46 protein-coding genes and 1 riboswitch (2 of these 47 cut by a window edge) are annotated in these 56,567 nt (G+C 72.0%); of the genes, 21 read left to right on the top strand and 25 right to left on the bottom strand.

The window, feature by feature from the left end; translation table 11 throughout:
• Positions 1–538 carry the 5' portion of a hypothetical protein gene (locus ACFQ6S_RS41125; RefSeq protein WP_383420914.1) on the bottom strand. The gene continues 206 nt to the left of window position 1, outside the view, so only the first 538 of its 744 coding nucleotides appear in the window; the start codon lies at positions 536–538; the stop codon falls past the left edge of the window.
• A gap of 145 nt (positions 539–683) precedes the next feature.
• On the opposite strand from ACFQ6S_RS41125, the gene ACFQ6S_RS41130 reads away from it, so the two are divergent.
• The 5 genes from ACFQ6S_RS41130 (at position 684) to ACFQ6S_RS41150 (ending at position 4,169) form a co-directional block, all read left to right on the top strand.
• Positions 684–1,094 carry a VOC family protein gene (locus tag ACFQ6S_RS41130; protein WP_383420916.1) on the top strand — a complete coding sequence of 137 codons (411 nt, stop codon included), beginning with the start codon at positions 684–686 and terminating at the stop codon, positions 1,092–1,094.
• 125 nt (positions 1,095–1,219) lie between these two features.
• Positions 1,220–1,627, top strand: a complete 408-nt coding sequence (locus ACFQ6S_RS41135; RefSeq protein WP_383420918.1) for a hypothetical protein — start codon at positions 1,220–1,222, stop codon at positions 1,625–1,627.
• 12 nt (positions 1,628–1,639) lie between these two features.
• Positions 1,640–2,131, top strand: coding sequence for a thiol-disulfide oxidoreductase DCC family protein (locus ACFQ6S_RS41140; protein WP_383420920.1), 492 nt, complete (start codon positions 1,640–1,642; stop codon positions 2,129–2,131).
• Positions 2,132–2,338: 207 nt separating this feature from the next.
• Complete coding sequence (locus ACFQ6S_RS41145) at positions 2,339–3,346, top strand: trypsin-like serine peptidase (RefSeq protein ID WP_383421151.1); 1,008 nt, start codon at positions 2,339–2,341, stop codon at positions 3,344–3,346.
• Positions 3,347–3,383: 37 nt separating this feature from the next.
• Positions 3,384–4,169 carry a TetR/AcrR family transcriptional regulator gene (locus ACFQ6S_RS41150; protein WP_383420922.1) on the top strand — a complete coding sequence of 262 codons (786 nt, stop codon included), beginning with the start codon at positions 3,384–3,386 and terminating at the stop codon, positions 4,167–4,169.
• Between the two features lie 18 nt (positions 4,170–4,187).
• On the opposite strand, the gene ACFQ6S_RS41155 is transcribed toward ACFQ6S_RS41150, so the two are convergent.
• On the bottom strand, positions 4,188–6,605 hold the full coding sequence (locus ACFQ6S_RS41155; RefSeq protein WP_383421154.1) for an MMPL family transporter: 2,418 nt from the start codon (positions 6,603–6,605) through the stop codon (positions 4,188–4,190).
• 164 nt (positions 6,606–6,769) lie between these two features.
• Here ACFQ6S_RS41155 and ACFQ6S_RS41160 point away from each other — a divergent pair, with 164 nt between their 5' ends.
• Both ACFQ6S_RS41160 and ACFQ6S_RS41165 read left to right on the top strand, forming a co-directional pair.
• Complete coding sequence (locus tag ACFQ6S_RS41160) at positions 6,770–7,459, top strand: response regulator transcription factor (RefSeq protein ID WP_383420924.1); 690 nt, start codon at positions 6,770–6,772, stop codon at positions 7,457–7,459.
• Entirely contained in the window at positions 7,456–8,928 is a 1,473-nt protein-coding gene (locus ACFQ6S_RS41165; protein ID WP_383420926.1) for a sensor histidine kinase, read from the top strand. The genes ACFQ6S_RS41160 and ACFQ6S_RS41165 overlap by 4 nt, the downstream gene beginning before the upstream one ends.
• A 14-nt stretch (positions 8,929–8,942) precedes the next feature.
• Here the strand turns inward: ACFQ6S_RS41165 and ACFQ6S_RS41170 are convergent, their stop codons facing one another.
• The 4 genes from ACFQ6S_RS41170 to ACFQ6S_RS41185 all read right to left on the bottom strand — a co-directional run bounded on the left by ACFQ6S_RS41170 (position 8,943) and on the right by ACFQ6S_RS41185 (position 12,910).
• Complete coding sequence (locus ACFQ6S_RS41170) at positions 8,943–9,350, bottom strand: ATP-binding protein (protein ID WP_383420928.1); 408 nt, start codon at positions 9,348–9,350, stop codon at positions 8,943–8,945.
• Between the two features lie 96 nt (positions 9,351–9,446).
• Positions 9,447–11,003, bottom strand: a complete 1,557-nt coding sequence (locus tag ACFQ6S_RS41175; protein WP_383420929.1) for an ABC transporter substrate-binding protein — start codon at positions 11,001–11,003, stop codon at positions 9,447–9,449.
• Between the two features lie 194 nt (positions 11,004–11,197).
• On the bottom strand, positions 11,198–12,613 hold the full coding sequence (locus ACFQ6S_RS41180; protein ID WP_383420931.1) for a metallophosphoesterase: 1,416 nt from the start codon (positions 12,611–12,613) through the stop codon (positions 11,198–11,200).
• Between the two features lie 57 nt (positions 12,614–12,670).
• A complete protein-coding gene (locus ACFQ6S_RS41185; RefSeq protein WP_383420933.1) occupies positions 12,671–12,910 on the bottom strand; it encodes an SCO4848 family membrane protein in 240 nt (79 codons plus the stop codon).
• A 91-nt stretch (positions 12,911–13,001) separates the two neighbouring features.
• Between ACFQ6S_RS41185 and ACFQ6S_RS41190 the strand changes: the two genes are divergently transcribed.
• Positions 13,002–14,288 (top strand): D-alanyl-D-alanine carboxypeptidase family protein, encoded by a 1,287-nt coding sequence (locus ACFQ6S_RS41190; protein WP_383420934.1) that lies wholly within the window; start codon positions 13,002–13,004, stop codon positions 14,286–14,288.
• On the opposite strand, the gene ACFQ6S_RS41195 is transcribed toward ACFQ6S_RS41190, so the two are convergent.
• Positions 14,236–15,249 (bottom strand): YihY/virulence factor BrkB family protein, encoded by a 1,014-nt coding sequence (locus ACFQ6S_RS41195; protein WP_383420935.1) that lies wholly within the window; start codon positions 15,247–15,249, stop codon positions 14,236–14,238. The two genes, ACFQ6S_RS41190 and ACFQ6S_RS41195, sit on opposite strands and share 53 nt — an antisense overlap.
• A gap of 191 nt (positions 15,250–15,440) precedes the next feature.
• Between ACFQ6S_RS41195 and ACFQ6S_RS41200 the strand changes: the two genes are divergently transcribed.
• Positions 15,441–16,802: an FAD-binding protein gene (locus tag ACFQ6S_RS41200; protein WP_383420937.1), complete on the top strand. Its 1,362-nt coding sequence runs from the start codon at positions 15,441–15,443 to the stop codon at positions 16,800–16,802.
• An 82-nt stretch (positions 16,803–16,884) separates the two neighbouring features.
• Positions 16,885–17,640, top strand: coding sequence for a decaprenylphospho-beta-D-erythro-pentofuranosid-2-ulose 2-reductase (locus ACFQ6S_RS41205; protein ID WP_383420939.1), 756 nt, complete (start codon positions 16,885–16,887; stop codon positions 17,638–17,640).
• A gap of 51 nt (positions 17,641–17,691) precedes the next feature.
• Here the strand turns inward: ACFQ6S_RS41205 and ACFQ6S_RS41210 are convergent, their stop codons facing one another.
• Together ACFQ6S_RS41210 and trpS are read right to left on the bottom strand one after the other, a co-directional pair.
• Positions 17,692–18,270 (bottom strand): 2'-5' RNA ligase family protein, encoded by a 579-nt coding sequence (locus tag ACFQ6S_RS41210; protein WP_383420941.1) that lies wholly within the window; start codon positions 18,268–18,270, stop codon positions 17,692–17,694.
• A gap of 195 nt (positions 18,271–18,465) precedes the next feature.
• Positions 18,466–19,479, bottom strand: a complete 1,014-nt coding sequence (trpS, locus tag ACFQ6S_RS41215; RefSeq protein WP_383420943.1) for a tryptophan--tRNA ligase — start codon at positions 19,477–19,479, stop codon at positions 18,466–18,468.
• Between the two features lie 89 nt (positions 19,480–19,568).
• On the opposite strand from trpS, the gene ACFQ6S_RS41220 reads away from it, so the two are divergent.
• The 4 genes from ACFQ6S_RS41220 (at position 19,569) to ACFQ6S_RS41235 (ending at position 22,785) form a co-directional block, all read left to right on the top strand.
• The gene (locus ACFQ6S_RS41220; RefSeq protein WP_383420945.1) at positions 19,569–20,171 is read left to right on the top strand and encodes an RNA polymerase sigma factor; all 603 of its coding nucleotides are present in this window, start codon (positions 19,569–19,571) and stop codon (positions 20,169–20,171) included.
• Positions 20,158–21,153 carry a hypothetical protein gene (locus ACFQ6S_RS41225; protein WP_383420947.1) on the top strand — a complete coding sequence of 332 codons (996 nt, stop codon included), beginning with the start codon at positions 20,158–20,160 and terminating at the stop codon, positions 21,151–21,153. The genes ACFQ6S_RS41220 and ACFQ6S_RS41225 overlap by 14 nt, the downstream gene beginning before the upstream one ends.
• Positions 21,154–21,358: 205 nt before the next feature.
• Positions 21,359–22,075, top strand: a complete 717-nt coding sequence (locus ACFQ6S_RS41230) for a hypothetical protein (protein ID WP_383420949.1) — start codon at positions 21,359–21,361, stop codon at positions 22,073–22,075.
• Entirely contained in the window at positions 22,072–22,785 is a 714-nt protein-coding gene (locus tag ACFQ6S_RS41235; RefSeq protein WP_383420951.1) for a hypothetical protein, read from the top strand. The genes ACFQ6S_RS41230 and ACFQ6S_RS41235 overlap by 4 nt, the downstream gene beginning before the upstream one ends.
• Before the next feature lie 24 nt (positions 22,786–22,809).
• Here the strand turns inward: ACFQ6S_RS41235 and ACFQ6S_RS41240 are convergent, their stop codons facing one another.
• A complete protein-coding gene (locus ACFQ6S_RS41240; RefSeq protein ID WP_383420953.1) occupies positions 22,810–24,258 on the bottom strand; it encodes a glycine hydroxymethyltransferase in 1,449 nt (482 codons plus the stop codon).
• Positions 24,259–24,289: 31 nt separating this feature from the next.
• Positions 24,290–24,387, bottom strand: a riboswitch (ZMP/ZTP riboswitch).
• Between the two features lie 162 nt (positions 24,388–24,549).
• Between ACFQ6S_RS41240 and rocD the strand changes: the two genes are divergently transcribed.
• Entirely contained in the window at positions 24,550–25,797 is a 1,248-nt protein-coding gene (rocD, locus tag ACFQ6S_RS41245) for an ornithine--oxo-acid transaminase (protein ID WP_383420955.1), read from the top strand.
• 144 nt (positions 25,798–25,941) lie between these two features.
• Positions 25,942–26,994, top strand: a complete 1,053-nt coding sequence (locus tag ACFQ6S_RS41250; protein ID WP_383420957.1) for an AraC family transcriptional regulator — start codon at positions 25,942–25,944, stop codon at positions 26,992–26,994.
• A 144-nt stretch (positions 26,995–27,138) separates the two neighbouring features.
• Here ACFQ6S_RS41250 and ACFQ6S_RS41255 read toward each other — a convergent pair whose 3' ends face one another.
• Positions 27,139–28,326 carry a glutathionylspermidine synthase family protein gene (locus ACFQ6S_RS41255; RefSeq protein WP_383420959.1) on the bottom strand — a complete coding sequence of 396 codons (1,188 nt, stop codon included), beginning with the start codon at positions 28,324–28,326 and terminating at the stop codon, positions 27,139–27,141.
• 15 nt (positions 28,327–28,341) lie between these two features.
• Entirely contained in the window at positions 28,342–28,698 is a 357-nt protein-coding gene (locus ACFQ6S_RS41260) for a hypothetical protein (RefSeq protein ID WP_383420961.1), read from the bottom strand.
• A 146-nt stretch (positions 28,699–28,844) separates the two neighbouring features.
• On the opposite strand from ACFQ6S_RS41260, the gene ACFQ6S_RS41265 reads away from it, so the two are divergent.
• Positions 28,845–29,690, top strand: coding sequence for a hypothetical protein (locus ACFQ6S_RS41265; RefSeq protein ID WP_383421157.1), 846 nt, complete (start codon positions 28,845–28,847; stop codon positions 29,688–29,690).
• A gap of 29 nt (positions 29,691–29,719) precedes the next feature.
• Here the strand turns inward: ACFQ6S_RS41265 and ACFQ6S_RS41270 are convergent, their stop codons facing one another.
• Entirely contained in the window at positions 29,720–31,105 is a 1,386-nt protein-coding gene (locus tag ACFQ6S_RS41270) for a PLP-dependent aminotransferase family protein (RefSeq protein ID WP_383420963.1), read from the bottom strand.
• 47 nt (positions 31,106–31,152) lie between these two features.
• Here ACFQ6S_RS41270 and ACFQ6S_RS41275 point away from each other — a divergent pair, with 47 nt between their 5' ends.
• Genes ACFQ6S_RS41275 through ACFQ6S_RS41285 form a run of 3 tightly spaced genes read left to right on the top strand, consistent with a single transcriptional unit; the run spans position 31,153 to position 32,842 of the window.
• The gene (locus ACFQ6S_RS41275; protein ID WP_383420965.1) at positions 31,153–31,668 is read left to right on the top strand and encodes a carboxymuconolactone decarboxylase family protein; all 516 of its coding nucleotides are present in this window, start codon (positions 31,153–31,155) and stop codon (positions 31,666–31,668) included.
• On the top strand, positions 31,665–32,111 hold the full coding sequence (locus ACFQ6S_RS41280) for a carboxymuconolactone decarboxylase family protein (RefSeq protein ID WP_383420967.1): 447 nt from the start codon (positions 31,665–31,667) through the stop codon (positions 32,109–32,111). Before ACFQ6S_RS41275 ends, ACFQ6S_RS41280 begins: the two co-directional genes overlap by 4 nt.
• A complete protein-coding gene (locus tag ACFQ6S_RS41285) occupies positions 32,108–32,842 on the top strand; it encodes an isocitrate lyase/phosphoenolpyruvate mutase family protein (protein WP_383420968.1) in 735 nt (244 codons plus the stop codon). The genes ACFQ6S_RS41280 and ACFQ6S_RS41285 overlap by 4 nt, the downstream gene beginning before the upstream one ends.
• Before the next feature lie 4 nt (positions 32,843–32,846).
• Here the strand turns inward: ACFQ6S_RS41285 and ACFQ6S_RS41290 are convergent, their stop codons facing one another.
• From ACFQ6S_RS41290 to ACFQ6S_RS41310, 5 genes are all read right to left on the bottom strand, one after another.
• The gene (locus ACFQ6S_RS41290) at positions 32,847–33,806 is read right to left on the bottom strand and encodes an ABC transporter substrate-binding protein (RefSeq protein WP_383420971.1); all 960 of its coding nucleotides are present in this window, start codon (positions 33,804–33,806) and stop codon (positions 32,847–32,849) included.
• Between the two features lies 1 nt (position 33,807).
• Complete coding sequence (locus tag ACFQ6S_RS41295) at positions 33,808–35,757, bottom strand: ABC transporter permease (RefSeq protein WP_383420974.1); 1,950 nt, start codon at positions 35,755–35,757, stop codon at positions 33,808–33,810.
• Entirely contained in the window at positions 35,757–36,887 is a 1,131-nt protein-coding gene (locus ACFQ6S_RS41300) for a glycine betaine/L-proline ABC transporter ATP-binding protein (protein WP_383421160.1), read from the bottom strand. The genes ACFQ6S_RS41295 and ACFQ6S_RS41300 overlap by 1 nt, the downstream gene beginning before the upstream one ends.
• A gap of 20 nt (positions 36,888–36,907) precedes the next feature.
• Positions 36,908–38,437: a GMC family oxidoreductase gene (locus tag ACFQ6S_RS41305; protein WP_383420977.1), complete on the bottom strand. Its 1,530-nt coding sequence runs from the start codon at positions 38,435–38,437 to the stop codon at positions 36,908–36,910.
• A 73-nt stretch (positions 38,438–38,510) separates the two neighbouring features.
• Positions 38,511–40,037, bottom strand: coding sequence for an aldehyde dehydrogenase family protein (locus tag ACFQ6S_RS41310; protein WP_383420980.1), 1,527 nt, complete (start codon positions 40,035–40,037; stop codon positions 38,511–38,513).
• 211 nt (positions 40,038–40,248) lie between these two features.
• On the opposite strand from ACFQ6S_RS41310, the gene ACFQ6S_RS41315 reads away from it, so the two are divergent.
• Positions 40,249–41,154 (top strand): GNAT family N-acetyltransferase, encoded by a 906-nt coding sequence (locus ACFQ6S_RS41315; RefSeq protein WP_383420983.1) that lies wholly within the window; start codon positions 40,249–40,251, stop codon positions 41,152–41,154.
• Between the two features lie 9 nt (positions 41,155–41,163).
• On the opposite strand, the gene ACFQ6S_RS41320 is transcribed toward ACFQ6S_RS41315, so the two are convergent.
• From ACFQ6S_RS41320 to ACFQ6S_RS41350, 7 genes are all read right to left on the bottom strand, one after another.
• Positions 41,164–43,224, bottom strand: a complete 2,061-nt coding sequence (locus ACFQ6S_RS41320; protein ID WP_383420986.1) for a hypothetical protein — start codon at positions 43,222–43,224, stop codon at positions 41,164–41,166.
• Positions 43,221–45,371 (bottom strand): hypothetical protein, encoded by a 2,151-nt coding sequence (locus tag ACFQ6S_RS41325; protein WP_383420989.1) that lies wholly within the window; start codon positions 45,369–45,371, stop codon positions 43,221–43,223. Before ACFQ6S_RS41325 ends, ACFQ6S_RS41320 begins: the two co-directional genes overlap by 4 nt.
• A gap of 76 nt (positions 45,372–45,447) precedes the next feature.
• Positions 45,448–48,264 carry a hypothetical protein gene (locus tag ACFQ6S_RS41330; RefSeq protein ID WP_383420992.1) on the bottom strand — a complete coding sequence of 939 codons (2,817 nt, stop codon included), beginning with the start codon at positions 48,262–48,264 and terminating at the stop codon, positions 45,448–45,450.
• Positions 48,261–51,803: a tubulin-like doman-containing protein gene (locus ACFQ6S_RS41335; protein WP_383420995.1), complete on the bottom strand. Its 3,543-nt coding sequence runs from the start codon at positions 51,801–51,803 to the stop codon at positions 48,261–48,263. Before ACFQ6S_RS41335 ends, ACFQ6S_RS41330 begins: the two co-directional genes overlap by 4 nt.
• Positions 51,804–51,941: 138 nt before the next feature.
• Complete coding sequence (locus ACFQ6S_RS41340; RefSeq protein WP_383420998.1) at positions 51,942–54,239, bottom strand: VWA domain-containing protein; 2,298 nt, start codon at positions 54,237–54,239, stop codon at positions 51,942–51,944.
• Between the two features lie 191 nt (positions 54,240–54,430).
• On the bottom strand, positions 54,431–54,982 hold the full coding sequence (locus ACFQ6S_RS41345; protein ID WP_383421001.1) for a Pycsar system effector family protein: 552 nt from the start codon (positions 54,980–54,982) through the stop codon (positions 54,431–54,433).
• Positions 54,979–56,567: the 3' portion of a hypothetical protein gene (locus ACFQ6S_RS41350; protein WP_383421004.1), read on the bottom strand. It continues 112 nt past the right edge of the window; only the last 1,589 of its 1,701 coding nucleotides appear in the window; the start codon falls outside the window, past its right edge; its stop codon occupies positions 54,979–54,981. The genes ACFQ6S_RS41345 and ACFQ6S_RS41350 overlap by 4 nt, the downstream gene beginning before the upstream one ends.

The raw sequence follows: 56,567 nt of genomic DNA on the forward strand, positions 1-56,567 counted from the left end.
GTCCGAAGAACACCGTGACGTCGACGCTGGCGACCCGCAGCCGGTCGTCGGGTGCACTGGCTCCGGCGAACCTCGCTCCCGACAGATCTATGACGGCGTTCCCGAAGTACGAGCTCACGGCCAGTGTCTGCAGCGGCGTGGCGGGCGTGACCACTCGCCTGTCCAGCGGTACCAGCACGCTGCGGTACCGCCTCAGGGGGTTGTCGTCCTCGCGGCCACCCGGATCCGTTCGCACTCCGAGGGACAGCGCCACGCCCACGGCGATCACCACGGACGGCCAGATACGGTCCGCCGTTCTCCCCTCGAAGACACCCGCGTTGTAAGCGGCCCACAGGCCACCACCCGCGACGAGAATCACCGGGCCGACCAACAAGCCCCTGGGCACAGCCGCTCGGAGCAGGAGCAGTACGCCCACCACCACAATCACGTACGGCAGCGCCGACAGAGCCCATCGCCCACCCGACCGGACGGCCGACCAGTCGCCCAGCAACCAGACGGTGCCGACAATCACCACCAGCAGCCCGAAGGCTGTACGCAATCGGCCCACCGGCTCCCCTCCCGCATTCAGCTGAAGAGTACTGAAGCCACCCGGCCCCAGCTGGCCCAGGATGGTCTCAGCTGTGATTTCGGAGTCGTCGGGCGCAATCCCCGGATCCGGCCGATCATCGCCTTACCCTGACGGTATGTCAGATGACGAGTCGTACGAACTGCTCGGTTTCGACAACGTGCTGCTACCGGTAGGCGACCTCGCCGAAGCCCTCGGCTTCTACGAGCGCGCCGGGTTCACGGTCGGGTTCCGGCTCGACGAGGCCGGGATCGCGATGCTGAAGGTCGGGGGTGAGACGCCGGGGCTGTTGCTGCGTCAGGAGGAGGCGGTGGCGCATCGGCCGCCGCCGTGGCCCTCCCCCCGCGTGTGGCTGGAGGTGCCCGACGCGCGGGCCGCGGCGCGGGCGTTGCGCGACGCGGGCGTCGAGCCGCTCGACGCGCCCTTCTCCGTGGCGACCGGCTGGACCGTCGAGATCGCCGACCCCTGGGGGAACGTCATCGGGTTCACGGACTACTCCAAACGGCCGGAGCTCGGACGCAGACCCTGACTGGGGTACCGGCCGGGGGGGGCGGCGTGACGCAGGCCTCAATGCAATTGAGTTGAACATGTTCAAAGCCCGGGTCTAGAGTCTCTCCTGTCAGCGTTTTGAACGCGTTCAAGAAGGGGGAGGCCATGGACCGCACGGTCATCGCCTACGTCATCTATCTCGTCGTCAGCATCGCGCTCACCATCTGGGTGGCCCGCACCCTCAGCCGCAACGGGCGGATCTTCCTCGCCGACGTGCTGCGCGGGAACGAGAAGCTCGCCGACGCCGTGAACCACCTGCTCGTGGTCGGCTTCTACCTCGTCAACCTCGGCTTCGTCGCGCTGTATCTGAGCGATGACGACACCGTCCTCGACACCCGGGGCATCTTCGAGGCCCTGTCGACCAAGCTCGGCGTGGTGCTGCTGGTGCTCGGCGTGATGCACCTGGGCAACGTCTACGTACTCAACAAGATCCGGCGGCGCGGGGTGATGGAGCGCGAGCAGGTGCCTCCGGTTCCGCCGCAGGGCTGGGTCGCCCCGTCGGCCGGGGCCTGAGCGGGCGTCGACATGGCAGTCGACACGACAGCCGGCAGGGCGGCCGGCGCCGCGGTCCGCGGACTGACCGTCCTGTACGACGCCCAGTGTTCGCTGTGCACCTTCCTGCGCGACTGGCTCATGAAGCAGCCGCAGTTGGTGCCACTGGAGATGGTGCCGGCCGGGTCCGAGGACGCCCGGCGGCGCTTCCCCGGCCTTGATCACGGCGCCACTCTCGACGAGATCACCGCCGTCGGCGACGCCGGGCAGGTCTACCGGGGCGGTGCCGCCTGGATCGTCACGCTGTGGGCGCTGCGCGAGCACAGGGGACTCGCGCATCGCCTGAGCACTCCGTCCGGGGCGCGGCTGGCCAGGGGGGCCGTACTCGCGGCCGCGAAGTGGCGCGGCGGGCAGTGGGGCGGGCGGGCCTACCGGCGCGGGGACGGATGGTCGTACGACCCGAGCCGGGGCTGGACGTACAACCCGCCGGGGTGTGAGGACGGCACCTGCGCCACCACCTGGTGAGAACGGCGGCGAAAGGGACCAACCCGGCCTGAACGGCACTCTTCCGAGCTCGGGTTCTGGCATGCACCCTTCCAAAACCGCGCTCGGGTTGGCACTCTGCCTCAGGTTCTCCACTCCGCACTCGCACCGACTGTCGGTTGCCGGGCGGCCATCCGGTCGCCCGGTCCCCCCATCGCAGAAGGAGTACGCGTGAGAGGCATACCCCGCATGTCCCGCATACCCCGCCCCGTCCTCGGCGCCCTGATCGGCGTCACCGCGCTGCTCACCGCAGGCACCCTCGCCACTCCCGCGGGCGCCGCGCCGAGGCCCGACTCCACCACCGGCGTCAGCTCGGTCCCGGCCGGCGCACAGCAGCAGGCCCGCGACTTCTGGACCTCGGAGCGGATGCGGGCGGCGACCCCGCTCGACCTCGTGAGCGTCAACGGCCACTTCGACGGCGGCGTAGCGCCCCGCAAGGGCACGGCGACCAAGGTCGCGCCCACCTCCCCCACCGCGGCGGTCGGCAGGGCCGTCAACGACATCGGCCTGATGGCCTTCCCGAACGCCGGCGGTCAGTGGTCCGGCGGCGGTGCGGTCGTCTCCACGGCGGGCCGCGTGTTCTTCAGCTACCAGGGCCGTACGGCGTCCTGTTCCGGCAACGCCGTCACCAGCAACAACAAGAGCACCGTGATCACGGCGGGCCACTGCGTGAAGCTGGAGGGCGCCTGGCACACCAACTGGGTCTTCGTGCCCGGCTACCACGACGGACAGGCCCCCTACGGCCGCTGGGCCGCGTCGAAGACCCTGTCCACACCCCAGTGGACGGCGAGCGAGGACATTAACTACGACGTCGGCGCGGCCGTCGTCGCCCCGCTGGACGGCAAGCTCCTCACGGACGTCGTCGGCGGGCAGGGGCTGGCCTTCAACACCGGCTACAACCTGCGCATGTACTCGTTCGGCTTCCCGGCCGCCGCCCCGTACGACGGGGAGAAGTTCATCTACTGCAGCGGGACCACCAACCGGGACTTCCTGCTGTCCAACGACCACGGCATGAACTGCAACATGACCGGCGGCGCCAGCGGCGGCCCCTGGTTCACGCAGTTCAACGAGTCCACGGGCACCGGCCTGCTCTCCTCGGTGAACAGCTTCAAGTACAACTTCCTGCCGAACCGGATGTACGGCCCGTACTTCGGCGCCGACGCCCAGAACCTGTACCAGACGGCACAGGCCTCCTGACGATCGGCACGAACGCCACTCGTTAGGCTCTGTTTCCGTGTCCTCGAAGAACGACAGCCCTGAACAGGGCGATACGCCCACCAAGTCCGAGCAGACCCGTGCACTGATCCTGGAGACCGCCATGCGGCTGTTCCAGGAGCGCGGCTACGACAAGACGACGATGCGGGCCATCGCCCAGGAGGCCGGGGTCTCCGTCGGCAACGCGTACTACTACTTCGCGGGCAAGGAACACCTGATCCAGGGCTTCTACGACCGGATCGCCGCCGAGCACCAGGCGGCGATCCGGGGCGTCCTGGCCCGCGAGACCGACCTGGAGGCGCGGCTCGCGGGTGTGCTGAAGGTGTGGCTGGACATCGCCACGCCATACCACGAGTTCGCGGTGCAGTTCTTCAAGAACGCCGCCGATCCCGACAGCCCGCTCAGCCCCTTCTCCGCGGAGTCGGAGCACGCGCGCGTGGAGGCCATCAACGTCCATCGGCAGGTGCTGGCGGGCGCGACGAAGACCAAGGTGCCCGAGGAGCTCCGGGACGTACTGCCGGAGTTGATGTGGCTCGCCCAGATGGGGCTCGTCCTGTACTGGATCTTCGACCGCACCGAGGGCCGCGAGCGCAGCTACCGGCTGGCCGAGCGGGGCGCCCGGCTGACCGCGCGGGGCGTGACCCTGGCGCGGTTCCGGGTGCTGCGGCCGCTGGTGCGCGAGGTGCACGAACTGTTCACGGACTTCCTGCCGGGGATGACGAACGCCCTTCCGGATCCGGCCAGGAAGAAGGCGGACAGGGACGCCCCCGGCGAAGGGGCGCCCGCCGAGGACGAGCGCCCCTGAAACCGCACCCGGCGGGCGTCAGTTGACGGCGTCCACCTCGCCCTCGGCCAGCTCCACGTCGTACACCAGCGGGCCCTCGGTCACGACCACCTGGCCCGCCCGGGAGCCGTACGACTCGGCGCTCGCCGCCAGCAGATACGTCCCCGGCGCCGGCACCGAGACGATGTACGAGCCGTCGGCCAGGGACGTCACCCCGTCCAGCCGGCGCCCGCCCTGCGTCAGCAGCGTCACCGCGGCACCCTCGACGGGCTCGCCGCCGGCGCCCCTCACGAACCCGTGCACGACCGAGGAGCGGCCCGCCACGACCGGCTCCTGTGCCGACGTCACCGCCGTCTCGTCCTCCTTCGGCTCGACCGCCAGATGCGGCAGCCGCTTCTCCAGCCAGTCCGGCAGCCACCAGTTGGCGTTCCCGAGCATGTGCATCGCGGCCGGCACCAGGGCCGTACGCAGGATGAAGGCGTCCAGGGCGACGGCCGCCGCGAGGCCGATGCCCGCCATCGCGCCCTCCATGTCGCCGCTCAGCACGAACGCGCTGAACACACAGATCATGATCAGGGCGGCGGAGTTGATGACCCGGCTGGTCTCCGCGAGGCCGACGCGTACCGCGCGCGCGTTGTCCTTCGTGTGCACCCACTCCTCGTGCATCCGGCTCACCAGGAACACCTGGTAGTCCATGGAGAGGCCGAACAGCAGGGACAGCATGATGACCGGCAGGAAGGACGTGATCGGCCCTTCCTTGCCGACGCCGATCAGTTCGGTGCCCCAGCCCCACTGGAAGATCGCCACCAGGACACCGAAGGACGCGGCCGCGGCGATGAGGTTCATCAGCGCGGCCGTCAGCGGCACCACCAGCGACCGGAAGGCCACCATCAGAAGCAGGAATCCGAGCGCGATGATCGTCGCGACGAAGTACGGCAGCCGGTCCGCCGTCACCGAAGCGAAGTCCTTGAAGACCGCCGTCACGCCGCCGACATGGGCCTCGGCGCCCGACTTCGGGATCACGTCGTCGCGCAGCCGGTCGATCAGCCGGTCCGTCTGCTCGGACTGGGGCGAGGTGGTCGGGACGACCTGGATCACCGTCACCCCGTTCGCGGGCGGTACGGCGGCCACTTGGGCGACGCCCTCGGCGGACCGGATGCCGTTCACCAGGCCGGCGGGCGCGTCGCCCTCGACGACCACCTGGAGCGGACCGTTGAAGCCGGGTCCGAAGCCCTCGGCGAGCAGGTCGTAGGCCTGCCGAGTGGTGGTCGACTCCTGGTGGTTGCCCTGGTCGGTGGCCCCGAGGCGCAGCGACAGCACGGGGATCGCGAGGACCGCCATGACGACGACGGCCATCGCCGCGACCGGCCGCGGGCGCCTTTGGACATACGACGACCAGCGCGCCGCGAGCCCGCTCGCCTCCGCCGGCTCCGGTCCCGCCGCGGCGAGCCGGCGCCGCTGCCGGCGGCTGAGCACCCGTATGCCGAGCAGGCCGAGCAGGGCCGGAAGCAGGGTGATCGCGGCCAGCACGCTCAGGACGACGGTGAGCGAGGTCGCGACGACCACGCCGTCCAGGAACCGCATGTTCATCACCAGCATGCCGGCGAGCGCGATGCACACCGTGCCGCCCGCGAACAGCACCGCCCGCCCCGAGGTGTTGAGGGCGGTCACGGCCGCCTCCTCGGGCTTCATCCCGCGCAGGATGCCGCGCCGGTGCCGGGTGACGATGAACAGGGCGTAGTCGATGCCGACGCCGAGGCCGATCAGCGAGCCGAGCAGCGGCGCGACCTCGGGCACGTCCGTGACATGGCTGAGCAGCATCGTCCCGATCAGGCCGGTGCCGACGCCCGCGATGGCCACGACGATCGGCAGCAGCATGGCGAAGAGCGAGCCGAAGGCCAGGAACAGCACGACCGCCGCCGCGAGGATGCCGACCCCCTCCGCGAGGCCCTGCGGCGGCTCCTGGGTGAGGGCGATGGCCTGGCCGCCCAGCTCGACCTGGAGTCCGTCGCGCTCGGCGGCCTGCGCCGTGTCGACGACGTCCTCGATCAGGTCCTTGGGGACGGCGTTCGCCTGCTCGGTGAACGTGATCTGCGCGTACGCGATCCGCCCGTCCCGGCTGATCTGCGCGGCTCCCTGGGCCGCGTATGGGTCGGTGACCTCGCCGACCCCCTTCATCCGCCCGATCTCCTCGAGCGCGGGCTCGATCCGGGACCGTACGGATTCGTCCCGTACGGAGCCCTCGTCCACCTTCCACACCACCGTGTCGGTGTCGCCCGCGCGCTCCGGGAAGGCCTTCTCCATCAGGTTGTACGCGGTCGTGGAGTCCGTGTTCGGGAGGGAGAAGACGTTCGCGTAGTTCGTGCCCGCGGCCGAACTCGCCGCGCCCAGGCCGAACAGTGCCCCCACCCACAGCAACAGGACCACCAGCCGGTGCCGATAGCACCACCGTGCCAATGCCGCCACGCTCAACGCTCCTTATCCGGTCGGTTGGTCCCCCAGGTCCTGGGCAACAGGATTGGCGGCCGCACGCGCGCGTGGCAGGCGTCGGCCATGACTCTCAAGGAACTCCAAAGCGGGGAACCGGCCCGGTTGTCAGTGGACCCGCCGATACTGGGGGCATGACGACGGGTTCTGGCACCGTGCTGGTGGTGGAGGACGAGGAGTCCATCGCGGACGTCCTCGCCATCGCCCTGCGCTACCACCGGTTCGAGGTCATGACGGCGGGCACGGTCCGCGAGGCGCTCTTCCTCGCCGAGCGCACCGGCCCCGAGGTGGCGCTGCTCGACGTCATGCTGCCGGACGGCGACGGGCGGGCACTGGGGCGCCAACTGCGCGCCCGGCAGCCGGATCTGGCGCTGGTGTTCCTGACGGCCCGGGACTCGCCGGCCGAGATCGTCGGCGCCCTCGGCTTCGGTGACGACTACATCACCAAGCCGTTCGACATCGACGTGGTCGTCGCCCGGATCACGGCCGTGCTGCGCCGGACCCGCCCCGCGGACGTGCTGCCGCAGCGACCGCCGCTCAGATACGGCGACCTGGAGCTGGACGAGACGACGTACTCGGTGAGCCGCGCGGGCCGCACCGTCGAGCTCACCCCCACCGAGTACGCCCTGCTGCGCTTCCTGGTCCGCAACGGCGGCCGGATCGTCCCCAAGGACCAACTCCTGCGCCATGTCTGGCAGTACGAGCACACTCCGCCCGAGTCGACCGTCGTGGAGACCTACATCAGTTATCTGCGGCGCAAGCTGGACGCCCTGGGGCCGCCGGTGATCACCACGCGGCGGGGCGTCGGATACGGGCTGGCATGAGTCCCCCCTGGCTCTCCCGCGTCGGCCGCCGGCGCGGCATCCACTCGCTGCGCGGCAAGCTGACGCTGGCCAATGTGGCCCTGCTGGCCGTCGGCATCGTCGTCGCGACCGCGATCAGCCTGATGACCGCGCGGTTCTACCTGCTCGACAAGGTCGACACCGAACTGAAGAGCGCGCGCACCACGCTGGGGCACGCCGGGTTCACCCTGCGGCAGATCGAGTCGCTCAGCGAACTGGGCGTCGCGCTGGACAAGTTCAGCGACGACGGCACCACGGACACCGATCCGCTGCCGAGCCCGACCATGGTGTACGTCGCGGTCGACCGGACCGGAAAGCCGGTGGCCCTGGGCCCGCTGGAGCCGACGCCGCGCCAGCACGCCCTCGCCGCCGCCGCGAAGGACCCGGCCGCGCTCGCCGCCGACGAGGAGCCGAGGGACGTACGGGTCGAGGGCGACCGCTACCGGATGGCCGGGGCGCGGCTGACGGACGGCACCGTCGTGCTGATCGCCATGCCGACCGAGGGCCTGCACGAGGGCATGGGCAAGGCGCTGCGGATGGATCTCGCCGTCGGCACCCTGCTCCTCGCGCTGCTCGGCTGTCTGACCATGCTCAGCGTGCGCCGCCGGATGCGGCCGCTGGAGGACATGGTGGAGACCTCGTCGGCGATAGCCGAGGGCGATCTGACCCGGCGCGTCCCCTCCAGCCGCGACCCGACCCTGGAGGTCGAACAGCTGCGGGTCGCGCTGAACTCCATGCTGCACCAGGTGGAGTCGGCGTACCGCACGCGCGAGCGCAGCGCGGCCCAGCTGCGCCGCTTCGTCGGCGACGCCTCGCACGAACTGCGCACCCCGCTGTCCGCGATACGCGGCTACCTCCAGCTGTACGACAAGGGGATGCTGCCGGAGCCGACCGAGCGCAAGCGGGTCTGGGAGCGGATGAACGGCGAGGTCGACCGCATGGGGCGGCTGGTCGACGAGCTGCTCACCCTGGCCCGGCTCGACCAGCGGCCCGAACTGCGGTTCCGCAACGTCGATCTGAGCCGTCTGGTGCGTGACGCCGCCGACGATCTGCGGGTGCAGCAGCCCGAGCGGCCCCTCACGGTCGGTGCCGAAGGAGCCCTGCTCGTGCGGGCCGACGAGTCGGGGCTGCGCCAGGTGCTGGGCAATCTGCTGAGCAACGTCCGCACCCACACACCCGCCGATGTGCCGGTGCGGCTGGGTGTGGAGCGGGCCGACGGGGTCGTACGGCTGTGTGTTCAGGACAAGGGGCCCGGGCTGTGCGAGGAGGACGCGGCACGGATCTTCGACCGGTTCTTCCGGGCCGGCGGGGGTGCGGGCAGCGGGCTGGGGATGGCGATCGTGCAGGGCGTGGTGGAGGCTCATGGCGGGGAGGTGGCGGTGCGGACAGCGCCGGGTGAGGGGCTGACCGTCACGGTGATCCTGCCGACGGGGGCGACCCTACGGTCGTGAGTGACGCGGCGGGATCACGGGCTCGCGTGGGCGAGGACCAGCGCCCACACGGTCTTGCCGTGGCGCCCCCGGCTCCACACCCCCCACGCGTCGGCCAGATGCTCCACCAGGTGCAGGCCCCGGCCGGTCTCCTCCCACTCCCCCACCACCCTTGGCCGCGGCTCCAGTTGGCCTTCGTCCGACACCTCGATCAGACAGGAACCGTCGGCGAGCGCGGTCACCGCGACCTCGAACTCGCGCTCCAGCAAAGGGCCGTGGCGCACGACATTGGTGGCCAGCTCGGAGACGAGCAGTATCGCGTCCTCCAACGCCGGATCGCGTGGCCCGTGCCCCCAGTCCGCCAAGTGGTCACGGACCCGGCGCCGGGCGAGACCGACGGACGCCGGGTGCCGGGGCAGCCGGAAGGCGTTGCGTCTCAACACGTCTGCTCCTCACCCCACGCACACCTCCCTCACATGGTGCAGTGCCGGGTGGTCCCACGGCATCACCGGGGGGACTGTCAAGGCAGCGAGATCGCGTCAGATCCAGGTGAGGCGCCAGAGACGGAAGACACCCGTGCCGTCCGACAGGTACTGGCCGCCGCCGATCTCCTCGCCGGAGACGACGTACTCCTTGGCCTGCCAGAGCGGGATCACCGGGACGTCGCGGGCGACGGCCTCCTGCAGGGACCCGAAGTCCTTCGCGGCCTCGCTGCGGTCGGCGAACTGCTGGCTGGCCGTGATCAGCTGGTCCACCGTCTTGTCGCTGTAGCCGGTGTTCATGGTGGCGCCGGTGCCGACCAGCGGACCGCCGTAGGTGTCCGGGTCGGGGAAGTCGGCGACCCAGCCGACGGCGTAAGCGTCGACCTTGCCGCTCGCCCAGCGCTTCTGGAAGTCGGTCCACTCATAGCCCTTGACGGTCACCTTGAACAGACCGGTCGACTCCAGCTGCTGCTTGATCTCCGCGGCCTCCTCGGCTCCGGAACCGCGACCGGCACCGTAGCCGTAGGTGAAGCGGACGGGCAGGCTCACGCCGGCCTCGGTGAGCAGGGCGCGGGCCTTGGCCTTGTTCAGCTCGGGGTAGGTGTCGAAGAAGGACGTGGTGTGGCCGGTGATACCCGTCGGGATCAGCGAGTACAGCGGGTCCACGGTCCCCTTGTACACGGTCGCGGCCAGCTTCTCGCGGTCGATCAGCCAGGCCATGGCCTGCCGGACCCGGACGTCGTGCAGGGGCGAGCCCTTGCGGGTGTTGAAGTACAGGTTGCGGATCTCGGAGCTGTCCGCCTCGGAGACGCGCTGGTCCGGGTCGGCGGCGTTCAGGCCGGCGAGGACCGCGGGCGGCAGCGTGCGCGTGGCGACGTCGACCTGCTTCGCCTTCCAGGCCTTGTCGAGGGCGTTTCCGTCGGCGTAGTAGCGCAGTTCGACGGGACGACCGGTGGCGCCGACCGCACCCTTGTACTGCGCGTTGGGATCGAGGACGGCGTCCTTGTCCTTCGTATACGCGGTCAGGGTGTAAGGGCCGGTGCCGTCGACACCGTTGTCGGTGCGCAGGGCGTTGGCCGGATACTTCTCGCGGTCGACGATGGAGCCCGCGCCGGTCGCCACCTTGAGCGGGAACGTGGCGTCGGGCGAGGACAGATGGAAGGTGACCGTACGGCCGCTCGTGCTCACCGAGGCCAGGGTGTCCAGCAGGGAGGACGGACCGACGTCCGACTTGATCCGCTTGACCCGGTCGAATGAGTACTTCACGTCCTGGGCGGTCATCGCGCGCCCGCTCGGGAAGGTGAGTCCCTCGCGCAGCTCGCACCGGTAGGTGCTGAGGTCGGAGCCGGCGAAGCCGCAGCTCTGCGCGGCGTCGGGGACGGGTGTCACGCCGCCCGACTCGAAGGTGAGCAGTGACTGGAAGACATTGTTGAACAGCGCCCAGGAACCGGCGTCATAGGCGCCGGCCGGATCGAGCGAGGTGACGGCGTCCGTCGTCCCGACCTTGATGGTCCTGTCATCGTTCTGCTGCGACGGCAACAGCTGCCAGCCGCCCACTCCCACGGCCGCCAGCACAAGCAGCGTCGCGAGAATCCGCATGCGAACCGAACGCATGGGTGTGCCCTCTCCCCGGCCCTCGACGGGCCCCGCATGAGCAATGGAATGCGCCACTCCCCTAAGTGGCGCGCACACCTAATCACACGGATTTCGTCAGGGGGAAGAGGATTCTGGCGACATGAGAAAGAACTTACCTACGGGTGTTTCCGCCAGGTTTCACAGGCTGTTCACAGACTGAAGGTGGCGTCCTGTCAGGCCTGCCGGGACGCCAGCTCGATCACCGTGATGTCCGATTCGGCGCCCACGCGCGTGGGCGGTCCCCAGGCGCCCGCGCCGCGGCTGACGTACAGCTGGGTGTCGCCGTACCGCTCCAGGCCGGCCAGTGTGGGGTTCGCCAGCTCCGCGACGAGGTTGCCGGGCCAGAGCTGGCCGCCGTGGGTGTGGCCGGAGAGCTGAAGGTCGACGCCGTGGTCGACGGCGTCGTGGATCTGGACCGGCTGGTGGGCGAGGAGCACGCACGCGCGTGCTCTGTCCCGGTCGCCGAGGGCCTTGGCGAAGTCGGGGCCCTGGCCCTCGCTCTCGCCCGCGACGTCGTTGACACCGGCCAGGTCGAAGTGGGGCAGCTCGCTGCGGGCGTTCTCCAGCGGGCGCAGACCCAGGCGGCGCACCTCCTCGACCCACTGCTCGGCGCCGGAGAAGTATTCGTGGTTGCCGGTGACGAAGTACGCGCCGTGCCGTGCCCTGAGTCCGGCGAGCGGGGCCGCGGCGGGGCCCAGGTCCTTCACGCTGCCGTCCACCAGGTCGCCGACCACCGCGATGAGGTCGGGCTGGGTGCCGTTGATCGTGTCGACGACCTTCTGCGCGAAGCTCCGGCCGAGCACCGGGCCCAGATGGATGTCGCTGACGACCGCGATCCGGTAACCGTGCGCCGCGCGCGGGAGCTTGGCCAGCGGGACGGTGACCCGCTTCACCTTCGGGCCGTTCAGCACGCCGTACGTGCCGTAGCCGACCGTACCGACGGCGGCCGCCGCGGCGGCACCGGCGAGGACCCGGGAGACGAAGAGGCGGCGGGTGGGGGTGGCGAGGGGGCGAGAGGGGGAGTCCGGGGTGGCGGGCCGGGAGTCCGGAGCGGGGTCGGTCGGCGGCGGGGGCGGGGGCGGGTCGGCCGTGAGGGCCGCGACCGGGGCCGCCGGGGCCGCCGGGGCCGCGACAGCCGTACGTCCCGGAGTCCGGTCGGACGGGGGCCGGTGCGCGCTGCCCTCGGTCGGCTCGGCGGCCGGTGCCGTGGCCGTCGTCACTCCGGCCGGCGTCAACTCCGGCGCCTCTACGGCCTCCTCGGCGTGTGCCCGCCGTTCGAGCCATCGGCGCAGCAGGGGCCGTACGACCTCACCCGCCAGCACACCGAGCAGCAGATACATCGCCAGGGCCAGCCACAGGAAGCCCGGCCAGGCCAGGACCTGCTGGAGCCAGAAGGGCGCGCCCGAGCGCTCGGCGACCAAGGCGCCGATCGTCAGCGCCCATCCGCCCGCGATCAACACGACGCCCGCGCGGCGCACGAACCCGGGGGCCCGGGTGGTGTCGCGGAACAGCCGGCGCCACAGCCACCAGTTGCCCGCCACCAGGACGGACAGCACGAGCAGCGCGACGAGCGCGAAGACGATGACCACTCGGACGTCCCTTTCGCTTTGTGTGCTGAGTGAACGCCCGGGGCGTTGGCCGAGTTCCTATGACATGCGGCGCAGTGCGCGCACTCCGCGCAACCCGATGGCCCCGACGACCGTCCCCAATACGAAGGAGACGACGGCGAGCACCAGGTGCACCCAGAAGTACGCCGTCGGGTGACCGTCGTCGAACGCGAGCCCGCTGCCGTCCTTGATCAGGTTTTTGACGAAAGTGACCCAGATGACCCAGCTCCACACCCCGAAAGCGAGCAGGAACCAGGAGACGGGGCGGCTGAGCTTCATGAGTTCAGTATCGCCGCCGGTTTTCCGGTCCTTCGGGCGGGGTGGGGACAGAAGCGGGACTTCCATGGGAACGGCATGTACGTTCTCGCTCGTGCCCGCTCCCAAGAAGACCTCCAGGCGCGCCCTGCTGGTCACTTCCGCCGTCCTGTCGTCCCTCGCGCTGACCGCGCCCGTCTCCCACGCGGCCCCCAAGCCGTCACCGAGTACGAGCCCGTCGGCCACTCCCCCGGCGAACATGTCGACCGTGGGCGGCGAGCGGCTGGGGCGGCCCGGCACCCAGGCGAACCTCGCGAGCGGTGTCCCCGTGCTGCCCAAGGACCTGACCGCCCGCTCCTGGGTCGTCGCCGACGCCGAGTCGGGCGAGGTGCTCGCCGCGCACAACGCGCACTGGCGGCTCGCGCCCGCGAGCACCATGAAGATGCTGTTCGCCGACACGGTCCTGCCGAAGTTCCCGGGGACGACGAAGCACAAGGTCGACCCGTCCGATCTGGCCGACATCGGGTCCGGCTCCAGCCTGGTCGGCATAAAGGAGGGTGAGACGTACTCCGTGCACGACCTGTGGCTCGGGGTCTTCCTGCGCTCCGGCAACGACGCCGTGCACGTGCTGTCGAAGATGAACGGCGGGATCCGCAACACCGTCAAGGAGATGAACGAGCACGCCGAGGAGCTCCAGGCCCTCGACACCCACGCGGTGTCGCCCGACGGCTACGACGCTCCGGAGCAGGTCTCCTCCGCGTACGACCTGACCCTGATCGCACGCTCCGGGCTCCAGAAGAAGGACTTCCGCGAGTACTGCTCGACGGTCAGCGCCAAGTTCCCGGGCGCGACGGCGAAGAACAAGAAGGGCAAGTCGGTGCGCGAGTCCTTCGAGATCCAGAACACCAACCGACTGCTGTCCGGCGACAGCGACGTCCCCGTCTACCAGGGCATCGCGGGCGTCAAGAACGGCAACACCACCAACGCGGGCGCCACCTTCACGGGTGTGGCGGAACGCGACGGCAAGGTGCTGCTCGTGACGGTCATGAACCCGGAGAAGAGCGAGCACAACGAGGTCTACAAGGAGACCGCGCGGCTCTTCGACTGGGGCTTCCAGGCGGCCGGCAAGGTGCAGCCGGTGGGTGAGCTGGTGCCGCCGAGGAGCGCCGCGCAGGCCAGCGCCCAGCCGGGTGCGAACGACTCCGGGGAGGCCGGCGGCAGCGGGGACGCCGAGAAGTCCTCGAAGGCGGCGGTGGGCGCCTCCGCCGCGAGCGGGTCGAGCGGTATCGGGATCGCACTCGGGATCACGGGCGGGGCGCTGGTGCTGCTCGCGGCGGGCGCGTTCCTGATCAACCGCCGCTGGCCGCTGCCCGACCTGGTGCGCCGCCGGGGCCGCTCCTGACGTCGGCTTTCGGGGGCTCGGCGGCCGTGTCCTCGGACTCGGCGGCCGGGCCCTCGGCTTCATGGGCCCCGGCTTCGTCTGCGTCTGCGCCTTCGTCGGCGGCTTCGATCTCGGCCTTGCTGAGCGTCGCCGTCCACGCGGCGCAGAACACGACCAGCTTCGAGGTGAAGTTGATCCACAGCAGCAGGGCGACCGGCACACCGAACGCGCCGTACATGCTCTTCGTGGCCACGCCCTGCATATAGCCGCTGAGCAGCAGCTTCAGCACTTCGAACCCGATCGCGCCGATCAACGCGGCCACCGTCAGCCGGCGGCGGGGCGGTTCGACGCCGGGCAGCAGGGTGAGGACGTAGAGCAGCAGCAGGAAGTTGGTCAGCACGGCCACCAGGAACGCGGCGATCTGCAGCAGGATCCCGCCCCAGCCGCCCTCGTCGAGGCCGATCTGCCGGGTGGTCCAGCCGACCAGGGCGGAGGCGACCGTGGAGGCCGCGATCGTCACCAGTACGGCGCCGCCGAGACCGACCAGGACGCCGGCGTCCTTGGCCTTGCGCAGGATGGGGTTCTCCTCGACGTCGGGCAGTTCCCACACCGCGCGCAGACATTCGCGCATGGAGCCGACCCAGCCGATGCCGGTGACCAGCAGCAGGGCGCCGGCGATGAGACCGACGGTGCCGGCGTTCTGGACCAGGCCGCTGATGTTCAGTTGGTCGGCGATGCCGGGCACCTGGTCGGCGAGCTTGTCCTCGAGCTTGTCCTGCTGCTCCGTGCTGAGCGTCGCGGCGGCGATCGCCGCCGCCAGGGTGAGCAGCGGGAACAGCGCGACGAAGCTGGTGAACGTCATCGCGGCGGCCAGCCGAGTCCACTTCACCCGGTCCATGCGCTCGTACGAGTGCCACGCGTGCGTGGTCATCAGCCAGGTCACCGCGGACCCGACCACGGGGAGTTTTTTCAGCCAGTCCATGATCCCTCTCTGCCCTCCGCCGAGAAGACCAATGTCCGTGTGCCCCGAAAACGCGGGACGGTAGCCCCGGCGACATTCACCTAGACCAGAACTACGACAACATTGGGCGACATCCCACTAATCACCCATTTCGGGGAGAGCAGGAATGTTTCAGAACTGAACGCCCATAGAGGGACGCTACGGTCGCCGACATGTCTGCCGACACCGTCTCCGCCTCGGTCTCCGGTTGGGGCCGCACCGCCCCCACCACCGCCCGTCTGATCCGCCCCAGGACGTACGAGGAGGCCGCCGCGGCCGTCCGGGACTGCGGGCCCCGGGGCGGCATCCCGAGGGGCCTGGGGCGGGCGTACGGGGACGCGGCGCAGAACGCCGGGGGCACGGTGCTGGACATGACCGGCCTGGACCGGGTCCACGCGATCGACGCCGACAGCGGCATCGTGCTGTGCGACGCGGGCGTCTCCCTGCACCGGCTGATCGAGGTGCTGCTCCCGCTCGGCTGGTTCGTGCCGGTGACGCCCGGTACCCGCTATGTCACGGTCGGCGGCGCGATCGGCGCCGACGTCCACGGCAGGAACCACCATGTCTCGGGCTCCTTCTCCCGCCACGTCCTGTCGCTGGAGCTGCTCACCGCCGACGGCGAGATCCACACGGTCGGTCGCGGCACGCCCCTGTTCGACGCGACCACCGGCGGCATGGGCCTGACCGGCGTGATCCTCACCGCGACGATCCAGCTCCAGCCGGTGGAGACGTCACTGATGACGGTCGACACGGAACGCGCGCGGGACCTCGACGACCTGATGGCCCGCCTGGTCGCCACCGACGACCACTACCGCTACTCGGTCGCGTGGATCGACCTGCTGGCGCGTGGCGCGGCGACGGGCCGCGCGGTCCTCACCCGCGGCGACCATGCGCCCCTGGAGGCGCTGCGCGAGGGCACGCGCGCGCGTAGGGAGCCGCTGGCCTTCCGGCCCGCCCGTCTGCCCGTCCCGTCCGCCGTCCTCCCCGAAGGGCTGCTCACCCGCCGTACCGTCGGCTGGTTCAACGAGCTCTGGTACCGCAAAGCGCCACGCGCGCGTACCGGCGAACTCCAGCGGCTGTCCGCGTTCTTCCACCCGCTGGACGGCGTGCGCCAATGGAACCGGATCTACGGCCGGGGCGGCTTCGTGCGGTACCAGTTCGTCGTCGGGGAAGGCCAGGAGGAGACCCTGCGCCGGATCGTGCGGCGCCTGTCGGAGCACCGCTGCCCGTCCTTCCTGGCCGTCCTGAAGCGCTTCGGGGACGCCGACCCCGGCTGGCTCTCCTTCCCCCTGCGCGGCTGGACGCTGGCCCTGGACATCCCGGCCGGGCTGCCCGGACTGGGTGCCTTCCTCGACGCGCTGGACGAGGACGTGGCCGCGGCGGGCGGGCGCGTCTACCTCGCCAAGGACTCCCGGCTGCGGCCGGAACTGCTCGCCACGATGTACCCGCGCCTCGACGAGTTCCGCGCGCTGCGCGCGGAGGCCGACCCGCGCGGGGTGTTCGTGTCGGACCTGGCCCGCCGCCTGGGCCTGTAGCACCCGGCATACGGATCCCTCGGACTGCCGGAACTCCCGCACCCCCCGAGCCTCCCGGCCCCCCAGACCTCTAGGAGCTGTCGTGAAGGACGCCTTCGGCATCCCCCAGTCCCTGCTCGTCCTCGGCGGTACGTCCGAGATCGCGCTGGCCACCGCGCGCCGCCTGATCGCGCGCCGCACCCGCACGGTCTGGCTGGCGGGCCGTCCGTCACCCGCCCTGGAACAGTCCGCGGCCGATCTGCGCGCCCTGGGCGCCGACGTGCGGACGGTGGCGTTCGACGCGCTCGACCCCGAGTCCCACGAGACGGCGCTCGGCAAGGTCTTCGCCGAGGGCGACGTCGACATGGTGCTGCTCGCCTTCGGGATCCTCGGCGACCAGGCGCGCGACGAACGCGAGCCGCTGAAGGCGGTGCGGGTCGCGCAGACCAACTACACGGGCGCGGTGTCGGCCGCCCTGGTCAGCGCCGGCGCCCTGCAGTCCCAGGGCCACGGCTCGCTCGTCGTCCTGTCCTCCGTCGCCGGCGAGCGGGCCCGCCGCGCCAACTTCATCTACGGCTCCAGCAAGGCCGGCCTCGACACCTTCACCCAGGGCCTGGGCGACGCCCTGCACGGCACGGGCGTCCACGTCATGGTCGTACGCCCTGGATTCGTCCGCTCGAAGATGACCGCGGACCTGGAGGAGACCCCCCTCGCGACCACCCCGGAGGCGGTCGCCACGGCGATCGAGGTCGGCCTGCGCCGCCGCTCGGAGACAGTGTGGGTGCCAGGCACGCTCAGGGTGGTGATGTCGGCGCTGCGGCATGTGCCGCGGGGGTTGTTCCGCCGCCTGCCGGTGTAGCTCTGGGCGCGTCGCCCATCCGGCCACGGCTCGGCAGCGCCCCTTCAGGAGCTACACCGACGGGATCGACCCGCGCTCCGCATGCCCCGCCTGCGGCGGCACCACTGACCCCCCGAAGGCGAAGTCCCGCAGCCTGCGCCACACACCGTCGGCGCCCTGTTCGTAGAGGGCGAAACCGGTGCAGGACCAGCCGGCCTCGTAGTCGGCGAGTGCCTCGAACGCGCGGTCCATCGACTCGTCGTCGATGCCGTGGGCGACCGTGACATGCGGGTGGTACGGGAACAGCAGTTCGCGTGCGACCGGCCCGGAGGCGTCGCGGACCTGCTTCTGCAGCCAGGTGCAGGCCTCCGCGCCGTCGACGACCTGGACGAAGACGACCGGAGACAGGGGCCGGAAGGTGCCGGTGCCGGACAGCCGCATCGGGAAGGGGCGCCCGGCGGCCGCGACCTCCATGAGGTGCGCCTCGATCGCAGGCAGCAGCGAGGAGTCGACCTCCGTCGGCGGCAGCAGGGTGACATGCGTGGGGATGCCGTGAGCAGCGGCGTCGCCGAAGCCCGCGCGCCGCTCCTGGAGCAGGCTGCCGTGAGGCTCCGGGACCGCGATCGACACGCCGATCGTTACGGTCCCCACGTCGTCTCCTGTCATCTGTCGTGAGCTCGTCCTGTGGTGAGCTCGTGCCCTATTGGTGAGCGTGAGGGGCCGTTGATGCGGTCACTCGGCTATCGACTGTACGGCCACGACCGTGCTGCGGGCAGGCGCAACCGTAGTGATGTGCAGCGCTGTGCGGTGGTACGGCCGGGTTTCGGCCGTGTGCCGTGGTCCGGGTCAGTGCTTGGCGGGCAGGAAGCCCACCCTGTCGTAGGCCTGGGAGAGCGTCTCCGCGGCGACGGCGCGCGCCTTCTCCGCACCCTTGGCCAGGATCGAGTCCAGCGTCTCCGGATCGTCCAGATACTGCTGGGTGCGCTCCCGGAAGGGCGTCACGAACTCGACCATGACCTCGGCGAGGTCCGTCTTGAGCGCACCGTAGCCCTTGCCGTCGTACTTCTGCTCCAGTTCCGCGATTCCCGCGCCCGTGAGGGTCGAGTAGATGGTGAGCAGGTTGCTGACACCCGGCTTGTTCAGGGCGTCGTAGCGGATGACGGTGTCGGTGTCGGTGACCGCGCTCTTGACCTTCTTGGCGGTGGCCTTGGGCTCGTCGAGGAGGTTGATCAGGCCCTTCGGCGTGGACGCCGACTTGCTCATCTTGATCGACGGGTCCTGAAGGTCGTAGATCTTCGCCGTCTCCTTGAGGATGTACGGCTTCGGGACGGTGAAGGTCGGGCCGAAGCGGCCGTTGAAGCGCTCGGCGAGGTCGCGGGTGAGCTCGATGTGCTGGCGCTGGTCCTCGCCGACCGGGACCTCGTTGGCCTGGTACAGCAGGATGTCCGCGACCTGCAGGATCGGGTACGTGAACAGGCCGACCGACGCCCGGTCCGCGCCCTGCTTGGCGGACTTGTCCTTGAACTGGGTCATGCGGGACGCCTCGCCGAAGCCGGTGAGGCAGTTCATGACCCAGGCGAGCTGGGCGTGCTCGGGGACATGGCTCTGGACGAAGAGCGTGCAGCGCTCGGGGTCGAGCCCGGCGGCCAGCAGCTGGGCGGCGGCCAGGCGCGTATTGGCGCGCAGGTCGGCGGGGTCCTGCGGGAGCGTGATCGCGTGCAGGTCGACGACCATGTAGAACGCGTCGTGGGTCTCCTGCAGAGCCACCCACTGGCGGACGGCGCCGAGGTAGTTGCCGAGGTGGAACGAGCCTGCGGTGGGCTGGATTCCGGAGAGCACGCGGGGTCGGTCAGAGGCCATGTTCACCATTCTCTCAGGTCTGGGGGGCCGGTCCGGAACTGGTGGGAAACAGATGGGAACCGATCCCTCTTCCGCGGTGTAACAAGGGTGTGAGAACGCGGGAGGGGGGCCGCATCGTAGATGAGGCCGCGGTGATCGCACGCGTACGCGCCGGAGAGCCGGAGGCGTACGCGCAGCTGGTGCGGGCCCATACGGGCATCGCGCTCAGGGCGGCCGCGGCGCTCGGGGCGGGTGCGGACGCGGAGGACGTGGTGCAGCAGGCCTTCGTGAAGGCGTACTGCTCGCTGGGCCGCTTCAAGGACGGCTCGGCGTTCAAGCCGTGGCTGCTGGCGATCGTGGCCAATGAGACGAGGAACACAGTGCGCACGGCGGCCCGCCAGCGCACGCTCGCCGGGCGTGAGGCGGCGCTCGTGGAGGCGCAACCGCTGATACCGGAATCGGCGGACCCGGCCGTGGCAGCGCTGGAGATAGAGCGCCGTGCCGCACTCCAGGCCGCCCTCGAGAAGCTGAGCGAGGAGCACCGTCTGGTCGTCACCTACCGCTACCTCCTGGAAATGGACGAGTCCGAGACGGCCCAGGCCCTGGGCTGGCCCAGGGGCACGGTGAAATCCCGGCTGAACCGCGCGCTGCGGAAACTGGGGCGCTTGCTCCCGGACTTTCAGCCTCGGGAAGGGGGTGATGAGCGTGAGTGACGGACGCAAGCCTTACGACGATGACGAGCAGAGGGCGTACCAGAGTGACCGTCGGCGCGCGTACGGCCGTGACGGCGCCGGGGGCGGCGAAGGCGCCGGCGGCCAGGGATCTCGTGATCGCGGTCGGCGTGCCGACACGGCCCGGCTGCCCGAAGAGCTGAGGGCGCTCGGGCGTTCGCTGGGCGGCCCCGATGCGGGGGACGGCGCGGAGACGATGGTCGAGCGCGTGCTGGGGCAGCTGGTCGCCGAGCAGGTGCCCGTGCCGGTGGCCGAGCCGCCCGGTGCCGCCGAGCGGCTGCGGGCCGTGCGGCGCTGGGCGCGGGTGCGGTGGCGTGCACTGACCTCGACACTGTGCGGCCTGCTGACGGTGCTCGTGCTCACGCCCCCGGTGCGGGCAGCGGTCCTGGACTGGTTCGACTTCGCCGGGGTCGAGGTGCGGTACGACCCGTCGGCGGTCCCCTCGCCGGGCGCCGAGGTCCCCGGCTGCGGCCACTCGGTGTCGCTCGCACAGGCCGAGCACCGGGCCGGCTTCGAGCCGTTGGTCCCGGAGGAGCTCGGTACACCTGACACGGTCGCCGTGACGGGTGAGCCTCGGGGTCGGTTCGTGGTGAGCCTGTGCTGGCACGAGGACGGACGCACGATACGGCTGGACGAGCGGCGGGCGAGCCTGGACATCGGCTTCGCCAAGACGGTGCGCGAACCGCCGCAATGGATCTCGCCGGGCCCCGGCGCCTCGCACGGCACGACGCCCGACCCGGCCCTGTGGTTCGCCCGACCTCACTTGTTGACGTTCTGGCTGGTGGACGGCGACGGGGAGCACTACACCCGCGAGGAGCGGACGGCCGGTCCGACCTTGCTGTGGAACCACCATGCCGAGGGCGAGACGGTGGCGCTGCGGCTGGAGGGGGTGGCGTCGAAGGTGCGGGCGCTGGAGGTCGCGCGGTCGGTCGGGAAGGCCTCTGAGGCGGCTGGTCGCAAGTAGCGGATCCGGAGACGGCGGGTCTGGAAATAGTGGGTTCGGGGTGGGAACCCAGGCGGGTCGGGCGGTGTACCAGAAGTGACACGCGGCTCGGGGACGGGCCGCACGGGGATCGCTCGGGTGGGGGGTTCGGATGTGGGGACATGGGGTCGGCCGCCGGGTAGGCCGGGTGCGCAGGCGCGAGGGCTGGAGGGGCCGGAGTCGTGAAGTGACGGCGCTGACGGGGGTGTTGGCGGGGGCGCTCGCCCTTCTGGTGTGGGGCGCCGACGCCCCGGCGTCGGCCGGAGGTCCGACGAGCGTGCTCCTGGTGTCACCGCAGAGCACGGAGACGGCCTCGCTGTACTACTCCGACGAGGAGTACGAAGAGCTGGAGCGGCTGCTCGGCGCGCAGGGTGAGGGCACCCGTGACAAGCCGCCCGAGGCCGAGCTGACGGCAGCCCGCCAGATCAATGTCACCTGGATGGTCCACGACGTGGCGCCTTGGCGGCTCGACCGGGTCTACCCGGCTCACAAAGGGCAGGACGTCTGGATACACACCGCGGCGCATCTGGACACCACCACGAACGGCACCTGGCACCGTGCCGGTCGTCCCTCGCAGCTGCGTGCCCTGTTCAAGGAACTGGGCCTGATGGGCAAGTCATCGTCCAAGGGAGATGCGGCGATCCTCCCGCCGGACGGGGGGACGTCCGGGACGGACGACGGCGCGGCGGGCTCGCCCGAGCCTGCGACGGACGCTGCGGACAAGGCGACCGCGGCTTCCCCGGCCGCGTCGGGGGCGCGCGAGGGCACGGACTGGTGGTGGGCCCTGCCGGGCGCGGCAGCCGGAGCGGTGTTCGCACTCGTCCTGCGCCCCTTCGCCACGCGGCTGCCGCGGAGTCGCCTGCGGGGTGAGCCGGGGCCGAGGCAGGAGCTTCGGGACCTATGAGGGCCGGCCAGGGTGCACGGGCACGCACGCTGCTCGTGGCGGTGTCCGCGGCGCTGGCTGTGTGGGGGACGGCGGCCGCCGCCCCGGCCGCCCCGGCGCGGGGGCGGGACGTCCCCGACGTGGCGATCGTCATCGCGGGCGGCACCGGACACACGAGGGCACTGCACTCCGGCGAGTCGGCCTTCGCCCGTCTCTGGCAGCTGTTGCAGCCGACGTACGTCGGGACGGAGCGCGTGCCGGAGGACTGGGTGGAGGGACGTCATCCGCCGATACGGATCACGGTGGTGTGGGGACTGACGGGCGTGGGTGGCTGGCCGCAGACGAACCGGGCGCCGGGAGGCGATGTGGCGGTGCAGCGGCAGGACCAGTTGTTCGTGGCCGGGGACGGCACGCCCTGGGTGCGCTCGGATCTCGCGCCGGACGTGGAGGACGACGACATCCGCTGGCATCGGGCACCACGCTCGGTCTTCGAGCGGCTGCACCTGCCAGGGCTGCTCGGCGCGTCGGAGGACGCGCTCGCCGAGAGCACGGCGGCCGGAGACCGGACCGGCCCGGTGCTGGGTGATGCCGGGTGGGCGGTGGCGGGGCTGGCCATCGGGTTCGCGACGGGGGTCGGCGGCACGCTGCTGATACGCCGCGCGGCGGCCCGGCCGGAAGCCGGACCGCCGCGTCAGGAGCCGCGCCATGAGTTGATCGACCTGGATCTGTGAGGCCGTGGGCGCAGCGGACGGGCGTCAGCCCAGGTCGATCTCGGGGTACAGCGGGAAACCGGCGACGAGGTCGGTCGCGCGGCGGGAGATCTCGTCGGCGATCTTCGGGTCCAGGACGTGCTGGGCCTTGGACGGGGCGCCCTTGCTGGTGGTTCCGGGCTCGGTGGTGGTGAGGACGCGGTCGATGAGGGCGGCGACCTCGTCCATCTCGGCGGTGCCCAGGCCGCGGGTGGTCAGGGCGGGCGTGCCGATGCGGATGCCGGAGGTGTACCAGGCGCCGTTGGGGTCGGCCGGGATGGCGTTGCGGTTGGTGACGATGCCGGAGTCCAGGAGCGCGGCCTCGGCCTGGCGGCCGGTGAGGCCGTAGGAGGAGGCGACGTCGATCAGGTTGAGGTGGTTGTCGGTGCCGCCGGTCACCAGGGTGGCGCCGCGGCGCATCAGGCCCTCGGCCAGCGCGCGGGAGTTGTCGACGATGCGCTGGGCGTAGTCCTGGAAGGAGGGCTGACGGGCCTCGGCCAGGGCGACGGCCTTGGCGGCCATGACGTGCGGGAGCGGGCCGCCGAGGACCATCGGGCAGCCTCGGTCGACCTGGTCCTTGAGGGAGTCGTCGCACAGGACCATGCCGCCGCGCGGGCCGCGCAGCGACTTGTGGGTGGTGGTGGTGACGATCTGGGCGTGCGGAACCGGGTCGAAGTCGCCGGTGAGGACCTTGCCGGCGACGAGACCCGCGAAGTGGGCCATGTCGACCATGAGCGTGGCGCCGACCTCGTCGGCGATCTCGCGCATGATCCGGAAGTTCACGAGACGGGGGTAGGCGGAGTAGCCGGCGACGATGATCAGCGGCTTGAACTCGCGGGCGGAGGCACGCAGCGCCTCGTAGTCGATCAGACCCGTCTCCGAGTCGGTGCCGTAGGAGCGCTGGTCGAACATCTTGCCGGAGATGTTCGGGCGGAAGCCGTGGGTGAGGTGGCCACCGGCGTCCAGGGACATGCCGAGCATGCGCTGGTTGCCCAAGGCGCGGCGCAGTTCGGCCCAGTCGGCCTCGGAGAGGTCGTTGACCTGGCGGACGCCGGCCTTCTCCAGGGCGGGGGCCTCGACACGGGCGGCGAGGACGGCCCAGAAGGCGACGAGGTTGGCGTCGATGCCGGAGTGCGGCTGGACGTAGGCGTGGCGGGCACCGAAGAGCTCGCGGGCGTGCTCGGCGGCGAGGGACTCGACGGTGTCGACGTTGCGACAGCCGGCGTAGAAGCGGCGGCCGACGGTGCCCTCGGCGTACTTGTCGCTGAACCAGTTGCCCATCGCCAGGAGGGTGGCCGGGGAGGCGTAGTTCTCGGAGGCGATCAGTTTGAGCATCTCGCGCTGGTCGGCGACCTCCTGGCCGATGGCGTCGGCCACGCGCGGCTCGACGGCGCGAATCACGTCGAGAGCGGAACGGAAGGCGGTGGACTCGGTGGAGAGGGGCTCGGCTGGCATGGGGACCTCCGGACGTCGTGTGCAGCGATCACGGTACGGCCCAGGCGCACGGCACTCGGTCTGGACTTCGGTCCAGGGGCCGCTCCCCGATGGTTGGTCCATCCCAGCGCGCCAGTCACGGCCCGTCGATCAGCCTACCGGGCACGTCGGCGCGCCATGGGCACGCGTCCACCATGCGGGCCACGATAGGAAGGGGACGCACGGCACTCGTAAGGCAGGAACTGGACAGTGGCCGCGAGCCTCGTGCCGGCCGGGACACGAGCCCTCGCGGTGGCGGAAACGGAGAGCCCCGTGAGTACGTCGAGCACCACCGAATCCCTGATCGCCGCCATCGACGCGCACAGTGCGCACAACTACCACCCGTTGCCGCTCGTGGTGGCGAGTGCTGACGGGGCCTGGATGACGGATGTGGAGGGGCGGCGATATCTGGATCTGCTGGCCGGTTATTCGGCGCTCAACTTCGGGCACGGCAACCGGCGGATCCTGGCGGCGGCGAAGGCGCAGCTGGAGCGGGTGACGCTGACGTCGCGGGCGTTTCATCACGACCGCTTCGGGGCGTTCTGCGCGCAGCTCGCCGAGCTGTGCGGGATGGAGACGGTGCTGCCGATGAACACCGGGGCGGAGGCCGTCGAGACGGCCGTGAAGACGGCCCGGAAGTGGGGCTACCGGGTCAAGGGCGTCCCGGCGGAGATGGCGAAGATCGTGGTGGCGTCCGACAACTTCCACGGCCGTACGACGACGATCATCAGCTTCTCCACCGACCCGGAGGCGCGCGCGGACTTCGGGCCGTACACACCGGGCTTCCAGATCGTGCCGTACGGGGATCTGACGGCGATGCGGGAGGCGTTGACGGAGAACACCGTGGCCGTGCTGCTCGAGCCGATCCAGGGCGAGGCAGGGGTGATCGTTCCGCCGGCCGGCTATCTGCCGGCGGTGCGGGAGCTGACGCGGGAGCGGAACGTGCTGTTCGTGGCGGACGAGATCCAGTCGGGGCTGGGGCGCACGGGACGCACCTTCGGGTGTGAGCACGAGGGCGTGGTTCCAGATGTGTATGTGCTGGGGAAGGCGCTCGGGGGCGGGGTCGTGCCGGTGTCGGCGGTGGTGTCGTCGGCGGATGTGCTCGGGGTGTTCCGGCCCGGGGAGCACGGGTCGACGTTCGGCGGCAATCCGCTGGCCTGCGCGGTGGCGCTGGAGGTGATCGCGATGCTGCGGACGGGTGAGTTCCAGGCGCGGGCGGCCGAGCTCGGCGCACATCTGCACCGGGAGCTGGGGCTGTTGACCGGGACGGGGCGGGTGACGGAGGTGCGTGGGCGCGGTCTGTGGGCGGGGATCGACATCGCCCGGGGGTACGGCACGGGGCGGGAGGTGTGCGAGCAGCTGATGGACCGGGGTGTGCTGGTGAAGGACACCGTCCGCCACAGCCTCAAGGGCGCGGGCCGTGCCCCCATGGCGACGATCCGCATCGCGCCGCCCCTGGTGATCGGGAAGGAGGATCTGGACTGGGGACTGGCCCAGTTGCGCGCCGTGCTCGGGGTGTGAGCCGGCCTGGTGCCGGTGCGGCGCCGCCGGGGGCTCTGTACCAGGCCGAGGGCTGCCGCCGGAGATGGACCGCGATTCAGGGGCGAAGGGAGGCCGGGGGCGGTACGTTCCGCACAGGACGCGTGACGGAGAGGCATGGTCGTCATGGGCGCAGTGCGGTCAGGGTCCGGGGCGGCGGGGTCGCAGTCCGGGTCGGAGGGCGCGGGGCGGGGGCTGCTGTTCCGGGGTGGTGATGTCGAGGAGCTGCATGCGCTGGTCAGTGCGCGGTTCGCGCCGCATCGGCTGACGGTGCTGGACGAACATCCGGTCGACGGGCGGTTCCGGTGTGTGCACGAGGGGGGCGTGGCGCTGTATGAGCTGGGGTACGGGGCGGAGGTCGATGTCACGCCGGGTGAGCTGCCGGAGTTCTACAACATCCATGTGCCGTTGGCCGGGGACGGGGTCGTGACGGCGGACGGGGCGGCGTTGGCGTCGTCGCTGAGCGTCGTCAATCCGGGGCAGCGGCTGTCGATGCGGTGGAGCGGGGAGACCCTGAACCGGGTGCTGATCATTCCGCGGGCGACGCTCGACGGGGCGCTCGCCGTGCGACTGGGTGAACTGCCGTCCGCGCCGTTGCGGTTCGCGCCGGTGCTGGATCCGCGGGTGGGGGTGGTCTGGGCGTGGTTGCGGGTGGTGCGGGCGTTCGCGGAGTTTTCCGACTCGGAGCTCGCGGCGCGCTCGCCGCTGGGGGTGGGGCACTTCGAGCAGTTGCTGGTGAACGGGCTGCTGGACGCCCAGCCGCACCTGCTCAGCGACGCGGTGGCGGGGCGTGGGCCCGCGGTGCTGCCCAGTGCCGTGCGGCGGGCCGCGGACTTCTGTGCCGAGCATGCCCATGAGCCCATATCCGTGGCCGACATGGCGGTGGCGGCGCGGGTGAGTGTGCGGAGCCTCCGGGAGGCGTTCCGGGTGCATCTGGCCACGACTCCGCTGACGTATCTGCGGCGGGTCCGGCTGGATCTGGCACGGCGCGATCTGCTGGCCATCGCTGACGGGCACGGGGTGGGGACGGTCACCGATGTGGCGTTGCGGTGGGGGTTCGCCCATCTGGGGCGGTTCACCGGGCACTATCGGCAGGTGTACGGGGAGACGCCGTCACAGACGTTGCGGCAGGGCTCGGGCTATCCACAAAAGGGTGCGGTTTCCGCCGTAATCGGATAGCTGTGCGGTGGGCGCCGAGGCGATGCTGAAGTCCTGCCGCCCGGGTCGTGGACGGTGGTTCGGGGGAGCCGAACCGGGCGGCAGCATCGGCCGGGCCCGGCCGGACCCGCCTTCGACGTACGGCCGTTGCGCGATGGACGGCCGTTACAGGATCACGTGGGGGAGGAAGCGCGCGTATTCGTCCGTGATCAGGCCGGACGATTCGCGGATGCCGAGGCCCGCCGACTCGTCCTCGACGACCCACGCGCCGAGGACGACGTGGTTGCCGTCGAAGGCGGGTAGCGGGGCCAACTGCTGGTAGCAGCACGGTTCTTCGCGGACGACCGCCTCGGCGGCGCCGGGTTCGTGGATCGTGACGCCGGCGCCCTCCCGGCCGAGCAGGGGCTTCGCCACGTAGCCGGTGGTCGCCGCGAGGTCGCGAGGGCCGTCGAGATACGCGGGGAGAAGGTTCGGGTGGTCCGGATGGAGCTCCCAGAGGATGGCCAGGAGGGCCTTGTTGCTCAGGAGCATCTTCCAGGCGGGCTCGATCCACAGCGTGGTCCCGGTGCCGCCGCCGTTGTCGAGGGTGTCCAGGACGTGGTCGGCGAAGCGGTCGGTGGTGAGCCACTCCCAGGGGTAGAGCTTGAAGCAGCTGCGGATGAAGCGGAGCCGGTTGTCGACGAAGCGGCGGGAGAGACCGTCCCAGCCGATCTCCTCCATGGAGATCCAGCCGGTGTCCAGGCCCGCCTGTTCCGCGGTCTCCTTCAGATAGGCGACCGTCATCATGTCCTCGCCGAGTTCGTCGGCGGAGGAGTACGCGAAGTAGAGGGGGCCGCCGGGCGGGAGCAGGGCGGACTGCTTCTTCCAGGCGGCGACGAGGCGTTCGTGGAGGGAGTTCCACTGGTCGGCGCCGGGGAAGCGGTCCTCCATCCAGAACCACTGCGGTGAGGCGGCCTCGACCAGTGAGGTCGGGGTGTCGGCGTTGTACTCCAGGAGCTTGGCCGGGCCGGTGCCGTCGTAGCGGAGGTCGAAGCGGCCGTAGACGGATGGCAGCTCGGCGCGGCGGCGCCAGGCCTCGGCGACCGCGTCCACGGCACGCGGGTCGGTGATGCCGAGGTCGGCGAAGCGGTTCTCGGTGACGATGTGCTCGGCGGCCGTCAGGCACATGCGGTGCAGTTCCTCGACGACCTCCTCCAGCGCCTCGACCTCGGCCAGGGAGAAGGCGTAGTAGGCGCTCTCGTCCCAGTAGGGGCGCAGGGAGTTGTCGGGGTGGCGGGTGAGGGGGTAGATGAGCCCCTGCTCCTCGACGGTCTGCTGCCAGCCGGGGCGGGGCTCGATCGTGCGGCGCTCCATCGGTACGGGTTCCGCTCAGCCGCCGCCGCTGCCCGAGCAGCCGAAGCCGCCCCGGTCGACGGCCTCGCTGCGGCTGAAGGTGCCGAAGTCGGCGCGGCCGTCGTCGGTGTCGGCGTCGTAGTACCAGGCGGCGTCGGAGCTGCCGGTCTTCTTCTTGCCGCCCTTGCCGCCCTTGCCGTACGAGGTGCTCGAACCGGAGCCGGTCTTGCAGTTCTTGTCCGCGATGATCTTGTAGCCGTCGTAGGTGTAGCTGTCGCGGTCGACGCAGCGGCGGTCCGGGTCGGAGCCGCACGAGGTCAGGGCCGCGGCGATGACTCCCATGCCGCCGAGTACGACCGTGCCCGAGCGCAGTCGGCGTCGTGTTTCCGCCATGTGTGTCTCCCCCGATGGTTGTCCGTTGGCTGCCCGTTGGTTGTCCGTGGTTCGTCAGGCGGACAGCCTAGAGATCGTTGAGAGTGCGGCTGTCGGGGGGGTGTGCCGTTCCTTCGCTCGCCTACAGTCGCTTTGTGCTGTTTGGGATGGTGTGTGCGCTGGGTGCGGCGGTCTGTTTCGGCGCGGCGACCGTGTTGCAGGCGATGGCCGCACGGGCGGCCGCCGCGCAGGGGGGCGGGGGCGGCGAGGCGGGGGTGCTGCTGCGGGCGCTTCGGCAGTGGCGGTATCTGGCCGGGCTGGCTCTGGACGGACTGGGGTTCGTGTTTCAGGTCCTCGCGCTGCGGTCGATTCCCATCTACGCGGTCGGGGCGGCGCTGGCGTCCAGTCTCGCGGTGACGGCGGTGGTCGCGGCGCGGCTGCTGCGGGTGCGGTTGCACCGGGGTGAGTGGACCGCCGTGGCGGTGGTGTGTGCCGGGCTCGCGATGCTGGGCTTCTCGGCGGGCACGGAGGGGGATCTGGGCGGGTCGGACGCGTTGGAGTTCTCGATGCTCGGGGTGGCGCTGGCCGTGCTGGGGGTGGGGCTGGCGGGCGGCCGGTTGCCGGAGCGGGGGCGGGGGCTGGTGCTCGGGCTGGCGGCCGGGTTCGGGTTCGGGGTGGTGGAGGTGTCGGTGCGGCTGATCGACTCGCTCGAGCCGTCGGAACTGCTGGCCAATCCGGCGACGTATGCGCTGCTGCTCGGGGGCGGGGCGGCGTTCCTGGCGCTGACGTCGGCCTTGCAGCGGGGCTCGGTGACGGTGGCCACGGCGGCGATGGTGATCGGGGAGACGGTCGGGCCGGCGTTGGTGGGGGTGGTGTGGCTGGGGGACCGTACGCGGGAAGGGCTCGGGTGGCTGGCCGTGCTCGGGTTCGTGGTGTCGGTGGCGGGAGCGTTGGCGCTGGCACGGTTCGGGGAGGCGCCGGCGGAGGCGCCCGCGCGGGTGGAGTCACCGTAGGACACCAGGCTCCGGTCACCCTCCGTACGTCACGGCAGCACCCTGCACAACGCCTCCAGCGCGCCCGCCCACGCATGGTCCGGCGGTGTCCCGTAGCCCACGACCAGGGCGTCCAAGGGCTCGGTCGTGGTGGATCCGTGGCGGTAGGACGCCAGACCGTGGAGGGCGAGGCCCTGCCAGGTGGCCGCCTGGGTCACGGAGCGTTCCGTGCCGGGTGGGAGCCGGAGGACGGCGTGCAGGCCCGCGGCGATGCCGGTGATGCGGAGGTGGGGGGCCTGGGTGGACAGGGCGTCGACGAGGGCGTCACGGCGGCGGCGGTAGCGCAGTCGGGCGGCGCGGACATGGCGGTCGTAGGCGCCGGAGGTCAGGAACTCGGCCAGGGTCAGCTGGTCCAGCACCCCGCAGGTGTCGGAGCCGCCCTTGGCCTCCGTCACCTCCTTCACCAGCGCCGCCGGCAGCACCATCCAGGCCAGACGGAGCGCGGGGGCGAGGGACTTGCTGGCCGTGCCCAGGTAGACGACATGGTCGGGGTCGAGGCCCTGTAGCGCGCCGACCGGCTGGCGGTCGTAGCGGAACTCGCCGTCGTAGTCGTCCTCCAGGACCAGTCCGCCGGTGCGGCGCGCCCAGTCCACCACCGTCGCCCGGCGGTCGCGGTGCAGCGGCACCCCCATCGGGAACTGGTGGGCGGGGGTGAGCAGGACGGCGCCCTGGTCGCTCAACCGCCCGGGATGCGTGCCCAGTTCGTCGAAGGGGAGCGGCGCCATGGTCAGACCCGCCGCCGTCAGTTGCCTCCAGTGCGGCGGGAGGCCGTACGACTCCACCGCGACCGTCTGCACGCCGCGCGCCCGCAGCACCCGGGCGAGAAGCTGCAGGCCGTGCACGAAGCCCGCGCAGACCACGACGCACTCCGGGTCGGCGCGTACGCCGCGTGCGCGGGCGAGGTAGCCGGCGAGGGCGGTGCGCAGTTCGGGGCGTCCCCGGGGGTCGCCGTAGCCGAGGGCCTGGTTCGGGGCGGTGAGGAAGGCGCGGCGGGCCGCCTTGAGCCACTCCGTGCGGGGGAAGGCGGCGAGGTCGGGGGTGCCGGGGATCAGGTCGTAGGCGGGGCGCGGGGTCTCGGGACGCGGGGTGGCCGTGCCCGTCGGGGGGATCACCGTGCGGTCGGCCACCCGGGTGCCGGAGCCCTGGCGGGCGGTGAGCCAGCCCTCGGCGACGAGTTCGGCGTAGGCCTCGGCGACCGTGTTGCGGGCGATGCCGAGGTCGGCGGCCAGGGAGCGGGAGGAGGGCAGCCGGGTGCCGGGAGCCAGACGCGCGCTGCGAACCGCCTCGCGCAGGGCGTCGGTCAGGCTGCGGCGCAGTCCCGGTCCGGACGGTTCGAGGTGGAGGTCGACGCCCAGAGTGGCCCATGGTTTCGGCATGGAATTGGACCATACTCCTGGGCTGCTTCGCTCCTAGGGTCGACACCATGACAACGATCGACAGCACCCCCGACACCAGGACGGCCGAGTACGCGGCCGAGCGTCCCGCGCGCCTGAACTGGGCCAAGCACGCCCCCGAGGTCTACAAGGCGATGGTCCGTGTCGACGCGGCCGCCCGTAAGGGCCTCGAACCCCGGCTGTACGAGCTGGTGAAGATCCGTGCCTCGCAGCTCAACCACTGCGCGTTCTGCATCGACATGCACACCAAGGACGCCCTCGCGGCCGGCGAGAGCGTCGAGCGGATCATCCAGCTCAGCGCCTGGGAGGAGTCGGCGCACTTCTACACCGAGAAGGAGCTCGCGGCGATCCAACTGACGGAGGCCGTCACCGTCCTGACGGACGGCTTCGTGCCCGACGAGGTGTACGACCGTGCCGCCGCGCACTTCGAGGAGGCCGAGCTGGCCCAGCTGATCTCCGCGATCGCGGTGATCAACGCCTGGAACCGGTTCGGGGTGACCTGCCGTATGACTCCGGGGCACCACCGCCCGGGGCAGCATTCGTGAGCCGACGCACCCGGCTCCTCGACCCCGCCGTCGCCCAGGCCATGTCGGCCGTCAGCGCGGCCGCCAAGAAAGGGCTCGGCGACCCGGCCCTCGCCGAGCTCGTCGTGCTCCGGGCCTCCCAGCTCAACCGGTGCGCGTTCTGTCTGGACATGCATCTCGGCATCGCCCGCAAGTACGGGGTGGGCGAAGGGCAGTTGGACATGCTGGCCGCCTGGGAGGAGGCCGAGGGCCTGTTCGACGAGCGGGAACGCGCCGCACTCGCGCTGACCGAGGCGGTCACCGTTCTCACGGACGGTTTCGTGCCCGATGATGTGTACGACCGTGCCGCCGCCCACTTCGACGACGTCCGACTCGCCCATCTCATCGCGCTGATCGTCGCCATCAACAACTGGAACCGGGTGATGGTCGGCCGCCGCATTCCACCAGGGGGATACACACCGTGACCAAGGTCGAGACCTTCCGCGCGCTCCACCGGCGCCGCTCCCCCGGCGACCCGCTGGTCCTGCCGGGTCCCTGGGACGCCGCGAGTGCCCGGGTCTTCGTCGAGGCCGGGTACCCGGCGCTGGCCACGCCCAGCGCGGGCGTCGCCGCCTCCCTCGGGTACGAGGACGGGCAGACCCCGGCCGACGAGATGTTCGCGGCCGTCGCGCGGATCGTGCGCGCCGTCGACGTCCCGGTGTCGGCGGACATCGAGGGCGGATACGGGATCCCGCCGAAGGAGCTGGTGGAGCGGCTGCTGGCGACCGGTGCCGTGGGGTGCAACCTGGAGGACTCCGAGGGCGGTGCCCTCAAGGCCCCGCGCGCGCACGCGGACTGGCTCTCCGAGGTACGGCACGCCGCCGCCGACCGGCTCTTCGTCAACGCCCGGATCGACACGTTCATCCGGGCACGCGAGGGTGCCGACCCCAAGGAGGCCACCGAACAGGCCATCGAGCGGGCCGCGTTGTACGTGGCCGCGGGCGCCGACTGCGTGTATCCGATCGGCGCCCCCGTCGACGTGCTCCCGCTGCTGCGGTCCGGGATCAAGGGGCCGGTCAATGTGCACGGCACGGTGAGCGGGGACCCCTCGTCCACCGAACTCGGTGAACTCGGGGCCACCCGCATCACGTTCGGGCCGGGACTCCAGCGCAGCGCCGCCGAGGCGCTGCGGGAGATCACGGCGCGGCTGAACTAGGGGGTCAGGACAGCCACGCCTTCCACGTGGACTCGTGGCTGTCCGCCCACTTCTTCGCCGCCGCCTCGGGCGACAGCCGCTGCTCGGCGATCATCAGGGAGACCTCGTTCTGGTCCTCGGTCGTCCACTTGAACTTCTTCAGCAGGGCCGCCGCCTGGCCGCCGTCCTTGGAGAAGTCGGCGTTGAGGTACTTCTGCAGCGGGGTGTGCGGATAGGCGCAGGCGACCTTCTCCGGGTCCGCGTCGCAGCCGTCCTTGTACGCCGGCAGCTTCACCTCGGTCATCGGGACCTTCTTGAACAGCCACTGCGGCTCGTACCAGTACGTCAGGAAGGGCTTCTTCTCCTTGGCGAACTGCTTGATCTGCGTGATCTGCGCGGCCTCCGAACCGGCGAACACCACCTGGTAGTTCAGGTCCAGGTTGTTCACCAGCGCCTTGTCGTTGGTGACATAGGACGGCGAGCCGTCCATCAGCTGGCCCTTGCCGCCGCTCTCCGCCGTGCGCATCTGCTCGGCGTACTTGTTGAGGTTCTTCCAGTCGGTGACCTCCGGGTGGGCCTTGGCGAAGTACGTCGGGACGTACCAGCCGATGTGCCCGGTGACCCCGAGGTCGCCGCCGGGCACGATCGTCTTCTTGTCCTTGACGTACCGCTGCTCCTCGTCCGGGTGACCCCAGTCCTCCATGATCGCGTCGACCCGGCCCTGGCTGAGCGCGTCCCAGGCGGGGATCTCGTCGACCTGCACGGTGTCGACGCGGTAGCCGAGCTCGTGCTCCAGGAGGTACTGGGCGACGGCGACGTTGGCCTGGGCGCCGACCCAGGACTGCACGGACAGCGTCACGGTCTTGGCGCCCTGCGCGTTGGCGAACGGCGAGGACTGCTTGGTCATGTCGGCGGCACCGCAGCCGCTCAGCAGCGCCAGGGAGGACACGCCGGCCACGAGGGCGGTCGTCGTACGAATGCGCATGTCAGGCTCCCTTCTTCGCGCGGCGTTCGGTCGGCTGGGTCACCCGGTCCAGCATCAGGCCCAGGCAGACGATCGCGGCTCCCGCCACCAGACCGGTCGCCAGGTCGCCCCGCGCGAGACCGGCGACGACCTCGTAGCCGAGCGCGCCACCGCCGACCAGGCCGCCGATGATGACGACGGCGAGGACCAGGACGACGCCCTGGTTGACGGCGAGCAGCAGGGCGGGCCGGGCGAGCGGGAGCTGGACCTGGCGCAGTTGCTGGGCCGGGGTCGCGCCGAGCGAGCGGGCCGACTCCAGGGCGGCCGGGTCGACCTGGCGCAGACCCTGGGTGGTGATGCGGACCACGGCGGGCAGCGCGTAGACGACGGCCGCGGCGACCGCGGGCGCCCGGCCGACACCGAACAGCGCCACCACCGGGATCAGGTACACGAACTGCGGCATCGTCTGGAACACGTCCAGCACCGGCCGCAGCATCCGCTCGACGCGGTCGCTGCGGGCGGCCGCGATACCGGTCGCGAAGCCCAGCACCAGGGTGACGGCGACGGCCGCCAGGACCTGGGAGAGGGTGTCGAGGGACGGGTTCCACACACCGAGCACGCCGATCGCGGCCATGGCGAGCACGGCGGTCAGCGCGGTGCGCCAGGTGCCGATCAGCCAGGCGAGCGCGGCGACGATCAGCAGGACCGACCACCAGGGCAGCCACTGCAGGCCGTCGCGCAGGGGGTCGAGGATCCAGGTGGTGAAGTGGGCCGCCCAGTCGGCGGTGCCGCCGATGACGGGCACGCCGGAGTAGAGGTGGTCGGTCATCCAGTCGACGGCGCGGTTCACCGGCTCGGCGATGTTCAGCACCCAGGCGTCGGGCCAGTCGAGGCCGCCCGCCAGACGCGCGGCGACGGCTATGACCACGGTGGCGATCAGGGCGTACAGCCAGCGCGCCCGGCCGTTCGGGTGGGGGTCCTCACCGAGGCGCTCCCCTGCCGCGCCGGTCACGCGGTCCAGTACGACGGCGAGCAGCACGATCGGGATGCCGGCCGCGAGCGCGGCGCCGACGTCGACCGAGGCCAGGGCCTGGTAGACGCGGTCACCGAGGCCGCCCGCGCCGATCACCGACGCGATGACCGCCATGGACAGCGCCATCATGATCGTCTGATTGAGGCCGAGCAGGAGTTCCTTGCGGGCCAGCGGGATCCGGGCGGTCAGCAGGCGCTGCCGAGCGGTGGTGCCGAGCGACTCGACGGCCTCCAGCACCTCCTTGTCGGCGCCGCGCAGGCCGAGGGCGGTGAGGCGGGCCATCGGCGGGGCGGCGTAGACGACGGTGGCCAGGACGGCGGCGGGGACGCCCATGCCGAAGACCAGGACGACGGGGAGCAGGTAGGCGTACGCCGGGAGCACCTGCATGGTGTCCAGGACAGGGCGCAGCAGCCGATCCATACGGTCGGACAGCCCGGCGGCGAGCCCCAGCAGCATGCCCACGACGACCGAGGCGAGGACCGCCACGACCATCAGCGCGAGGGTCTGCATGGTCGGCACCCACATGCCGAGGAAGCCGCAGGCCATGAACGCGGCAGCGGTACCGGCGGCGAGCCGTGGGCCCGCGACGCGCCAGGCGATCAGGGACGCTGCGGCGGTGACGCCGGCCCATCCGGCCGCGAGCAGCACCAGGTACACGGCGTGTACGGAGAGGATGACCGCCTTGCTGATGTGCCCGAAGAAGTAGAGGAACAGCGGGTGGCTGTCGCGGTTGTCGATGATCCAGTCACTGACCTTGGTCAGCGGTTCGGAGACGTCGACGGTCAGGGCGCCGGGCCAGGTGCCGCTCGCCCACCGGACGTCGGCCAGCGGAACGAGGATCGCGGCGACGAGCGCGAGCAGCAGGAGCTTGCGGACGCCGGGGCGTTTGAGGAAGCCGGGCAGCGCGGTGCGCGGCGCGGTGGCGGTGACGGTGGCCATCAAGCCACCTCCTTGCTCTTCCCCGGCGCCGCCGCGGCACCGTGCCCCGACCCTGCCGGGGCGCTGTGAGCCGTCCCCGCCACGACGCCGAGCAGCCGCTCGTGGTCGACCACGCCGAGACAGCGTCCGGCGTCCATGACCCGGGCCGGGGCACCGCTGCGCGCCACGGCCTCGATCGCCTCGGACACGGTCGCGTCCGGCGCGAGGGCCGGGCCGTTGCCGGCCTCGTCGGCCGAGGCGGGGCGCATGGCCGTACGGACGGTCAGGACCTGTTCGCGCGGGACGTCCCGGACGAACTCGCGGACGTAGTCGTCGGCCGGGGAGCCCACGATCTCCTCGGGGGTTCCGAGCTGGACCACGCGTCCGTCGCGCATCAGGGCGATGCGGTCGCCGAGCTTCAGGGCCTCGCTGAGGTCATGGGTGATGAAGACCATCGTGCGGCCCTCCTCGCGGTGCAGGCGGACGACCTCCTCCTGCATGTCCCGCCGGATCAGCGGGTCGAGCGCGCTGAACGGCTCGTCGAAGAGGAGGACCTGCGGGTCCACCGCGAGCGCCCGCGCGAGGCCGACACGCTGGCGCTGACCGCCGGAGAGCTGGCCCGGCCTGCGGTGCTCCATGCCCTCCAGGCCGACCTTGGCCACCACCTCGGCGGCCCGCTCACGGCGTTCCGCCTTGCCGACGCCCTGGATCTCCAGGCCGTACGCCACGTTGTCCAGGACCGTGCGGTGCGGCAGCAGGCCGAAGTGCTGGAAGACCATCGCGGCGCGGTGGCGGCGCAGTTCGCGCAGCCGGGTCTTGTCCATGGCGCGGACATCCTCGCCGTCGATGGCTATGGAGCCCGCCGTCGGCTCGATGAGCCGGGTCAGACAGCGCACCAGTGTGGACTTGCCGGAGCCGGACAGGCCCATGACGACGAAGACCTCGCCCTTGCGGACGTCGAAGGACACGTCCTGGACGGCCGCCGTGCAGCCGGTGCGGGTACGCAGCTCGGCGGGCGCGAGCGCGGCCAGCTCCGGGTCGGCGGGGACTCGGTGCGCCTTGGGGCCGAAGACCTTCCACAGGCCCTCGACGGAGAAGACCGGCGCGGTCGGCGGCTTACGGGTCTCGGGCGTCTCGGGCGTCTCGGGCATCGTGTTGGTGGTCGTACTCATCACGCCTCACCTCCAATCAGGTCGACGGCCTTCTCACCGACCATGAGCACCCCGATCATCGGGTTCACGGCGGTGATCGTCGGGAAGACGGAGGCGTCGGCGATACGAATTCCTTGCAGGCCGCGGATCCGCAACTGCGGGTCGACCACGGCCAGTTCGTCGTCGGCGGCGCCCATGCGACAGGTGCCGGCCGGGTGGTACACGGTGTGCGCGACCTTGCGCGCGTACTCGCTCAGCTCCTCGTCGCCGGTGATCCCGGGACCGGGGCACACCTCGCGCTTGAGCCAGGTCGCCAGCGGCTCGGTGCCGGCGATCTCGCGGGCGATGCGGATGCCGTCGACGAGGGTGCGGGCGTCGTAGTCGTCCTCGTCGGTGAAGTAGCGGAAGTCCAGCGCGGGCTTGACGGACGGATCGGCGCTGGTGAGATAAAGCCGGCCGCGGCTCTTGGGCTTGGGGATGTTCGGGGTCATCGAGACGCCGAACTGCGGCCGCTGGTAGCCCAGTCGCTCGGGGTTGTCCGTGAACGGGACCTGGTAGAAGTGGAACATCAGGTCCGGGCCCTGGTGTTCGGGGTCGCGGCGCACGAACAGGCCGGCGTCGGAGTCCATCGCGGAGTTCTCCGGGATCGGGCCGTCGGTCTCCCAGACGATCACCGACTCGGGGTGGTCGAGCAGGTTCTCGCCGACGCCCGGCAGGTCGTGGACGACCGGGATGCCCAGCCGGGTGAGGTCCTCGCGCGGGCCGATGCCGGAGTGCATCAGCAGCCGGGGCGAGTCGACGGCGCCGGCGCACAGGACGACCTCGCGCCGGGCGCGGATCAGGGTCTCCTCGCCGTCCTTGGTGCGCACGTGCACGCCCTCGGCGCGGGGGCCGTTCAGCTCCAGCCGGTACGCCCAGGTCTCCAGCAGGATCGTGAGGTTGTCGCGCTCGTCCATCACCGGGTGCAGATACGCCACCGACGCCGAGGAGCGCTTGTTGTTCTCGGGGTGGTAGGCGAGGTCGAAGAAGCCGACGCCCTCGGTGAAGGGCTGCTTGTTGAAGCCCTCGACGCGCGGGACGCCGAGCGCGTCCTCAGCCGCGTCGACGAAGTCACGGGCGATGGCGTTCCGGTCGTTCTCGTCGACCGGGACGATGTTGTTCTCGAGCCGGGCGTAGTACGCCTCCATCGGCACCGCGCCCCAGCCCTTGGCGCCGGCCTCCTCCCACTCGTCCCAGTCGGACGGCAGCGGCTTGAAGGCGATGAGGGTGTTGTGCGAGGAGCAGCCGCCCAGGACGCGGGCGCGGCTGTGCCGGATGTGCGAGTTGCCGCGTGGCTGCTCGGTGGTGGGGTAGTCGTAGTCCAGCTCGCCGCCGAGCAGGCCCATCCAGCGGCGCAGGGTGAGGACGTCGTCCCTGCCGACGTCGCTGGGGCCGCCCTCGATGACCGCGACGGTGACGTCGGGGTTCTCCGTCAGTCGGGAGGCGATGACCGAGCCGGCCGTGCCGCCGCCGATGACGACGTAGTCGTAGACAGGGGGGTTCTCGGACATGTGCGGGTAACTCCAGGGGACTTGCGAGGCCGACGGCTCACGCCGGCGGCCTACGGGGAGGGGACGGGCCGGGTCAGCCGGCGAACCAGCGGACGGGCTGCGGCGCGAGGTTCTGGTAGACGTGCTTGGCCTCGCGGTACTCGGCGAGTCCGGCGGGGCCGAGTTCGCGGCCCACCCCGCTCTTGCCGAAGCCGCCCCACTCCGCCTGCGGGAGGTAGGGGTGGAAGTCGTTGATCCAGACGGTGCCGTGCCGAAGGCGGCCGGCGACACGGCGGGCGCGGCCGGCGTCGGCGGTCCACACGGCGCCCGCGAGGCCGTACTCGGTGTCGTTGGCGAGGGCGACCGCCTCGTCCTCGGTACGGAAGGTCTCGACGGTGAGGACCGGGCCGAAGACCTCCTCGCGGACGACCTTCATCTCGCGGTGGCAGTGGTCGAGCAGCGTGGGCTCGTAGAAGTAGCCGCTCTCCGGCCGCTCCGGGGACGGCGCGGGGCGCTTGCCGCCGGAGCGCAGCACCGCGCCCTCCTTGAGCGCGGACTCGACGTACCCCTCGACCTTGGCGCGCTGCTGCTCGGAGACGAGGGGGCCGCACTCGACGCCGTCGGCGGTGCCGCGGCCGATGCGGATGCGGTCGGCCCTGCGCGCCAGCTCGGCGACGAAGCGGTCCCTGACCGACTCCTCGATGATCAGGCGGGCGCCGGCCGAGCAGACCTGGCCGCTGTGGATGAAGGCGGCGTTGAGGGCCTGGTCGACGGCGGTGTCGAAGGCCTCGTCGGTGGCGCAGGCGTCGGCGAAGACGACGTTGGGGTTCTTGCCGCCGAGTTCGAGGGCGACCTTCTTGACGGTGGGCGCCGCGGCCTGGGCCACCTTGGTGCCGCTGATCAGACCGCCGGTGAAGGAGACGAGGTCGACGCCGGGGTGCTCGGAGAGGCGGGCGCCGACGGAGTGGCCGGGTCCGGTGACGATGTTGGCGACACCGGCGGGCAGACCGGCCTCGACGAGCAGCTCGATCAGGGCGATCGTCGTCAGCGGGGTGATCTCGCTGGGCTTGACGACGAAGGTGTTGCCGGCGGCGAGCGCGGGCGCGATCTTCCAGCTGGCCTGGAGGAGCGGGTAGTTCCAGGGCGTGATCAGCGCGCACACGCCGACCGGTTCATGGACGACGACGCTGTGGATGTCGGGCGAGCCCGCGTCGACGACCCGGCCCGGGGCCTCGGCGGCGACCAGGTCGGCGAAGTAGCGGAAGGCGTCGGCGACACAGTCGATGTCGACCCGGCCCTCCTCGACGGTCTTCCCGGCGTCACGGCTCTCCAGCAGCCCGAGCGCCTCGCGGTCGCGCACGAGCAGGTCGGCCACGCGGCGCAGCAGGGCGGCCCGCTCGGCGACGGGGGTGCGGGGCCACTCGCCCTGGCCGCCGTCGAAGGCGCGGCGTGCGGCATCCACCGCGAGGTCGGTGTCCTTCTCGTCACCCTCCGCGACCACGGCGAACGGCACCCCGTCCGCGGGGTCGAGGATCTCGCGCGTCGCGCCGGAGACGGCCGCCCGCCATTCCCCTCCCGCGTGAATGGTGCCGCGTGCCTGGAGTTCCGTACTTTCCGCCATGATCGGTGTTGCCTTCCGTTCCTGTTCAGAGCCCCTGTGTCACATGTGTGCCGCTCACGGGACCGAGTGCGCCTGCCCCTGGCCTTCGGATGCATGCGCGATCCATGGCCGAAAGTGCGCTGTGTCACTGAACATGCGGGCAAACCGGATGAAATAGGCAAGCGCCTCAGCCATGGACTCCGGCGAGTTCTTTGACTAAGGTCAAAGAAGTATGGAGCCAGTGAGAAACACGGAACCGGTGTCGACGGACCAGGTCACGGCCTTCCGCCGGTTCAACCGTTACTTCACGCGCCGCATCGGCGTACTGGACGACCACTACCTCGGCCAGGACCGTCCGCTCGGCGAGGCCCGGCTGCTGTTCGAGGTCGGGGACGGGGCGTCGCTGCGGGAGCTCAGGAGCCGGCTGGGGCTGGACGCCGGGTATCTGAGCCGGATGGCCAAGGCGCTCGAGGCCCAGGGCATGGTCACGCTGAGCACGCACCCGCAGGACAGCCGGCTGCGCGTCATCGGCCTGACGCCGGCCGGGCGGGTGGAGGTCGAGGAGCAGAACCGGCGGGCGCACACGGCCGCCGCAGGCCTGCTCGAAGGCCTCAGCGATCCGCAGCGCACCGCACTGACCGAGGCCATGGCCACCGCCCAGCGCCTGCTGCGGCTCGCCGGCATCACCGTCGCCCTCGTCGACGGGGCCGCACCGGACGCCCGCGCCTGCCTGGACGCCTACGCGGCCGACATCGACGAGCGGTTCCCCGAAGGGTTCGACAAGAACGACCTCGTACGGCCCGAGGAGGTGTCCGGCGACGCCGGCGCGTTCTTCGTCGCCCATGAGGAGGGCAGCCCGGTGGGCTGCGGCGCCCTGCGCCGCACGGAACCCGGCGTCGGCGAGATCCGCCACGTCTGGGTGGCCCCCGCCGCCCGCCGCCTCGGCCTCGCACGCCGGCTGCTCGCCGCGCTCGAACAGGAGGCCGCCGCACGTCACTTGACCGTCGTACGCCTCGACACGCATGCCGCGCTCACCGAGGCGCAGGCCATGTACCGGGCGTGCGGATACACGGAGATCCCGGCGTACGACGACCACGTCTACGCCAGCCACTGGTTCGAGAAGCGGCTGGCGCACTGAGCGGACTTGTCAGCTGAGGAACCAGGCGACCACGACGACCATGCCGGCGACGCAGAAGCCGAGGCCGCCCGCGAGCAGACAGCCGGCGCTGCCGACCCGGTCGGAGATCCTGGCCATGAGCGGCCTCGGCGGATGGTCCGGCGGCAGGGGCGCCAAGGGCGCCGGGACGGTGGTGCGGTGCCCCGGCGGAGGAGCCGTTGGTGCCGGAGGCGCGGCGTGCGGCGGCTTGTTGACCCGGACCAGCGCATTCGCCAGCAGCCGGCTCCACACCACCGGCGGCAGATCGGGGACCTGACCGTTCGGCGGCTCGATGATGCTCTGCCGGAGCCAGTTGCCCGTGGTGGGATGGGGATCACGGCTCATCCGGTACAGCAGTTCCTGGAGTTGGCGCTGATGGCGCTCGTGCCGGGCGAGCGGCGCGACGGCCCAGGTGAAGAGATGGGCCGCGCGCGAGGCCCGGTCGGCTCCCGATCGGCCTTCGGCGCCCGGTCCGTGTGGCGCGAAGTACAGGTCGTGGTGGAGCACCTCCGCGCACAGCTCGTGCCGCAGCTCCGGTGAACGCACCTGGACACGGTGCGGTTCGCCCAGCACATCGAGGACCAACTCCATCGACTCCGGCGGGAGTTCACCCGACCGCAGCTCACGCAGCAGCAGTCCGTCGGGGTGCCTGCGCAACTCCGCCAGCAGGGAGCTCTGCGCCATGACGTCGCCGCGCCGGTAGCCACGGAGCCCCTGGCGCAGGGCGCGGGGGTCGGGGCCGTTCGGATCGAGGGCGGGCTGCTGGAGGGGGTGCGGAGGGCTGGTGGGAGGAGGCGGGGGCGCGGAGGTGGGGTTCGCGGGTGGGTGCGGGGGGTGCGGGTACGGGTCGGTGTAGGACTCCTTGTGCAGGTCGGTGTAGGACTCCCTGTGCGGGTCGGTAAAGGACGCCCTGTGCGGGTCCGCGTACGAGTCCAGGTGCGGCTCCGGTTGGGGCTCCGCGTACGACTCCGGGTACGAGGCCGTATACGACTCCGCGGCGACCGCGGCTCGGGCAGAATCCCGGTCCCGGTCCCGGTCCAGGTCCCGCTCCCGCTCCCCCGCAGGAGTCTCCCGTACCTCCCCCGGCCGCGACCCGGGCGCGAAGGCCGGGATCCTCGTGCCGGCCGGCGGTGTCCGGTCCGCGCCCAGGATCTCCTTCAGGCGGGCCCGGCGCCGCTCCCAGTCCAGTGTCGCGCCCTCGGGGAGCCGGTCGACCAGCTGCGGCACTCCGGCGTCGGCCTCGGGGTTCGCGAGGACGTGCCGTACGAGCTCGGCAGCCGCCCACAGTTCGAACCTGCGGTTGGCCGGCTTGCCTCCCCTGACCCGGGCCAGCGGGCCGGATCCGCCGCTGTCCGGTTCCCAGCCCGGGACCGAGGTCAGCTGCAGCGGGTGGCTGTCGGCCGTGTCGTACGTGGCGAAGGTCCACTGCCGGCCCAGCCAGGGTCCGAAGAGCAGGAACAGCCCGAGGTAGACCACCGGCACCGCGCTCTGGTCCGGCCAGCCCGGATGCCGCCGCTCCTCCATCAGCAGTGAGATGCGCTGCGTAGGATCGCGCAGCCACTCCGCCGCGGTCATCGTCAGTGCGTGGTTGACCGACGGCAGCTTCTCCAGCATCTCCGGCAACCGCCTGAGCGCCGGCCCGTCGAGTTTCGCGCACTCGACCACGTCCTGCTTCCCGGTGACCGTCTCGGCCTTCTCCCGGCTGCCCCAGCCGGCGTACGCGAGCCCGAGACACTGACGCACCTTCAGGGTCCCGGGCCCGCCGACCAGCACATGGCTGACCGTGCTGGGCCGTCCGCCCCGGTCGATGGTGGGCCAGCGCTGCACGAGCAGGACGTCGCCGTCGCGGGACAGGGTGCGCACCACGCTGGGCCGCGCGGCCGCCGCGCCGGACACCCACAGCAACGGGCCCAGTTCCCGGCCGAGTTCCTCGGCGCGCTCGGCGTCGCAGGAATGGGCGACGGCGTTCATGCCGGTGCCCTGGCGGCCGTGGTTGCCTTCCCAGCGGTAGACGACCTGGTGCACCGAGCCCCGGTCCTGGAAGTCGTTCACCGGAGTTCCCCTCCCTCGGATCCCTCGGGCTCCTCGGGCCCTTCCGAACTCTCGAATGTCTCGGTCTGACCGGCCGCGCCCCACGGCACCGCCTCCAGCGCGGGTGTCTCACCCACCGCCAACGCCTCGCCGCCGCCGGGCAGTTGGATCAGCCCGTGCATGGCGAACAGCGACAGCAGCGGCTCCAGCACCCGCCGTGGCCCGGCCCCGGCCGGATAGCGGCCGTGGTCCTCCTGGCCGCCGGTCGCGGACGCGATGTGCAGGGTGCAGCGGCGGACGGCGTCGAAGGGGCGCAGCCACGCCTGGCCCGCGTGCCGGCGCAGCAGCCCGTACAGATCCCGGCTCTCCTCGCGCACCAGCGCCGGGTCCAGCGAGGTGGCCGGCGGCCGGGTCAGCCACCGGTCGACGGGCGGCTGGAACCTGAGCAGGTCGGCCTTGCCGAGCACCACCGCCGACGGCACGTCCAGATACCCGCCGTGCTTCGGCAGCCGGTCCAGGACCGTGCCGAAGGCGAGGTCGCCGTCCCGGTTCACCTCCACACCCCAGCGTTCCCTGGCGTGGTCCAGCTGCGGCAGCGGCAGGGCCAGCGCCGGGTCGACCACGAAGACCAGGGCGTCGACGCCGAGCAGGAACCGCAGCGCCGCGTCGGTGCGGACGAGGTCCTCGCCGCCGAGGTCGAAGAAGGCGACCGGGCGCACCTGCCCGCGCGGGTCGGTGATCAGCAGGGACTCCACGAAGCGGGCGAAGTCGTCCATGCCGAGTGCCGGGGTGTGGTTCAGCACCTTGCCGTTGCGCAGCGGCTGCACCCGGTCCCGTACGAACCGGGCGTGCTGCTCCGGATTGACGGACTGCCACTTCAGGCCGAACGGCTCCAGTCCGCCGTCGGTGATCGCCGCGATCATCTGGGTCAGCAGATGGCTCTTGCCGGTGGAGGACTGGCCGACCATCGCGATGGTCAGCGGGCGGCCGTACGTCAGATAGGGCACCGGGATGTAGTGCGCCGGGAACTCCCGGTCCGCCGTGCACTTCTGGACGGCGCCGCGCATGACGTCCGTCCGCCGCACCGGGTTGTTGATGCCCTTGAGGTCCAGCGGCTTGTACTGCATCCGGCTGTCGGTGACGAACAGCTTGCCGAGGTCGAGCCGGATGGTCTCCAGGCAGTACGGGCAGAGCACCTCGTTGCCGCTCTGCTCGGACCCCGAGCCACCGCGGGACGGGGCGGCGGGCGCCTGCCGCTTGAGCCGCAGCGCCTCCTCGAACGCCTCGTGGTGCGGGCGGGTCTCGTCGGGCGGCACGGCGACCCGGACGCGGCGGGCGGAACCCGGCGCGAGAAGGTCCAGCACCTGGGCGGGCGTCGGCCGGTCCGCCGCACCCGGGGCGAAGGCGTCCCGCAACGTCTGGTCGAGCTTGCGGTGTTCGGCGAGGTCGGCCGGCGGCCGGTCGGCGGGGCCGGGGCGCCCGGTCGCCAGCCGGTACAGCACCTGCGCCGCGCTCCACACCGCGTCCCGGGGGTCGGCGAGCCCCTGGCCGCCGCGCTGTTCGGGCGGGCAGAAGGGGGAACGGCCCCACGGGCGCCTCGGCCGGCCGATCCGGGTCACCGACTCCAGCCCCCACAGCTGGACCTTCGCGCCGTCCCAGAGCACGGTGGCGGGCGAGATGCCGCGCGGCACCAGGCCCTGACCCTCCAGCAGGCACAGGGCCAGCATCAGATCGCGGGTGAAGATCTCCTGGTCGGCCGCGCCCATGACATGGATCCGCGAGACGGGCGTGCCGCGCGGCGGGTCGTAGAGCAGGAACGGCTCGGCCGTGTCCAGCTCATGGCCGATCAGCCGCGGGAAGAGCGACTCGTACTCCGTGTCGCCGAGCACCTGGTACAGCTGCACGGCGGTGCCCGCCTCGGTGTCCAGCAGGGCGCGCGCCGCCGGGTTCGCGGCGTCCTTGGCGCTCAGCCGCACCTGGACGCACTGCTGTCCCTCGTCGTCGAGCACGGCCCTGCGCAGCAGTTGGGGCAGCAGCCGGTCGCGGCGGATCTCACGGCCGACCCGGACCGGCGTGACGCGTCGGCGCCCCGACGGCACGGTGAACGCGAGCTTGTCCGGAGGCGGCCCGCCCGGCCCCGGCGGGCGGGAATGCGTGGTGCTGGTCACCGGCGGTCCTTTCGTTCGTACATGTGCACCGGGCCGTGCGGGTGGGTGCGCGGCGGACCGGAACGCGGGCTGCGCATCACCAGCGGTCGCCGTCCCTTCGATCGCCGTCCCCGCGATCGCCGCCCTCCCGGTCGCCGGAACCCGTCCAGTCGTCCGCGGCGAGCCAGTCGTCGGAGTCGGTACGGTCGTAGGAGGCCGTGCGGTCGTATGAGTCCGTGCGGTCGTCTGAGTCCGCGCGGTCGTACGAGTTCGTCGCCTCGTCCCGATCGGCGGCCCTTTCGTACGCGTCCGTGCGGTCGTACGGGTTAGTCCCGCCGTACGTCCGCGCCCTCCCGTCGTCCGGGTCCGTCCCGTCGGGACCGGAGCCGTGCCGGGAGCGGACGGTGTGGACCACGCCGATCCGCAGTGGGGTGAGCCGGACCAGGCCGGCGTAGCGGCCAGACGACGTCCACAGGACGTCCTCCGGATGCGCCGAACCGCTCGCCCGCCAGGACTTCTCGACCTCGTCGCGTACCGCCCGGGGCGCGAATCTGAGCCACACCGCGGCCTCCGGGTCACGGCTGAGCAGCGTGCCCTGCTCGGGTGTGGACAGCTGCACCACGGCCTGCCGGCCGGCGTCCGCGCCGACCAGTTCGGCCAGCCCGTAGGGGTCGGTGCCGAGCAGGCTCGCCGAGCTGGCGCGGACGCGGCGCGCCGACGCGAACGGGGGCGGGGCCAGAACTCCGTTGTGCCGCAGGTGATGGCGGGCCGTGGACAGCAGCTCGCGGACCCGTTCCTCGGTGCGCCTGACGGCGCGGGCGCCGGCCTGGCCGCGCTCGACCGCGCCCCAGTAGTGCTTCATGGCTTCGAGCGCGGCGTCCGTCAGATCGGCGGACAGGGTGGCGACCAGCTCCGGCCCGCCCTCCCCGCTCTCCCGCTCGAGCCAGCGCGGAGCCCCTTTGGGGCGGCTGTTCCGGGCGCCGTCGGAGCCCTTCACCCGCTCCTGCTCCGCGTTCTTCTCCTCGGCGGGCTCGTCCTCCCAGGCGTACACGCTCGCCCAGTCGGTCTCGCCGTCCTCCGACCCGGTGTAGACGTCGTCCCCGTCCACCTCCGGGTCGCTGGAGAGCCAGTCGTCCTCGGCGTGGCTCGCGCCGCCGGACGCACCGAAGGCGCCGGACACCCCGGCCGTCGCGAGCCGCGCGTGCTCGGGCACCGCCTCCGCCTCCGCGGCGGCCGCCGTCGCCCGCAGCATCCCGGCGACGGAACGCGCGGCGTCGGCGCAGTACAGGCGCTCCTCGACGGCCCAGTGCTCACGGACCGCCTCGGCCAGCAGGGCGTCCAGACCCTCAAGGGCCTGACGCAGTACGGCAGTTGTGTGACCGGGCGCCCAGCCCGCGGCCGCCGCGCGCCAGAGCCGGCGTACGGTCTCCACCGCGGTCCCGAGCCCGACCAGCAGGCCGATCGTGCCCAGCCAGACGGGGGGTTCGGTCGCGTACCCCGCGCCCGCCCCGACCGCGGCACCGCAGAGCGCGGCGACCCTCGGGGCCACCGCCCAGCGGCCGGGGCGTCCCGCACCCCGCAGCCGGGCCGCCCCGAGCGTCGCCATGCCGACGAACAGCAGCGGCACCAGCACCGCGAGGGCGAGGAACGGTCCCGACCACAGCGCGCCGAGCAGCCCCGCCCCGAACGCCGCCAGCGGACCGGCCACCGGCACCCCGGGTACCTGGGTGCCGGCCGCTCCCGTCGTCTGCCGGGCCACGGCCTCGGCGGAGTGGGGGCCGAGTTTCGGCAGCAGCGCCGAGCCCGGCAGCGGCTCCACCCGCCCGGCCAGTCCGGTGAAGCGCTGGGCGACCGAGCGCAGGGCGAGGCCCTGGCCGAGCAGTTTCAGGGCGAACTCCCGCAGCCCCTCGCCGATCCGCTCGCCCATGCCCTCGGCCGACGGCACCCGCAGCCCGAGGGCCGCCAGCCGGGTCGCCGACTCGGCGGCGGACGGTGCCGTGCCGCCGCCGCTGCGCAGGGCGGTGGCGACGAGGTCCCGGTACTCGTCGAGCGACTTGCGCGCCTGCTCGACCTCGGCCTCGAACGTCTCCCGGCGGGAGGCCCGCAGCAGGCCGGGCAGGGTCCGCAGCCCGGCCAGCGCGTCGTCGGCGTAGTCGAGGGCGTCCGCGCAGGCGCGGTGGGCGTCGTCCGCGATGCCGCCGGGTTCCCGGTGCCCCAGGTCCCGGCCGCCCCGGCCGGCCACCAGCCCGCGCAGCGGCTCCGGCAGATCGGCGCCGGAAGAAGCGGTCAGCACCACGTCCGGGGCCAGGTCGTCGTCCGCGCCGGCGAACCGGGTGAGCGCGTCACGCCAGGCACGGTCGCGCACCTCCGGCGGGAGGTCCTGCTCCAGCAGCCGTACGCCGGGCGCGGCGACGGCCTCGGGCAGAGCCTGGACGCTGTCCAGCACATTGAGGTACACGTCCGGGACCGACAGCACGTCGACCAGGACCGTCAGTGCGCCCGGGTCGTCGGGCGCGGGCTGCTCCAGCGCGGTGCGGGCGGAACGCAGATCACCGGCCCACAGCAGCCCGGTGCCGGTGGCCCGCAGCACCGACGGGCGCAGCAGCCGGCGGTCCGGCTGGAAGTCCCCTTCCTCACCTGCGAACGAGCCGGGCGCGCTGCCCACCAGCAGCACGAGCACCCTGACCTCGCCCACCGCCCGGTAGCCGGTGAGCAGTTCGTACTGCGTCTGGTGGTCGTTGAGCCCGGCCGGGGTGTCGACCACCAGAAACAGCGGGTCGTCGGGCTCGGGCAGCCCGGCCCGGCCCAGCTCCTGGGCGACCCGGGCGCGCAGGGCCGGCGGGTTGTGCAGCGCCGCCGCCCCGGCCCTCAGGTCCAGGTGGATGACGGTGCCGAAGGACTGAGGCGTGCTCACTGCGCGTCACCGTCCCAGGGGTTGCGCCGGCCGGGGTCGGCGGCCTCGTCGTCGTCCCACGGCGCCCGCCGCCGACCGTCGCGGCCGTCCGTGTCCCGGCGCTCCTCGCGGTCGGGGTCGTCGTAGGCCTCGTGGCGGCGGTCGCCGCCGAAACCGCCGTAGCCGTCGTCGGGTTCGTCGGGCCGGCGCTCGCCGCCCCGCCTGCCGTAGTCGTCGTCAGGATCGTCATGGCGACGGTCCTCGCGTTCCGCGGCGCCGCGTTCGTCGCCGTACGGCCGGTCGTAGTCGTCGTGGCCGCCGCGCGGGCCGACCGGTGCCGTGCCCCAGTCGTCCTCATCGGGTGCCGGACGCCGGGGTGTCGAGAAGCCCTCGCGGGTGCGTGGGTCGGTCGGGGTGCCGCCGCGGACGTGTTCCAGCAGGGTGCGCAGGGTCGGCTGGACCGCGCGCTGGTCGCCGAACTCGGTGTCCAGAGCGGCGGGCAGGGTCTCCGCCCAGAACTCCCACAGCGGGCGCACCCAGCCCTCGACCCGCTCGCCGCCCCGCTCCCGGCGCTCGGCCAGCAGCTCCAGCTGACGCGGGGCGACCTTCTCGACCAGGTCCACGAAGAGCGGATGCGGTTCGCTGCCGGCCCGGGCCAGACCCTTCGGCTGAGCACCCATCAGCTCGCGGCAGTAGTCCTCGACGATCCGCTCGTCGTCCAGGACCGTCCAGCGCTCGTACGACCGCAGCAGCTCGGCCCAGCTGGACACGCCGCCGGGGAAGTCCCCCAGCCGCAGCCGCACGCCGGGGACGTGCGTGCCCGTCTCGGGGTGCAGTCGCAGCCGGATCCGGTCCGGCGACGACGGGTCGCCGTCGACGACGTCCACCTGGCCGTTCCACATGCAGCACAGCAGACGGTGCAGGATGACCCGCCGGTCGTCCTCGCCGCTGACCATCCAGCTGTCCCGGTAGCCGAGTCGCTGCCGCCACCGCAGGACGTCCTGGGCCTGCTCGGAGTCCTTCGCGCGGGCCCACTGGCGCAGCACCTTGCGGGCCTCGGGCACCTGCGTGAGGCTCATCTCGCTGCGGAAGAGGACGACGGTGATCGAGTCGCTCTCCACTCCCCGGTACTCCACGGAGTTCTTCGCGTCGGTGGGCAGCCGCAGCGTCTTGCCGAGGAACTCCTGCACCTCCTCCACGGCCTGCACCCGCGGATGCGTCACCAGGACCCGCAGTATCCCGGTGCCCTCCGGGGTGAACCCGACCGGCAGCAGCCCGGTCAGCTTCCGCCCGAACAGATCGAGGGCCTCCTTGCTGACCTGGTCCTTGGCGTCCGAGTCGCCCGCGGCGGCGGCCAGCAACGTGCCCATGGACGGCAGCAGCGGCCGCTCCTCCAGGTGCGCCCCGCTCTCGGCGAACAGCCGGGTGATCCGGGCCTCCAGCTGCCCCTTGACGCGGGCCACCGAACCCTCCGGGTCGCGCCGGCTCTGGGCGTGGACCTGGCGCCAGGTGTCGCCGTCGACCAGCTTGAGCAGCAGGGCCGCCTCGTCCTCGTTCTCGCGCAGGCCCTCGCGGCGGACCAGCCGGTTGACGACGTCCTCGTAGAAGTGGTTGAGGGTGCGCTGCGGCGGCAGCAGATACGAGATGCCGGTGCGGTCCTCGTACAGCTCGTGGGCCTTCTGCTGGGCGGCCTTGTTCTCCTGGTCGCTGTGCCTGCGGAAGGCGCCGACGAGCCGGCCGAGGTCGGTGCCCGCCGCGTCGGCCTGGGGCTGCCAGTGCGTCTGCTGTTCACGCCAGGCCTCGTGCCACACCAGCCGGCAGCGCCACTGGTACCAGGCGTCCTGCTCCTGGATGGCGGCCTGCACATCGTCGTCGCCCCAGCGGGCCGGCGCCATGCCACCCAGCAGGCCCTTGATCCGGGGGATCTTGGGCGGCTGCTCGGCCACCCCGGGCGGGCGCTGCGGGGTGCGGGCACGATGGTCCAGCATGCCGAGGAAGCCGAGCCGGGCGATGGGTTCCTCGATGTCCGGGACGCCCCTGACGATGCGTTCGGCGAGGAAGGGGTCCACGGTCTGCAGCAGTTTGTCGATGGCGGGGCGCGGGGCGAACCGGTCGGCCATGGCGATGGCCGCGCGCTCCGCCTCGACGCGCAGGTCGGACAGCAGCCGCTGCATGTCCGCGATGCGCTCGCCGAGCGCCTGCTCGATGTTCCTCCCGCCGCGCGGCAGCGGATCGGGCTCGGGCACCGGCAACTGCCGGCGTTCCCACAGCTCTTCGAGGTGGGAGTCGGCGAACAGCTGCCGGATCATCGGCACCGCCTCGTCCCGCAGCGCGGCACGCGGCTGCTTCACCAGGTCGGTGACCGCGAGCCGCAGCAGCCGCCCGGCCACCAGGTCGGCCAGCTGGTCCATCGGCGCCGTCATCGAGGCGACCAGGCTGGTGGAGACGCCCTGCCGGCCGATCCCGGTCGGGGACACGGCGCTGCGCTGCACGCCCCGGTTGATGAAGCTGGCCGCGAAGGTCTGGAAGTCGTCGTCGGCGGCCAGCTTGCGGCCCCGGGAGCCGCCGTCGCCCAGTTCGGTGCCGATCAGCGACATCACCAGGGAGACGATGGAGCGGCGCAGGTCGTCCGCGCGGATGCCGGCGGTCGGGCTGAACAGGAAGGCGGTGGGCAGGATGCCGGTGCGCAGCCGGATCGGGGTCATGCCCGGGTAGCGGATGCCGAGCCCGAGTTCCTGGTCGAGATCGCCGATCTCGTGGCCCTCCGACGGCGCGTTCTGCGTGTCCACCAGCCGGAACAGGTCGACCAGTGCCCGCGCCGCGTTGAGCTCCGCCTCGCGGCCGCCGCCGGTCGCCGAGGAGAACGACGACGGCATGACGACCAGCGGGTAGATCTTCACGCCGTCGAAGCGGCGCAGCTGGAAGGCGTAGTTGATCAGGTGGAGATAGTCCAGGAAGATCCCGGCCCCGGTGCCGCCGGCCACCGAGAAGGCGACGAACACATCACAGCCGTTGACCTTGCCCCCGCCGAGCTCGCTCAGCTCGCCGCCCGCCTTGGCGATGGCGTCGATCGCCTGGAGCAGCGGTTCCAGGACCGGGCCGAGGCCGTGCCGCAGGGTGGCGAACAGGGCGGCCCGGCCCACGGTCGGCAGCTGGCCCGCGCCCGCGTGCAGCGGGGTGACCTTCGGCTCGTCGATCCGCGGCGGCAGCCAGTCGGCGACCTCGTCGCGCAGCACCGCCCGGAGCATTTTGGTCACCTCCGGGGAGGCGTCGAAGTTCGGCAGCAGATTGTGGGTGGCCCGGGAGGTGCGGGCGTACGCGGCCCGCAGCGACTGGTCCACGTTGAACTGCGGCAACCGCTGAAGGTCGCTCTCGCTGTAGTCCGCGTACACGAACTGCAGACAGTCGGGCAGTTGGAACGGGGCATGGCCGCTCTGCCTGTTCAGTGCCATGCCGTCGGGACCGCACAGTTCGGCGCGCAGTCTGCGTTCCAGCTCGGCACCGACCAGGCCGCCGGTGCCGCCCAGGCCGACGAAGAGCATCGGCTGGAAGATCTTCATGGTTTCCTCCCCGCTTCACGGCCGACGGGGCCGCAGGTCTGTGCTGGGTACGTCCGTGCTGCCGCGCGGCGGGACGGCCGCGCGGCGGTGCGGTGGGTGGGGCGGGGCCGCGGGTGACGTGTGCGGCCCCGCTCCGTGTCACAGGAACTCGTCGTAGGCGCTGCCCTGGCCGGGGGGCCTCGGATCGCTGCCACCGGCGAAGACGCCTTCCGACGGACGGGGCCCCTGGCCGGGGGCCCCGCCGAGGGCGAGGCTCAGCGTGTCGGTCAGCTGGACCTGGCCGTGTACGGGCAGGGTGAGGCGGCTGCCGCCCTTGCGGACCACCGCGCCGCCCTCACGCCTGCGCCGGACGGCGTAGGGGCCGTGCGAGCGCCGCTCGATCCGCGGGCTGCGATGGGCCTCGGCGACGGCGAACTCGTACCACTGCTTGTTGTTGCCGTGTCCGGCCCGGTGCTCGTTGACGACGGTGCCGTCCTCGGCGACCAGCTGCAGCACCAGCCCGAACGGGTCCCGCCGGCGCCGGCGCAGCCGCAGCCAGGCGACGACGGCCGCGGCGGCCAGCGCGACGGCGACTGCGCCGGCCACGAACGCCCACCAGTACGCGTCCCAGATCCCGGGCCTCGGTGTGACGTGCACCGAGACCGGGGCGCGTTCGAGCGTGTGGCCGTCGTCGGTGGTGTCGACGACGGTGAAGGTGCCGGAGAGGTCCAGCCCGTCGCCGAGCCGGTCGCCGAAGGCGCTCGCCGGGGAGATCCGGACCGTGACCTCACGGGTGCCCCGCTCACCGGGCTTGAGGGTGATCTCCTTCGGCTCGACGGACAGCAGCCCGTCCTTCACGTCGGCGACGGACAGCCGCAGGGTGTGCGGGGCGTCGGTGGTGTTGCTGACGTCCAGGGTGCCGGTGGCCGTGCCGCCGGGGTGGGTCTCGCCGTCGGGCAGTTCGAGCGACGCCTTGACGGGCAGTTCGCCGGGGGCGACCTCGCCGGTCTCGCTGCGCGTGTCGGCGCTCAGCCCCGAGGCGGTGAGCGTGGCGCTCACCGTCAGTGCCCCGGCGGCGTCCTGAGGGATGGTCACCGTGCCGGTGAAGGAGCCGTCGCTCGCGTCGGGGTCAGGCCCCTTGCCGTCGTCGGCGAGGTCGAGCGCCAGCGCGGAGAAGCCGTCACCGGTGAGCTCGCTGCGCACGCGCAGTCCCTCGTAGTCGCGCGGGTCCTTGATCTCGTAGCCCTCGCGGGTCTGCAGCCGCATGGTCACCGTGACCTTCTCGCCGGCCTGCGGCGAGGGCGGGTCCATGGTGATGGCGCCGCGCAGCTCGCCCTGCCACAGCACACTGACCGCGACGGGCAGCGAGCGGTGGCCCTCCGGGGCCTCGGCCTTCACCTTCCAGGTGCCGGGCAGCGGGTCGACGATCTTCAGCGCCTCCACCGTGCCGGTGCCGCCCGCGAGTTCGAAGCGGGACTTCTTGAACGTCCCGGAGGTGGTGGGGACCTTGTCGCCGGCCGGGTCGATGTAGGTGATCTTCACCTCGGGGTCGCCCTTGTCGACGACGATGCTGCCGACGGTCGCCAGCGGGGAGATGCCGATCTCCAGGGTGGCCGGCGGCCGCTTGCTGGGGCCCTCCTCGTGGCGCAGGCAGTGGGCGGCGGCGAAGATCCGCTCCAGCGTGGTGCCGACGTCCTTCGCCCCGTCGACCTTGTGGGCCTTCGGGGAGGCGGAGGGCAGTTCCACACAGCCCTTCTGGTAGCCGCCGGCGGCGATCTGGTCGAGCTGCCTCTTGTCCGGGTCGGATCCGAAGCCCAGCGGCCAGATCTGCACGTTCTGCGCGGCGGCCTCCTCCAGCGCCTCCTTCAACTGCCCTTCGCCCTCGGCCTTGCGGTGCGCGGGGTCGCCGTACTTGAAGCTGTCCTCGACGTCCATCTTTCCGTCGGTCAGCAGGAACAGCACCCGGGGCACCGAGGCGTCGGTGCCGTCGGTCAGGTCGTCCACGCCCTGCCGGATGGCGGTCGGGAGGTCGGTGCCGGTGCCCTCGCTCTCCTTGCGCTTGCGCAGCTTGTCGACGCAGCCGCCGACATCCTCGCGGCCCGCCGCGTCCAGCGTGGTGCGCGGGCACACCGGGTCCACCACGCGCTGGCCGGGCTTCTCCGCCGCGGCGAAGCCGAACACCGTGACCTGCGAGGACGAGGACACGTCGCCCAGCGCGATCCGCTTGGCCGCGGCCTTCTCGGCGGCCATGTCCTCGGACGCGAGGCTGGCCGACTCGTCCACGGCCACCGCGTAGTTGACCGCCGGAAACGCCGAGGTGGCGTCCGCCGCGGGCACCGGATCCTGACCGGCCGGTGCCAGCAGGGACACGACCACCGCGGTGCCGGCCAGCACCGAGGCGGCGGCGCGGCGGACCCGGGTCCTTCCTGTCTGTCGTCTTCCCGTGACTCTTCCCACGGCCGTCCCCTTGGTCTTCGTGAAGTCGGTGCTTGAGGTTCGTGCTGAGGTCGTGCTTGAGGCTGCTGATGTGCCGGTGACGCGTATGTGGTGACGCGTCAGGAGTCGTGCCTGGTGCGTGCCGGTGTCATGTGCGGTGGAGCGTTGGCGTACGCGCGGTGGTACACCGGTGTCGCGTGCGCCGTCCCGGATCAGCCCGCGGTCAGCCCCCAGACGACGGCCAGCGCCGCCGAGGGGGCGAGCGAGCCCACCCCCCAGCGGATCGCCCGGTACTTGGCGGACAGGATCGAGCTGACGTCCACGGCCTGAACGAGGAGCCACCTGGCCGGGTCGCGCCCGGCCTCGCCGACCCGGGCGGACAGCCCCGCGAGGTCGCGGGACGCCACCAGATCGCCGAAGTACGTCACCGCGTCCGCGCCGCGGACCGTGCCGGTGCGCGGCATCAGCGCCCCGACCAGCGCGGCGACCGCGACGGCCCAGAGCACCCCGGAGAGCACCAGCATCACGTCGGCCGGCCCGTCCCAGGCGGGGGTGCCGCGCCACCCGGCGAGGAACGCGGGCAGCGCGAGCGTCCCCGAGAGCAGCACCGCCGCCTTGGAGTCGGCCCGGCCCAGGTCCTCCCGGACCGTGGTCAGCAGCCGCTCCGCGATGCGCTCCCCCGCCCGGTCAGTGCAGTGCCGACCCCCGTCCGGCACAGGCACGACCGGGTCGGGGGAGGTCCGTGCCCCGCCGTCGGCGCTCATCGGTCCTCCTCCGCCCAGGACCATCCGTCGTCCTCGGCCCGCCTGCGCCGACGCGGCGACTCCCGGTCGGGGCCGCCGTCCGGGTAGTACGGCTCCGGCCGGTAGGTCCGGGGGCGCCCGGCGGAGCGCGGCTCGTCGTCGCGGTCGCGGTCCGGGCCCGCGGGGTCCAGCTCCGGCCGGTAGGTCCGGGGGCGCCCGGCGGAACGCGGCTCGTCGTCGCGGTCGCGGTCCGGGCCCGCGGGGTCCAGCTCCGGCCGCCCCGGCCGACGCCGCGCTCCCGGGCGGCGGTCGTCGTAGTCGGCGCCTTCGTCCGGGTGGTACGGCTCGGGCCGGTGGGCCTGACGCCGGTCGCGAAAGCGCGGATCGTCGTCCTCGTCCGGGGCCGGCCCTGCGGGGTACGGCTCGGGCCGGTACGCGCGGCGGGCGTCGCGAAAACGCGGATCGTCGTCGTAGTCCGTTTCCGGGGCCGGTCCCGGGGAGTACGGCTCCGGGCGGTACGTCCGCTGCCGGGCACCGCGCGGTTCGTCGAACTCGGCGTCGTCACGCGGGTCGTAGGCGTCCGTCCGACGGCGACCGCGGGTGCCCGGCTCGTCGTGGTCGGCGTCGTCGCCCGGGTACGGCCGGTCCCGGTCGGACGTACGGCGGCCGGAACCCCGCCGGTCGCTCACCCGCCCGTCGGCGCCACGCCCGTCGCCCTCGCCGCGGGACGGCTGTGCCCGGTGCGGTGGGCGTCTGGGCGGCTCGTCCGATGCCCAGTCGGGGTTGAACGGGCGGTCGGCGGACGCCTCCAGTTCCCGGGTCCGGCGGGCGGGCACCGTGCCGATGGGGCCCACCATGGGGCGCCCGGTGCCCTGGTTGAGGAGGTTCAGGACCTGTGTCTCCACGTCGACGGTGGCGAGTTCACCGCGGGTGGCCATGGTGAAGAGCCGGGCGACCCGCTCCTTCTCGTCCTGCCTGCCCTCCTGGCGGATCTGCTCCAGGAAGTCCTTGGCCCCCTCGGGGTCGGCCGCCAGCATGAAGCTGAGCTGCTCCAGCTCCCCGCCCATCAGCATGCGCCGGTACGACTCCTGCCGCAGCCGGATCACCTTGGCCTGGGCGTGCGCGTCCCGCTCCTCGTCCGCGTGCTCGATGGTCCGGTCGTCCACCCGCAGCCGTACGTACAGCCGTACCCGCAGCCCGAGTTCGGAGCCCAGGTCGGCCCAGCGGCCGCCCGCGCACTCGCGGGTGATGGCACGGTTCGCCTGCTCGGCCTCGGTCACCCGGTAGGTGGTGGTGACCTCGCGCAGCCGTTCCAGGATCGGCGAGGTGAGCCGGTTGGCGACGTCGGTGACGACCTCGAGGGCGGCCAGATGCGGATCGGTCACCGACCACTCGATGTCCACCTCGGCCTTGAAGAAGGTGGTGGCGCCGGCGGCCGGCAGTTCCATCTGAAGCGGTGTCACATAGGTGCCGAGCGCGATCTCGCAGATGCTGTGCGGCCGGGCCAGCACCGGCTTGTCGACGTGCCGGACCCCGGAGGCCCGCTTCACCGTGTAACCGCCGTTCCGGTAGAACTGCACCAGCGCCGACCGGGGACTGACCCGCG

Source organism: Streptomyces sp. NPDC056479 (assembly GCF_042795335.1).
Lineage (GTDB): Bacteria > Actinomycetota > Actinomycetes > Streptomycetales > Streptomycetaceae > Streptomyces.

What these genes read in the sequence shown, in the direction of transcription:
- ACFQ6S_RS41200 (WP_383420937.1), top strand. Translation starts at nt 15,441, where the DNA reads ATGTCTGCCGACACCGTCTCCGCCTCGGTCTCCGGTTGGGGCCGCACC.
- ACFQ6S_RS41130 (WP_383420916.1), top strand. Translation starts at nt 684, where the DNA reads ATGTCAGATGACGAGTCGTACGAACTGCTCGGTTTCGACAACGTGCTG.
- ACFQ6S_RS41260 (WP_383420961.1), bottom strand. Translation starts at nt 28,698, where the DNA reads ATGGCGGAAACACGACGCCGACTGCGCTCGGGCACGGTCGTACTCGGC.
- ACFQ6S_RS41225 (WP_383420947.1), top strand. Translation starts at nt 20,158, where the DNA reads ATGAGCGTGAGTGACGGACGCAAGCCTTACGACGATGACGAGCAGAGG.
- ACFQ6S_RS41295 (WP_383420974.1), bottom strand. Translation starts at nt 35,757, where the DNA reads ATGGCCACCGTCACCGCCACCGCGCCGCGCACCGCGCTGCCCGGCTTC.
- ACFQ6S_RS41235 (WP_383420951.1), top strand. Translation starts at nt 22,072, where the DNA reads ATGAGGGCCGGCCAGGGTGCACGGGCACGCACGCTGCTCGTGGCGGTG.
- ACFQ6S_RS41175 (WP_383420929.1), bottom strand. Translation starts at nt 11,003, where the DNA reads ATGCGTTCGGTTCGCATGCGGATTCTCGCGACGCTGCTTGTGCTGGCG.
- ACFQ6S_RS41140 (WP_383420920.1), top strand. Translation starts at nt 1,640, where the DNA reads ATGGCAGTCGACACGACAGCCGGCAGGGCGGCCGGCGCCGCGGTCCGC.
- ACFQ6S_RS41315 (WP_383420983.1), top strand. Translation starts at nt 40,249, where the DNA reads ATGGAGCCAGTGAGAAACACGGAACCGGTGTCGACGGACCAGGTCACG.
- ACFQ6S_RS41270 (WP_383420963.1), bottom strand. Translation starts at nt 31,105, where the DNA reads ATGCCGAAACCATGGGCCACTCTGGGCGTCGACCTCCACCTCGAACCG.
- ACFQ6S_RS41275 (WP_383420965.1), top strand. Translation starts at nt 31,153, where the DNA reads ATGACAACGATCGACAGCACCCCCGACACCAGGACGGCCGAGTACGCG.
- ACFQ6S_RS41145 (WP_383421151.1), top strand. Translation starts at nt 2,339, where the DNA reads ATGTCCCGCATACCCCGCCCCGTCCTCGGCGCCCTGATCGGCGTCACC.
- ACFQ6S_RS41165 (WP_383420926.1), top strand. Translation starts at nt 7,456, where the DNA reads ATGAGTCCCCCCTGGCTCTCCCGCGTCGGCCGCCGGCGCGGCATCCAC.
- trpS (WP_383420943.1), bottom strand. Translation starts at nt 19,479, where the DNA reads ATGGCCTCTGACCGACCCCGCGTGCTCTCCGGAATCCAGCCCACCGCA.
- ACFQ6S_RS41335 (WP_383420995.1), bottom strand. Translation starts at nt 51,803, where the DNA reads ATGAAGATCTTCCAGCCGATGCTCTTCGTCGGCCTGGGCGGCACCGGC.
- ACFQ6S_RS41160 (WP_383420924.1), top strand. Translation starts at nt 6,770, where the DNA reads ATGACGACGGGTTCTGGCACCGTGCTGGTGGTGGAGGACGAGGAGTCC.
- ACFQ6S_RS41185 (WP_383420933.1), bottom strand. Translation starts at nt 12,910, where the DNA reads ATGAAGCTCAGCCGCCCCGTCTCCTGGTTCCTGCTCGCTTTCGGGGTG.
- ACFQ6S_RS41135 (WP_383420918.1), top strand. Translation starts at nt 1,220, where the DNA reads ATGGACCGCACGGTCATCGCCTACGTCATCTATCTCGTCGTCAGCATC.
- ACFQ6S_RS41345 (WP_383421001.1), bottom strand. Translation starts at nt 54,982, where the DNA reads ATGAGCGCCGACGGCGGGGCACGGACCTCCCCCGACCCGGTCGTGCCT.
- ACFQ6S_RS41300 (WP_383421160.1), bottom strand. Translation starts at nt 36,887, where the DNA reads ATGCCCGAGACGCCCGAGACGCCCGAGACCCGTAAGCCGCCGACCGCG.
- ACFQ6S_RS41240 (WP_383420953.1), bottom strand. Translation starts at nt 24,258, where the DNA reads ATGCCAGCCGAGCCCCTCTCCACCGAGTCCACCGCCTTCCGTTCCGCT.
- ACFQ6S_RS41255 (WP_383420959.1), bottom strand. Translation starts at nt 28,326, where the DNA reads ATGGAGCGCCGCACGATCGAGCCCCGCCCCGGCTGGCAGCAGACCGTC.
- ACFQ6S_RS41305 (WP_383420977.1), bottom strand. Translation starts at nt 38,437, where the DNA reads ATGTCCGAGAACCCCCCTGTCTACGACTACGTCGTCATCGGCGGCGGC.
- ACFQ6S_RS41310 (WP_383420980.1), bottom strand. Translation starts at nt 40,037, where the DNA reads ATGGCGGAAAGTACGGAACTCCAGGCACGCGGCACCATTCACGCGGGA.
- ACFQ6S_RS41290 (WP_383420971.1), bottom strand. Translation starts at nt 33,806, where the DNA reads ATGCGCATTCGTACGACGACCGCCCTCGTGGCCGGCGTGTCCTCCCTG.
- ACFQ6S_RS41265 (WP_383421157.1), top strand. Translation starts at nt 28,845, where the DNA reads ATGGTGTGTGCGCTGGGTGCGGCGGTCTGTTTCGGCGCGGCGACCGTG.
- ACFQ6S_RS41195 (WP_383420935.1), bottom strand. Translation starts at nt 15,249, where the DNA reads ATGGACTGGCTGAAAAAACTCCCCGTGGTCGGGTCCGCGGTGACCTGG.
- ACFQ6S_RS41250 (WP_383420957.1), top strand. Translation starts at nt 25,942, where the DNA reads ATGGGCGCAGTGCGGTCAGGGTCCGGGGCGGCGGGGTCGCAGTCCGGG.